General features: G+C 43.1%; 52 protein-coding genes, 1 tRNA gene and 2 pseudogenes (1 of these 55 running past the window's edge). 31 read left to right on the top strand and 24 right to left on the bottom strand.

Annotation, left to right across the window (positions count from 1 at the left end):
- A protein-coding gene (locus FPZ43_RS12955) for a S8 family serine peptidase (RefSeq protein ID WP_146382353.1) crosses the window boundary here: on the bottom strand, positions 1-3052 show its 5' portion. 695 nt of this gene lie to the left of the window's left edge; 3052 of the gene's 3747 nt are visible here — the first part of the coding sequence; its start codon is at positions 3050-3052; its stop codon lies beyond the left edge, outside the window.
- A 155-nt stretch (positions 3053-3207) separates the two neighbouring features.
- Here FPZ43_RS12955 and FPZ43_RS12950 point away from each other — a divergent pair, with 155 nt between their 5' ends.
- Together FPZ43_RS12950 and FPZ43_RS12945 are read left to right on the top strand one after the other, a co-directional pair.
- Positions 3208-4179 (top strand): ligand-gated ion channel, encoded by a 972-nt coding sequence (locus FPZ43_RS12950; protein ID WP_146382352.1) that lies wholly within the window; start codon positions 3208-3210, stop codon positions 4177-4179.
- 306 nt (positions 4180-4485) lie between these two features.
- Complete coding sequence (locus FPZ43_RS12945; protein ID WP_146382351.1) at positions 4486-4776, top strand: hypothetical protein; 291 nt, start codon at positions 4486-4488, stop codon at positions 4774-4776.
- 14 nt (positions 4777-4790) lie between these two features.
- Here the strand turns inward: FPZ43_RS12945 and FPZ43_RS19315 are convergent, their stop codons facing one another.
- Entirely contained in the window at positions 4791-4964 is a 174-nt protein-coding gene (locus tag FPZ43_RS19315; protein ID WP_186461836.1) for a hypothetical protein, read from the bottom strand.
- A 174-nt stretch (positions 4965-5138) separates the two neighbouring features.
- On the bottom strand, positions 5139-5342 hold the full coding sequence (locus tag FPZ43_RS12940) for a YtxH domain-containing protein (protein WP_146382350.1): 204 nt from the start codon (positions 5340-5342) through the stop codon (positions 5139-5141).
- Positions 5343-5486: 144 nt separating this feature from the next.
- On the opposite strand from FPZ43_RS12940, the gene FPZ43_RS12935 reads away from it, so the two are divergent.
- From FPZ43_RS12935 to FPZ43_RS12920, 4 genes are all read left to right on the top strand, one after another.
- Positions 5487-6971 carry an alpha-amylase gene (locus tag FPZ43_RS12935; RefSeq protein ID WP_146382349.1) on the top strand — a complete coding sequence of 495 codons (1485 nt, stop codon included), beginning with the start codon at positions 5487-5489 and terminating at the stop codon, positions 6969-6971.
- 40 nt (positions 6972-7011) lie between these two features.
- Positions 7012-7779, top strand: a complete 768-nt coding sequence (locus FPZ43_RS12930) for a ThuA domain-containing protein (protein ID WP_146382348.1) — start codon at positions 7012-7014, stop codon at positions 7777-7779.
- Positions 7780-7915: 136 nt separating this feature from the next.
- A complete protein-coding gene (locus FPZ43_RS12925; RefSeq protein WP_146382347.1) occupies positions 7916-8911 on the top strand; it encodes an NAD-dependent epimerase/dehydratase family protein in 996 nt (331 codons plus the stop codon).
- 58 nt (positions 8912-8969) lie between these two features.
- Complete coding sequence (locus tag FPZ43_RS12920) at positions 8970-9158, top strand: hypothetical protein (RefSeq protein WP_146382346.1); 189 nt, start codon at positions 8970-8972, stop codon at positions 9156-9158.
- Between the two features lie 280 nt (positions 9159-9438).
- Here FPZ43_RS12920 and gldB read toward each other — a convergent pair whose 3' ends face one another.
- Positions 9439-10491, bottom strand: a complete 1053-nt coding sequence (gene gldB / locus FPZ43_RS12915; protein ID WP_456238246.1) for a gliding motility lipoprotein GldB — start codon at positions 10489-10491, stop codon at positions 9439-9441.
- Positions 10492-10556: 65 nt separating this feature from the next.
- Between gldB and FPZ43_RS12910 the strand changes: the two genes are divergently transcribed.
- Both FPZ43_RS12910 and FPZ43_RS12905 read left to right on the top strand, forming a co-directional pair.
- A complete protein-coding gene (locus FPZ43_RS12910) occupies positions 10557-12206 on the top strand; it encodes an NAD+ synthase (protein WP_146382345.1) in 1650 nt (549 codons plus the stop codon).
- A gap of 98 nt (positions 12207-12304) precedes the next feature.
- Positions 12305-12931, top strand: a complete 627-nt coding sequence (locus tag FPZ43_RS12905) for a DUF4136 domain-containing protein (protein WP_146382344.1) — start codon at positions 12305-12307, stop codon at positions 12929-12931.
- Between the two features lie 84 nt (positions 12932-13015).
- On the opposite strand, the gene FPZ43_RS12900 is transcribed toward FPZ43_RS12905, so the two are convergent.
- Both FPZ43_RS12900 and FPZ43_RS12895 read right to left on the bottom strand, forming a co-directional pair.
- The gene (locus tag FPZ43_RS12900; protein ID WP_146382343.1) at positions 13016-13246 is read right to left on the bottom strand and encodes a hypothetical protein; all 231 of its coding nucleotides are present in this window, start codon (positions 13244-13246) and stop codon (positions 13016-13018) included.
- A 10-nt stretch (positions 13247-13256) separates the two neighbouring features.
- On the bottom strand, positions 13257-20042 hold the full coding sequence (locus tag FPZ43_RS12895; RefSeq protein ID WP_146382342.1) for a DUF2341 domain-containing protein: 6786 nt from the start codon (positions 20040-20042) through the stop codon (positions 13257-13259).
- Positions 20043-20653: 611 nt separating this feature from the next.
- Here FPZ43_RS12895 and FPZ43_RS12890 point away from each other — a divergent pair.
- Positions 20654-20727, top strand: a tRNA-Ala gene (locus tag FPZ43_RS12890).
- 111 nt (positions 20728-20838) lie between these two features.
- On the opposite strand, the gene FPZ43_RS12885 is transcribed toward FPZ43_RS12890, so the two are convergent.
- From FPZ43_RS12885 to FPZ43_RS12870, 4 genes are all read right to left on the bottom strand, one after another.
- Positions 20839-21150 carry a hypothetical protein gene (locus tag FPZ43_RS12885; RefSeq protein ID WP_146382341.1) on the bottom strand — a complete coding sequence of 104 codons (312 nt, stop codon included), beginning with the start codon at positions 21148-21150 and terminating at the stop codon, positions 20839-20841.
- 98 nt (positions 21151-21248) lie between these two features.
- Positions 21249-22844, bottom strand: coding sequence for a M81 family metallopeptidase (locus FPZ43_RS12880; protein WP_146382340.1), 1596 nt, complete (start codon positions 22842-22844; stop codon positions 21249-21251).
- Between the two features lie 176 nt (positions 22845-23020).
- Entirely contained in the window at positions 23021-23863 is an 843-nt protein-coding gene (locus FPZ43_RS12875; RefSeq protein WP_146382339.1) for an SDR family oxidoreductase, read from the bottom strand.
- Between the two features lie 65 nt (positions 23864-23928).
- Positions 23929-24825, bottom strand: coding sequence for a helix-turn-helix domain-containing protein (locus tag FPZ43_RS12870; protein WP_146382338.1), 897 nt, complete (start codon positions 24823-24825; stop codon positions 23929-23931).
- A 391-nt stretch (positions 24826-25216) separates the two neighbouring features.
- Between FPZ43_RS12870 and FPZ43_RS12865 the strand changes: the two genes are divergently transcribed.
- The 4 genes from FPZ43_RS12865 (at position 25217) to FPZ43_RS19310 (ending at position 27175) form a co-directional block, all read left to right on the top strand.
- Positions 25217-26407, top strand: coding sequence for an MFS transporter (locus FPZ43_RS12865; RefSeq protein WP_222430973.1), 1191 nt, complete (start codon positions 25217-25219; stop codon positions 26405-26407).
- Between the two features lie 230 nt (positions 26408-26637).
- Complete coding sequence (locus FPZ43_RS12860; RefSeq protein ID WP_146382337.1) at positions 26638-26817, top strand: hypothetical protein; 180 nt, start codon at positions 26638-26640, stop codon at positions 26815-26817.
- 29 nt (positions 26818-26846) lie between these two features.
- On the top strand, positions 26847-26972 hold the full coding sequence (locus FPZ43_RS19560; RefSeq protein WP_261381084.1) for a hypothetical protein: 126 nt from the start codon (positions 26847-26849) through the stop codon (positions 26970-26972).
- A gap of 41 nt (positions 26973-27013) precedes the next feature.
- Positions 27014-27175: a hypothetical protein gene (locus FPZ43_RS19310; protein WP_186461835.1), complete on the top strand. Its 162-nt coding sequence runs from the start codon at positions 27014-27016 to the stop codon at positions 27173-27175.
- 78 nt (positions 27176-27253) lie between these two features.
- Here FPZ43_RS19310 and lpxB read toward each other — a convergent pair whose 3' ends face one another.
- The 5 genes from lpxB to acs all read right to left on the bottom strand — a co-directional run bounded on the left by lpxB (position 27254) and on the right by acs (position 31835).
- Entirely contained in the window at positions 27254-28366 is a 1113-nt protein-coding gene (gene lpxB, locus FPZ43_RS12855; RefSeq protein ID WP_146382336.1) for a lipid-A-disaccharide synthase, read from the bottom strand.
- Positions 28367-28370: 4 nt separating this feature from the next.
- Positions 28371-28634, bottom strand: a complete 264-nt coding sequence (locus FPZ43_RS12850; RefSeq protein ID WP_146382335.1) for a hypothetical protein — start codon at positions 28632-28634, stop codon at positions 28371-28373.
- The gene (gene surE / locus FPZ43_RS12845) at positions 28624-29403 is read right to left on the bottom strand and encodes a 5'/3'-nucleotidase SurE (RefSeq protein WP_146382334.1); all 780 of its coding nucleotides are present in this window, start codon (positions 29401-29403) and stop codon (positions 28624-28626) included. The genes FPZ43_RS12850 and surE overlap by 11 nt, the downstream gene beginning before the upstream one ends.
- A gap of 192 nt (positions 29404-29595) precedes the next feature.
- Complete coding sequence (locus FPZ43_RS12840) at positions 29596-29781, bottom strand: CsbD family protein (RefSeq protein ID WP_146382333.1); 186 nt, start codon at positions 29779-29781, stop codon at positions 29596-29598.
- Between the two features lie 152 nt (positions 29782-29933).
- A complete protein-coding gene (acs, locus tag FPZ43_RS12835) occupies positions 29934-31835 on the bottom strand; it encodes an acetate--CoA ligase (protein ID WP_146382332.1) in 1902 nt (633 codons plus the stop codon).
- Positions 31836-32108: 273 nt separating this feature from the next.
- Here acs and rpmB point away from each other — a divergent pair, with 273 nt between their 5' ends.
- The 6 genes from rpmB to rimO all read left to right on the top strand — a co-directional run bounded on the left by rpmB (position 32109) and on the right by rimO (position 35749).
- Positions 32109-32342: a 50S ribosomal protein L28 gene (rpmB, locus tag FPZ43_RS12830; protein ID WP_146382331.1), complete on the top strand. Its 234-nt coding sequence runs from the start codon at positions 32109-32111 to the stop codon at positions 32340-32342.
- A gap of 70 nt (positions 32343-32412) precedes the next feature.
- Positions 32413-32595 carry a 50S ribosomal protein L33 gene (gene rpmG, locus FPZ43_RS12825; protein ID WP_022830075.1) on the top strand — a complete coding sequence of 61 codons (183 nt, stop codon included), beginning with the start codon at positions 32413-32415 and terminating at the stop codon, positions 32593-32595.
- Between the two features lie 73 nt (positions 32596-32668).
- Positions 32669-32827 carry a DUF4295 domain-containing protein gene (locus FPZ43_RS12820; RefSeq protein WP_146382330.1) on the top strand — a complete coding sequence of 53 codons (159 nt, stop codon included), beginning with the start codon at positions 32669-32671 and terminating at the stop codon, positions 32825-32827.
- Between the two features lie 175 nt (positions 32828-33002).
- Positions 33003-33968 (top strand): signal recognition particle-docking protein FtsY, encoded by a 966-nt coding sequence (gene ftsY / locus FPZ43_RS12815; RefSeq protein WP_146382329.1) that lies wholly within the window; start codon positions 33003-33005, stop codon positions 33966-33968.
- A 33-nt stretch (positions 33969-34001) separates the two neighbouring features.
- Entirely contained in the window at positions 34002-34376 is a 375-nt protein-coding gene (locus FPZ43_RS12810) for a GxxExxY protein (RefSeq protein WP_146382328.1), read from the top strand.
- A 41-nt stretch (positions 34377-34417) separates the two neighbouring features.
- On the top strand, positions 34418-35749 hold the full coding sequence (rimO, locus tag FPZ43_RS12805; protein ID WP_146382327.1) for a 30S ribosomal protein S12 methylthiotransferase RimO: 1332 nt from the start codon (positions 34418-34420) through the stop codon (positions 35747-35749).
- Positions 35750-35809: 60 nt separating this feature from the next.
- Here rimO and FPZ43_RS12800 read toward each other — a convergent pair whose 3' ends face one another.
- Entirely contained in the window at positions 35810-36478 is a 669-nt protein-coding gene (locus tag FPZ43_RS12800; RefSeq protein WP_146382326.1) for a hypothetical protein, read from the bottom strand.
- 191 nt (positions 36479-36669) lie between these two features.
- Here FPZ43_RS12800 and bshC point away from each other — a divergent pair, with 191 nt between their 5' ends.
- From bshC to FPZ43_RS12785, 3 genes and pseudogenes are all read left to right on the top strand, one after another.
- The gene (gene bshC, locus FPZ43_RS12795; RefSeq protein ID WP_146382325.1) at positions 36670-38274 is read left to right on the top strand and encodes a bacillithiol biosynthesis cysteine-adding enzyme BshC; all 1605 of its coding nucleotides are present in this window, start codon (positions 36670-36672) and stop codon (positions 38272-38274) included.
- A 136-nt stretch (positions 38275-38410) separates the two neighbouring features.
- Positions 38411-39565 (top strand): TlpA disulfide reductase family protein, encoded by a 1155-nt coding sequence (locus FPZ43_RS12790; RefSeq protein ID WP_146382324.1) that lies wholly within the window; start codon positions 38411-38413, stop codon positions 39563-39565.
- Positions 39566-39757: 192 nt separating this feature from the next.
- Positions 39758-40857, top strand: a pseudogene (locus FPZ43_RS12785) (Ldh family oxidoreductase).
- 45 nt (positions 40858-40902) lie between these two features.
- Here FPZ43_RS12785 and FPZ43_RS12780 read toward each other — a convergent pair.
- Entirely contained in the window at positions 40903-41229 is a 327-nt protein-coding gene (locus FPZ43_RS12780) for a DoxX family membrane protein (RefSeq protein ID WP_146382323.1), read from the bottom strand.
- A gap of 113 nt (positions 41230-41342) precedes the next feature.
- Here FPZ43_RS12780 and msrA point away from each other — a divergent pair, with 113 nt between their 5' ends.
- The 4 genes from msrA (at position 41343) to FPZ43_RS12760 (ending at position 44026) form a co-directional block, all read left to right on the top strand.
- Positions 41343-41888, top strand: coding sequence for a peptide-methionine (S)-S-oxide reductase MsrA (msrA, locus tag FPZ43_RS12775; protein ID WP_146382322.1), 546 nt, complete (start codon positions 41343-41345; stop codon positions 41886-41888).
- 13 nt (positions 41889-41901) lie between these two features.
- On the top strand, positions 41902-42714 hold the full coding sequence (locus tag FPZ43_RS12770; RefSeq protein WP_146382321.1) for a 5'-nucleotidase, lipoprotein e(P4) family: 813 nt from the start codon (positions 41902-41904) through the stop codon (positions 42712-42714).
- A gap of 29 nt (positions 42715-42743) precedes the next feature.
- Positions 42744-43610, top strand: coding sequence for an aldose 1-epimerase family protein (locus tag FPZ43_RS12765; protein WP_146382320.1), 867 nt, complete (start codon positions 42744-42746; stop codon positions 43608-43610).
- Positions 43611-43687: 77 nt separating this feature from the next.
- Complete coding sequence (locus tag FPZ43_RS12760; RefSeq protein WP_146382319.1) at positions 43688-44026, top strand: hypothetical protein; 339 nt, start codon at positions 43688-43690, stop codon at positions 44024-44026.
- A gap of 74 nt (positions 44027-44100) precedes the next feature.
- Here FPZ43_RS12760 and FPZ43_RS12755 read toward each other — a convergent pair whose 3' ends face one another.
- Together FPZ43_RS12755 and FPZ43_RS12750 are read right to left on the bottom strand one after the other, a co-directional pair.
- On the bottom strand, positions 44101-45954 hold the full coding sequence (locus tag FPZ43_RS12755; RefSeq protein ID WP_146382318.1) for a glycoside hydrolase family 35 protein: 1854 nt from the start codon (positions 45952-45954) through the stop codon (positions 44101-44103).
- Positions 45955-45967: 13 nt separating this feature from the next.
- Positions 45968-48799, bottom strand: a complete 2832-nt coding sequence (locus FPZ43_RS12750; RefSeq protein ID WP_146382317.1) for a DNA gyrase/topoisomerase IV subunit A — start codon at positions 48797-48799, stop codon at positions 45968-45970.
- Between the two features lie 184 nt (positions 48800-48983).
- Here FPZ43_RS12750 and FPZ43_RS12745 point away from each other — a divergent pair, with 184 nt between their 5' ends.
- Positions 48984-49583: a hypothetical protein gene (locus tag FPZ43_RS12745; RefSeq protein WP_146382316.1), complete on the top strand. Its 600-nt coding sequence runs from the start codon at positions 48984-48986 to the stop codon at positions 49581-49583.
- A gap of 4 nt (positions 49584-49587) precedes the next feature.
- Here the strand turns inward: FPZ43_RS12745 and FPZ43_RS12740 are convergent, their stop codons facing one another.
- Entirely contained in the window at positions 49588-50100 is a 513-nt protein-coding gene (locus FPZ43_RS12740; RefSeq protein ID WP_146382576.1) for a YdeI/OmpD-associated family protein, read from the bottom strand.
- A 142-nt stretch (positions 50101-50242) separates the two neighbouring features.
- On the opposite strand from FPZ43_RS12740, the gene FPZ43_RS12735 reads away from it, so the two are divergent.
- A complete protein-coding gene (locus FPZ43_RS12735) occupies positions 50243-50677 on the top strand; it encodes a nuclear transport factor 2 family protein (protein WP_146382315.1) in 435 nt (144 codons plus the stop codon).
- Between the two features lie 65 nt (positions 50678-50742).
- Here FPZ43_RS12735 and FPZ43_RS12730 read toward each other — a convergent pair whose 3' ends face one another.
- The 4 genes from FPZ43_RS12730 to FPZ43_RS12715 form a co-directional block, all read right to left on the bottom strand.
- Positions 50743-51402, bottom strand: coding sequence for a GDSL-type esterase/lipase family protein (locus FPZ43_RS12730; RefSeq protein ID WP_146382314.1), 660 nt, complete (start codon positions 51400-51402; stop codon positions 50743-50745).
- Positions 51399-51893: a cytidine deaminase family protein gene (locus tag FPZ43_RS12725; RefSeq protein WP_146382313.1), complete on the bottom strand. Its 495-nt coding sequence runs from the start codon at positions 51891-51893 to the stop codon at positions 51399-51401. The genes FPZ43_RS12730 and FPZ43_RS12725 overlap by 4 nt, the downstream gene beginning before the upstream one ends.
- Positions 51894-52020: 127 nt before the next feature.
- Positions 52021-53916 carry a DNA topoisomerase IV subunit B gene (locus FPZ43_RS12720; protein ID WP_146382312.1) on the bottom strand — a complete coding sequence of 632 codons (1896 nt, stop codon included), beginning with the start codon at positions 53914-53916 and terminating at the stop codon, positions 52021-52023.
- Between the two features lie 102 nt (positions 53917-54018).
- Positions 54019-54591, bottom strand: coding sequence for a hypothetical protein (locus FPZ43_RS12715; RefSeq protein ID WP_146382311.1), 573 nt, complete (start codon positions 54589-54591; stop codon positions 54019-54021).
- A 212-nt stretch (positions 54592-54803) separates the two neighbouring features.
- Here FPZ43_RS12715 and FPZ43_RS12710 point away from each other — a divergent pair, with 212 nt between their 5' ends.
- The 3 genes and pseudogenes from FPZ43_RS12710 to FPZ43_RS19555 form a co-directional block, all read left to right on the top strand.
- Positions 54804-56147 carry an APC family permease gene (locus tag FPZ43_RS12710; protein WP_146382310.1) on the top strand — a complete coding sequence of 448 codons (1344 nt, stop codon included), beginning with the start codon at positions 54804-54806 and terminating at the stop codon, positions 56145-56147.
- 3 nt (positions 56148-56150) lie between these two features.
- Positions 56151-57314: a trans-sulfuration enzyme family protein gene (locus tag FPZ43_RS12705; protein WP_146382309.1), complete on the top strand. Its 1164-nt coding sequence runs from the start codon at positions 56151-56153 to the stop codon at positions 57312-57314.
- 204 nt (positions 57315-57518) lie between these two features.
- A pseudogene (locus tag FPZ43_RS19555) lies at positions 57519-57671 on the top strand (glucosamine-6-phosphate deaminase); the annotation flags it as partial.

Here is a 57671-nt window from a genome sequence, read left to right as displayed (position 1 = left end):
TTGGCGTAATAGTATAGTTGCCTGCAGCAGGCAACTGTAAGTTTAGGGTGTACACACGGCCCTGGTCTGTTGCGTCATCATCCAGTGCACCAGCTGCAGGGTTTCTGCGTGTGGCAGTTACATTGATGCTTGATGTTGACACCACCTGCCCGGCCGAATTTGTTACGCTGAACGTAACACGACCCGCATTACCCACATAAAGCCTTGCACTTTCAATAGTTACCGGCACAGCTGTATATACTTTAACATCCGGTGTAAACTGATTGTAACCACCTGCGCTGAAAGCGTTTTTTGTTGCAGGGCCAACATTGCCGCTAAAATCATTTAGTCCTGCATAAAAATTACTGCTGGCAGCAGCGGTATTCACCCTTACCGACGAGCCAAAAGCTACAGGTAATGTTGCCGTGGCCGATGTGTACCAAAGCACCTGCCCCGCACCTGTGGCATTTAAAAGGTAGGAGTTGCTGTTGCCGCACTGATAGGCCGAGAGTCCGCTTAAGGTTGGTGGCTGGCTGATGCTTAGCGTGCCATTGGCCTGGTTATTTGTTGTAATTGGATCATTAGCCAGCTGCGTTGTAGCAGTAATTGTATAGGTGGTACCGGCCGTAGTGTTAAACCTGCCGGATAGCGTAAAATCTGCCTCTTGTTGCGGGTTTATGGTACCTGTATAAATTTCATTAAACGTTACCGCAGCATTGCCGGGGCTGGTTACGGTAACATTTACAGGAACATTGCTGATGGCTGCACCGCCAAAGTTTTTAAGCTTCAAAGTAACGGATGTAGCAACCGCGCATGATGATAGCGCATCGGGCGTTACAACAGCTGTTACCCCGGCATCGTTGGCCGGCAGGGTAAACTGCACTCTATAGTCTTGTGTTTCGCCTTTGGCGTAAGTGCCACATGCCAAAATTGATGAGGCGTCATTTGTTTCGGATAGTACAATTCGCAACAGACTAAAGTTGCCTGGTGTTACCGTTAAAGGCACATTGATGGTTCCTGTATATGCGCCTGTTCCGTTTATTATATTAGTGGTAGCGGCCAGCTCGTCGGTTTCGAAAGTGCCATTGCCGTTCCAGTCTACAAATATTTTGGCTGCTTTATTAAAGTTTCCTCCGCAGGTGCCCAGGTTAATACCAAACGGGTAAGCTCGGGCCTGCTCGAGGGTTATGGTTTGGCTGGTGTTATCAACATATCCTGTGCAGCCTGCGCCCGCTGTATAATTTACGTTTGATAAAGCAAAACTCACAATTTTAGAATCAGCAGTTGATGCCGGGGCAGACGCACAGTACGAGTTACCGCCTACGCCTGTAGCAATAACTGAGTACGCCTGGCTACCCGACGATAGCGTCCCCTTATGAGAGATGGTGACGCTATAACGCTTGCCCGGTGTAGCGTTGGCAATATAAACCTGCTCGATGTTGTCACGAATATTATCGCCGGTGGTTGCCGCTGCCGATGGACTGTTAGGCGTTAGCACCCAGGGTGTAAAGGTTGTAGTGCCATCGCTAATGCGCAGGTCAAGATCATTTACCAGTTTTGGCGTACGGCTGTTTAGAGTGCCTGCGGCCGTTGGTGCAGCGGCAGGATCTGTCCAGCTAATGGTTATGGCCAGCGGCCCATCGCCTGAGGCCACTACCTCCAAGGTACGCGTTTGACCTTGTGCAAGTGAGTTTTCACTGATCATGCTAAGGGTATTGTTCTCGGTAATTGCCTTGGCAGCGGCGCGCATATTTAAAACGCCCCAACCATAAATATAGTCGGGCCCTACGTTACCTGCATCAAAGGCAGTATGGCATGCCAGTCCTTTAAGGGTTGCTGCCCGCATAAAGTTTCCATTGTTCTTTTGGGCATAGTACTCCTGTAGTAAATAAAGCGATCCGGTTACGTTAGGCGTAGCCATTGATGTGCCTGATAGTGTAGCGTATGAATTGGTGCCTGCGTTGCTTGTTGATGTTACGTTTACGCCGTCGCCTACAATATCCGGTTTTATACGCCCATCATCCGTAGGGCCCCAACTGCTAAAAAATGCAATAGCCACATCAGAACGGTTCACCGGCCCGTTAGGTAATGGCGAAATAGCGCCCACAGTAAGGATATTTTTGGCATTGCCTGTAGTACTTATAATATCATAACCATCGTTATTGCTAATACCTGCAGGCCTTGGCCCTTTGTTGATAATGGTAGGGTTTGTGCGGGATGTGTAGCCGTAATAAGTTTCGCCAACTGCCGGGCCCGTGCTGCTGCGCGAATTACCCGAAGCCTCCACAATCAAATAATAAGGTGCGTTGTACGCGATGTTATCAAAAGACTGTGCCCTGTCGTCATAAAAACCAAAAGTGTAATCCTCGGTGTCGCCGGGTAGGCCGTACCACTCCCAACGGGCCTGGGTAGAATTATAGTTCCAGCCTGCAACATCGCCATACGAGTGATTTGATAAGATGAGGCTCGCAGCCGCACCGCTCATTTCTGTAACATCATTATCAAAATCCCAGGCCTGCAGTGTGGCGGCATTAAAAGCCATTCCTTTAGCCGGCGCAAAAGCGCCCCGGGCCACCATGGTACCGGCCACGTGCGTAGCATGTTGTATAATTGATGAATTATCTTTAGCAGTAATGGTTTTGCCTGCAAACTCGGTATGCTGGCTGTATACCTGGCCGCCATCCCAAATACCAAGCTTGTTATTTAAAAATGTACTGGAACCCGACAGATTCAGTCCCAACTCGCCGCCCGGCTGCACAGCGTTTGTAGCGGTTGTTGCAGCTGCAAGTACATTGTTAAAGGTTGTACGAAACACCGGGAAACCCAAGTTATTTACGCCTTGCAATTGTATCACAGCACCGCCCGGTCCTTCCCGGCGCACAGCCCAGCCCCTTGACGGAGCCAGCGATAAAGCACGCTGGTAGCCTGCAGAAAAAGCCTTATCGGCACTAAGTGAAAGCTGGTCGAGCTGATTTTTTTGAGCGGTACTTACCAATTGCTTTTGCGCGAAGGCAGCATCAGTTAAACCGGTAAACAATAAGAATATTAAAATGGCCCGGTAAAGTTTACCCATATAATTGTGATACGTAAAAGATGCAGCAATTTCAGTAAATAGTGCGGTATTATAAAATATTGTTTAATATGCATTTACATAAGCTTTCGGCATATAAAAGCTATCAAAACAATTTTTATAAATTTAACTTTATATAGCCCAAACACCACCACAAGATGAAAGCCCCTGCCCGTATCTTATTATTGATAGCATTGTTATGTGGTATCATTAATAAAAGCCACGCACAAGCGCAGGTACCCGATACGGTTTTAACCGGCATATACATCACCAGCATACACGATGTTAATTTTAAAGACAAGGAGTATAGTGTTAACCTGTGGTTGTGGCTTAGGTACAAAAACAAAAAATTTGATTTTGATAAAAATCTGGAAGTGCCCCTGGCAAAAGAAGTAACAAAATCATTTACAACTGTCGACTCGAGCGATAACCAGGTCTTCATGCTGATGAAGCTGCAATGTGTAATGAAAGACTCCTGGAAGATCGATAATTTCCCGTTTGATAAGCAAACATTGCGCTTCTCAATAGAAAACTCGCAGTTCGATTCCAAATCTCTGGTTTTTAAGGCAGATTTATCAGGTAAGCATTTCGACCCACGCTTTTTATTGCAGGGCTGGAATATTGATAGTGTTGGCATCACTACCGGCGTTAAGCAGTATGAAACAGCCTTTGGCGATATCAGCCTTAAGAAGCCCCATACCGAATATAGTGCCTATCGCGTCAAATTAAAAATAGATCGCAATGCCATCGGCCTGTTCTGGAAAATGTTTTTGGGCATGTACGTAGCGTTCCTTATCGCGTATATGTGTTTTTACATTCACTTCGATAGTATCGACTCGCGCTTTGGCCTCAGTGTAGGTGCGCTGTTTGCGGTGATAGGTAACAAATATATTATCGATTCGTCGCTGCCCGAGTCAACGTCATTTACGCTGGTTGATGCGCTGCACGGTGTTACGCTATTATTTATACTTGCCGTAATTGTTTCTACATCCTTTTCATTACTTTTAATAAAACGCGAGCAGATTGAACGTGCCAAACGCTTCGATTTTATATGCGCACAGGTTTTGCTTGCTGGCTATATAATGATAAATACCTGGCTCATATGGCAGGCAATTGCCAGCAGTAATTAAACTGCAATTGTAAAATTTTGTTAAAATTTTTTTTTGCAAAAACCTTAATATATATGTAATGTTAAGCAGGAAAACAGGTAACGCAACCAAGTGTTGAATTGCCGTTTGCCCAATAACAAACCGAAGGAAAGAAATGATGAAGAGCAATTTAAAAAGCCCCACCAAGACTATTCTGCATAAACGAACGGGACGTTGTCAAAACTAAAGGCGACTATTAAACACAATTTTATTGCAGAAAATAAAATACGTTTATTAAATTTAAGCACTGCTATTAATTGATGCGTATAATTTAAATTTCCTATTACGATGAACGAAATCATATCTATTGCAGAACTCTCTCTTCGGACATTGAGCCACGGTGTATTACAGCTGTTATCTTCAGAACTCAAAGGTGTGGGTATTGTTGCCATTGCCGGCAATCAACTCCTGATTAAAATAAGCCGTAACGATTTTGAGCAGCGCATGGGTAACCTGCTACAGCAAATACAAACCGTGATTGACAAACGTTTCCCCGTACGTACCGAGCACCTGTCAATTGTGATAACTGACAATGATGCCCGCTACAAAAACGTATTCAAAATTTGGAAGTCGGCATAAGCCTTTAAATAAAATTAGTGTTGTTTTTTAGCGGCTTGTAACGCGTTCCACCGTTTAGCCGCTTCATCCTGCTGCTTGCGCAGTAACTCAACGGTACGGGCCTGTTCATCCTTTTCGCAAAGAGGGCCTTCAGTCCTTAACCAAGCATCAGCTACTGTAGCTGTTTCAGATTTTTTGTTACTTATCATGGCCGTAAAATTTAAAAGCTGTTAAGAGCGCAGCCCAATTGGTTTATAAATAATATGTGCCGGGAGATGTATACAAATATTAACGTTTTAAAAGGCCTTATGGTATCTTGAATAAACAAAAAAACTCCCGCCCAAAACGGGCGAGAGTTTAAAGTGAGGATCTATAACAGATTATTAAAACCTATTTCTTTCCTCTTGTATTTTTTCGGTTGCAAGGTCAACTTTCTCTGCAGCGTACTGCTTTGCCTTATCAAACCATTGTGGTGCATCCTCGGTAATATCATCCAAAATTGAACGACCGTTTGCACCTTTTTTTGTGATATAGTTTATTCCGTATCCTATTGCGGCACCTACCGCTATAAATCTTAATAAGCCCATTTTTTTAATGTTTTAGGTAAATAGTAAACTGTTTAATACAACTATAATGCCAATAAAAAGCGTCTAAACAAATAACATCGTGCCTCAAACCATAACTCTATTTGCTGGTTGTAAGATGTTTAAACAACAATTACCTCTACATACATGGAAAATTATACGATGATGCAATTTTTTGGCTGGTATTACCCTACTGATGGCAGCCTGTGGAACCGTCTTAAAGACCAAACCGGCTACCTTAAAGATTTAGGGGTAGACGCTATTTGGCTCCCGCCGGCTCACAAGGGCGCGGCAGGCGGCTACTCGGTTGGTTACGACAGCTACGATATTTATGACTTGGGCGAATTTGATCAAAAAGGTTCGGTACGTACAAAATATGGCACAAAGCAAGAGTTAATTGATGCTGTAAAAACAGCACGTGATGCCGGGCTGAACGTTTATGCAGACATTGTACTAAATCATATGAGCGGTGCAGACGAAACCGAGAAAGTTATGGCACGCAAGGTTAATCCTGATAACCGCAACGAGTTTATAAGCGATGCTTATGAGATTGAAGCGTTTACAAAATTTACTTTTCCAGGCAGGGGTGGGCAACACTCAAACTTTATTTGGGATCACCAGTGCTTTACCGGGGTTGATTACGATCAGAAAACCCAGGAAACAGCTATATACAGCATACAAAACCAATACGGCGAAGGCTGGGAGGATGTGTTTGATGATGAGAACGGCAACTATGATTACCTGATGGCTGCCGATATTGACTTTAGAAACCCTGCAGTGCGCGAGGAACTTAAGCGCTGGGGCAAATGGTTTTTAGCGACAGTACCATACAACGGCTTGCGCCTTGATGCCGTGAAGCATATCGAGCCGGGCTTCTATCACGAATGGCTGGACTACATGCGTAACGAAACCGGTAAGGAACTTTTCACCGTAGCCGAATACTGGTCGTACGATGTTGGTACGCTGCAGGCATACATTGACCGTATGGATGGCAAGGTATCGTTATTTGATGCGCCATTGCACTTGAACCTGCACAATGCATCATCTGGCGGCAGCGGTTATGATATGCGAACCATATTTGACAATACTCTTGTTGTAGCCAATCCATTGCTCGCGGTTACATTGGTTGAAAATCATGATACCCAACCTTTGCAATCCCTAGCCATGCCGGTTGAGCAATGGTTTAAACCGATATCTTATGCGTTGATATTACTGCGCGAGGCTGGCTACCCCTGCATATTCTATCCGGACATGTATGGCACAAAGTACACCGGCAAAGGTGATGATGGTAACGACCACGAGGTGATAATTGAGCCTTGCGAAGGGCTCGAAGCACTATTGTACGCTCGCAAAAATGTGGCGTACGGTATGCAGCGCGATTATTTTGACCACCCTAACTGTATTGGCTGGACACGTGAAGGCGACGGCGACCACGAAAACTCGGGCTGTGCGGTAGTGATATCAAACGGCGACGAAGGATCAAAATCAATGGAGATTGGCAAGCTGCACGCAGGCAAAACCTTTGTTGATTACCTGGGCAAGCACGACGCCGAAATTGTAATAGACGAAAACGGCTGGGCCGAATTCTATTGCCGCGCGGGCTCTGTATCCGTGTGGGCAATTAAAAACTAATTTAGCTATTTTAGGGCAGCGCAATTGTGCTGCCCTTTTTATGAAAAAGTGTTTCATCCTATTTTGCCTTGGTTTTATAATCTGCAGTTATGGCTTTGGTCAAAAAGTCAAAAACAAGTTTAATGTATTGGCCTTGTATGAAAACGGCGGCCATCATGTAGCTTATTCGGCTGCTGCAAAGGTTTGGCTTAATAAGCTTGCTGCCACCAATCATTTCAAAATAGATTATATCCAAAATACCGACAAAATAGACACTGCCTTTTTATCGCACTACCAGTTATTCATCCAACTTGATTACCCACCCTACGGCTGGAAACCTGCTGCCGCGGCTGCCTTTCAGGATTATATTGAAAACGGCAAGGGCGGCTGGATTGGCTTTCATCATGCAACCTTACTGGGCGAATTTGATGCCTTCCCCATGTGGCAATGGTTTTCGACATTCATGGGGAATATCATCTACAAAGATTACATAGCCACGTTTGTTCAAGGCACCATAAGTGTTGAAAATGCAAAGCACCGGGTAATGCAAGGCATCCCATCATCCTTCATAATAAAACAAGAGGAGTTTTATATATACAACCAAAGCCCACGCCCCAATGTGCGGGTGCTTGCAACGGTTAACGAGGATACCTACAAGCCAAATTCAGCTATAAAAATGGGCGATCATCCGGTAATATGGGTAAATGAGCATGTAAAGGCACGCAACGTTTACATTTTCATGGGCCATTCACCAACGCTATTTAATAACCCGGCTTATACACGGCTTTTTAAAAATGCGATATTTTGGGCGGCTGCAAAATCAAAGTGAAACTTATAACGTATGTAGTGCTAGCCATAAAAACCCGGTCGCGGTCTGGTTTTTGCGAAGTATGGCCATTAACTAAACTCTTTTTATAATTTTGAGGTGGATGCCAAAGCATTCATCAACCTTTTATCACTTTATTATGATTACATCATTGGTTACCGGCGGTGCCGGATTCATCGGGTCGCACGTTGCGAAGCATTGTTTAGACCTTGGGCATAAAGTTATAGTGCTTGACGACCTGAGTGGCGGTTTCGAAGATCATGTACCCGCAGGCGTTGAGTTTGTTTTAGGATCCATAAACGATGTTGACCTGCTTGAAAAACTATTTGCCGAACATAAGTTTGATTATGTTTATCATTTGGCTGCCTACGCTGCCGAAGGCTTATCTCACTTCATCCGCAGGTTTAATTATAATAACAATTTAATTGGCTCTGTAAACCTCATTAACCTGGCAGTATTATATAAGGTAAAGTGCTTTGTTTTCACTTCGTCGATTGCCGTTTACGGCGCAGGCCAGTTACCAATGCTTGAAAGCATGGTTCCACAGCCCGAAGACCCGTACGGTGTGGCAAAATATGCTGTCGAGATGGATCTTAAAGCTGCGCAACACATGTTTGGTTTAAATTACGTGATCTTCCGTCCGCACAATGTGTATGGCGAAAACCAAAACATTGGCGACAAGTACCGTAATGTGATTGGCATTTTCATGAACCAGATAATGCAGCAAAAGCCAATGACTATTTTTGGCGATGGTGAGCAAACCCGTGCATTTAGCTACATTGATGACGTAGCACCGCACATAGCAAATTGCGTAAACGTACCGGGCGCCTACAACCAGGTATTTAACGTTGGTGCGGATAAGCCTTACACCGTTAACGAGTTGGTACAAGTGGTAGCGAAAGAATTGGGCGTTGACCCGCAGGTTACCCACCTGCAGGCCCGCAAAGAAGTAATGCACGCCCATAGCGATCACTCTAAAGCTGCGGGAGTTTTTGGCAACAGCAAAAACGTTAGCCTGGAAGAAGGTATTGCAAAAATGGCTGCCTGGGCCATGGTGGTCGGTTCAAGAGCAAGTGCCGAATTTGAAAACATTGAAATTGAAGAAAACCTGCCCGAAGGTTGGAACAAAAAATAAACAATAACAGTATAGATTTTCGTTAAACATTTATATTTTTGCCACAAATAAAAACGCAATGAATCCATCAACTCAAAACGCCAATTCAGAAAGCCACTATAAATTATTAGTTGTTGCTATTGCTATAGGTTTAGTAGGCGTGTTTCTACGCTTTGCTGATTTTGGCCTTGCTTCAACCTTATCAAACATCATATTGGTTATTGGTGTAATAGTTGCCTTAAAAGGAGTTTTCGCAATTTTAGACTAAATTTAATAGTCTTTCAAAATATAAGCGCCTATGATTGTTCCATAGGCGCTTTTTTTATTTACAAATCAACTGTTGTTTGCCAGTAAGAGGAAACGCAGGCCCTAGATCTTGTTTATAATGGAATGCTCGCAGACAGATTCTTCGCTACGCTCAGAATGACAGGTTTGTAATTATTAATCATTTATGCCTTTGCGAGGAGCATAGCGACGCGGCAATCTCCTTGTGTCTACTAACCGGCGACGAGATTGCCATACTACACTCGCAATGACACCGTAATTTACTATTCTTCCCTTTTAGGCCGGTATTTGGCTGCGTTGAGTATCTTTTGGGCGTCCTTTTCTGCCATCAATTGTGCAAGCGTTACGTCGGGGTGCTTTTCCATGTATTGCCTTACAATTTGCCAGCCCGTCCACACAGCCAGTTTAGGAGCGGCCTCGTTGTCCTGCCCAAGGCCTGGCGTAAATGGCGCTTCGTTAAGGTAACGTTGTATCTTTTGAAAATCGCTGTCGTACAAAAGATTTTCTTCCAGGAAAAAACTCCATATCTCGGCTTTATAATCCCTGCACCAGGCCTCCTGCTTTGTGGTGTATCCTATCTTGGTAGAGTCGGCTACATCTGGTAAGGTTTTGTCCATAAAATACATGATCTTCCCGTTGTAAATCATCTTTGCCAACAGCGTTTGGTCGCCCCCGTCGGTTTCAGGAAACATATCTTCGCGTGCTATGCCTTCCAACACACGCGGTGCAATATTTTCGGGCGTAAACCTGCGTGATATGTACATCGGGAAGTTTTCTATCAAAGCAGGATAAAAGCGCGAGTTCCTGCCTAAAAATAAATCCAGCCCTATACCGTAATAGCCGTTGCCTATAGAGGTTTGCGCCTGGAAGCCCGAAAAATAAGCGTATACTCTAGGCAGGCGCTTTTGAGGAAAGTAATATTTAATGCGCCTGAAGGCATCCGTTAATTCGGCATCTTGTGTATCCAGGTTTTTGTAAACCGAATCAACATCGTGCTTCAGATCCATATAGGCTTTGCCCGCAAAAACCTCTCGCAGGGTCTTAAAATATGAGGTATCGTTTACAGCACCGGCCTTTAGTATCTTTTCAATAAAATCAATATAAAAAACGCCGTATTTCTGTTGTAAAAAAGCCGCCTGCTGTGCCATTGGCTTGATACGTAGCGAATCAAAATCACGATCAAAACGCTCTATCTTTACATCAACCGGTATGTTACTAACATCAACCTTTTTAGGTGAGTTGTTACAGGCGGTAAAAATAAGGGCAACGGCAAAACTTAAATAAACAAGCCTTGTTTTTAGGTAATAACGCATCATTTTAGCTTTTAGCAAAAATAATTTTTTTATTTGCATTACACGGGTAAACGCCCACCCTCCATCTCATGAAAATTGCATTAGCACAGCTCAACTATCATATTGGTAATTTTGAATCGAACACGGCAAAAATAATAGCCGGCATACAAAAGGCTAAGGCTGAAGGGGCCGATCTTGTGGTGTTTGCCGAACTTTGTATCTGCGGTTATCCGGCCCGCGATTTCCTGGAATTTACCGAATTTATTAACCTGTGCGAGGAGGCTGCCCAAAAAATTGCCGCCGAATGTATTGGCATTGCATGCATATTAGGCATCCCTACACCAAACCATAATCCGCAGGGTAAGGACCTTAACAACTCGGCATACTTTATAGAAGATGGTAAGGTAAAAGCAATTGTAAACAAAGCCCTGCTACCCAATTATGACGTGTTTGACGAGTACCGATATTTTGAACCATCAACCCAGTTTAACTGTATCGATTTTAAGGGCAAACGTATTGCGCTAACCATATGCGAGGATTTATGGAACACTATTGAAAACCCGCTGTACATTACAAGACCCATGGATGTGCTGATAGAACAGCAACCTGATGTAATGATAAATATTGCAGCATCACCTTTTGCTTACAATCACGACGAAGAGCGAATTGCCATACTGAGCGACAATGCGCAACGCTATAAATTGCCGTTGTTTTATGTTAACCACGTGGGTGCCCAAACTGAATTGATATTCGATGGCGGATCTTTAGTATTTGACAGCAACGGGAAGATAGCCGATGAGATGCCGTATTTTGCGGAGGATTTAAAATACTACACTTTGGCAGATGATGGATCAATATCTTTTGAGCATGCGTCTACCGCCAAAGAAAGCCGCCAAACAGATATCGAACAAATACACCAGGGCTTGATACTCGGTATCCGCGATTACTTTCATAAATCAGGGTTTAAACAAGCTATCCTTGGCCTGTCAGGTGGTATTGATTCGGCTGTGGTATGTGCGTTAGCTGCCGAGGCCCTGGGCCCGGAAAATGTAATGGCAGTACTGCTGCCTTCAAAATTCTCAAGCGATCACTCTATCAAAGATGCCCAGGACCTGATTACCAATTTGGGCTGCTTGTCAGAAACGGTGAACATTGCGCATATTACCGACGCTTTTGAGCAGCAGCTGCATCCGCAATTTAAAAACCTGCCATTTAACATTGCCGAAGAAAATATACAATCGCGTAGCCGTGCCGTTATCTTGATGGCCATGTGTAATAAGTTTGGCTATATCCTACTCAACACATCCAACAAAAGCGAAGCAGCTGTAGGCTATGGTACCTTATATGGAGATATGTGCGGCGGTATATCTGTACTGGGCGATGTTTACAAAACGCAGGTTTTCCAATTGGCGCGTTACATTAACCGCAATAAGGAGATTATACCTATTAACTCGATAGTTAAACCACCATCTGCCGAATTAAGGCCCGGTCAAAAAGATACTGACTCGCTTCCCGAATACGACGTGCTTGACAAGATAATTGAAGAATACGTTGAAAAGCGCTGCTCATCGGCACAAATTATTAAGCTTGGCTATGAAAGCAGTACTGTACAAAGGGTAATTAAGATGATAAACAATGCCGAGCATAAGCGCTACCAAACACCACCAATATTACGCGTATCACCAAAAGCATTTGGCATGGGCCGCAGGATGCCAATAGTTGGTAAGTACCTGGCGTAAGCCAGGAATTTTGCAATTAAAATATTTATAAAAATAATTTAAGCCGTTAAACCTTTGCTGTCCAGTTTGTCTAACAAATACTAATTTATCAAGACGTCATGAAAAAATATATCCCTTTGATGCTGGCAGCCCTGTTTATATCGGTGCTAACATCATGCAGCAGCTACAACTATTACACCGCTGCAGCAAACAAAACTAACCTTAGCCAGTACAAAACTTTCGCAATGGCGCCTGCTCCGCAAAACCCAAACAAGCAGTGGCGCCCGCTTACCGAAATTGGCAACGGCAAAATACAACAGGCTACAGAAAACGCATTAACGGCCAAAGGCCTAACCATGTCCAATCAAAACCCTGATTTATTAGTGACCTACGCAACTGTTACCGGCCGTGGTACCAAAATAAGATATTCATCGCCGTGGGGCTACCCTTATGGTGGCTGGGGATGGGGCGGCTGGGGTTGGGGTGGCTTTTACCGCCCTTACTTTTACGGTGGCTGGGGTTGGCCATATTATGGCGGTTGGGGTGGCACTTATGCGCAGCGCGTTCCGTATAAAGAAGGTACTATCATCATCGACCTGATTGACAGCAAAACACAGGCAATTGTATGGCGCGGTTATGGCGTAGGCGAGCTTACCAACCCTAAACAAACACTTAAAGAAGTACCAAAGGTGGTTGAAGGTATTATTAAGCAATTGGAGCTTGTACCTGCTCCACTTAAATCTTAGGTATTACAATATCTACATTATTAAAAACGCCCCGGTGATACATCACCGGCGCGTTTTTTGTTATTGAGCCAAGCTTAATTATGTTTAAGCAGTCAGGCTTCTCTGTTTTTGATTTAAACGGTAAGCAGCGAATATTACAGCAACAATTACCAATACTATCACCCAGGTATCAAGCGGTATTTCGCAGGGGCCTGCATCTGGGTCGGCACCCGGTAAACCAGGCCCATCTTCGCAATCCTGTGCAAACGCACAAAGGTTTAAAAGTAAAGTACCTGTAAGAGTAAAAAGCGTTCGTTTAAAAATTATCCCCTTCATCAGCCAATTATCACTGTTTTATAAATTTACCGTTACCCACTATAGCCTTTGTTGTGTTATTTGTAACCTGTACGAAGTAGGTGCCGGGCAGCAAGCCACTTATGTTGCTTTGCCATGTTGTTTGCGTTGTTGTTACAGACCGTACCACCATCCCTAAACCATCAGTAATGCGTATTGCATAAACCGGTGAGTTTGCCTGTTCGGTTATACCAACATTAATGGTGGTTGTAGCAGGGTTAGGAAATACAGCAACATTATTAACAGAAACGCTGCTGCCTGCCGTTTTGCTATACATCAGGTTAACTATTTTTGAATAGCTGATGGCACCGTTAACATCGTCCTGTTTTAATCGGTACTGGTTAAGGCCGATGATAGGGTTTTTGTCAATAAGGAAATAATTTCCTTTATCTGCCGATGCAAAACCACCAATAACGTCAAACGTTTTGCCACCATCGGTACTACGCTCAACGGTAAAGTTGGTATAGTCCCTTTCGTTTTCTGTCGTCCAGTCAAGCTGGGCACCATTAGATACTTTCGACGCGCTAAAATCCAACAGACGCAAAGCCATCGATGCTTTCTGGCGAATAACAAGTTTAAAGCGTTTGTTACCAAACGTTGTGCTATCGCCTGCAACGGCGTTAAAGTTATAGGTTTTATTCCTCAATATGTCTAACGAATCTTTTTTAAACGCATCTATCAGATAAACCTCATATAGATCAGGAATATTTTTTGCCTCGGTGAGATTAATTTGATACAGACCAGATACTGAAATATTAGAGTTTACCGGGATAACCGTAGTATTGGTTTTTGGGTATGGAATAGAGTTGATAGCCACATCTTTTTTGTCGGACGATAAAGTAGACATGGTTAACGTGTTATTACCACGAAGATACTGAGCATCTTCATTATTAACGTATACATCTTTGGATGTACTTTTAAAGAATATCAATGCGTCCTCCCTATTCAAAGAGTCCTTAGAAAGTTCAAGGCGCAGGTATTGTAGCGGCTGCGTTGTGCTTGTTGTACCACCTGTCGACATTAATAACGTTGCCGAAGTTACCTGATTTGCAACCTTAGCAGCCTCGGTAAATTTAACACTTGGTACAGGCGAGTTTGAAGTAGCCCTTACCAAAAAGCCCTGCCCGCTCGGAAGAATATTAGCTGCACCGCCGTTAAAGTTTGTACCTACACCGCCACTCCCCTTAATATAAGTTGCATATATCTTACGTTGTGGGTTATAAACCCATATTGTTGATGATATGCTCGAACTGGTTGTTATACCTGTTCCATCCCAGTCTATTGAACTTGCGTAAGGGTTACCAACAAGGTTAAAGCCCCTTACGTTTTCGTTACCCGTAATAACATTGTATTGCAGGTTCCCACCGGTATACCAGTGGGTAACTGTAACATCGCCCTGGTTAAGATAACCTGACGATACGAAGGTAGCTGTATTTGCAATGGCCGCTGTGTTGGTTGTTGAGTTTGAAGCGCGGTTACCCCTGAAGAAAAACAAAAATCCATTACCGGCGGGCAGCGTGTAGTTACCGCTTTCGTTATCCATCGTAAAACTTGAAGCTGTGTTTATGGTTTTAACACCTCTGAAGTTGCTGGTTAAGAATGATAAATAACTTGGCACCAGGTTTTCTCTATAGAAATACAAGGTTGGGTTACCGGCAACATCAAACCCGTTTGTTGTGCCACCGGTGCCTGTCAAATACGCATTATCTTTTAGATAAAGCAAATTAGGCAAAATTTTGCTCGCTGCAGATACCGATACCGGCGATGAAAGCAACCTATAACCGCGACTGTTGGCACTGCCACCGGTAAAATAGCGCTCTACGCTTACGTTACCTGTAACACTGTAAGCGGCAGGTATAGCTGCAACATTGGCAGTTTGTGTTGCAGTACTTTTTAAGGTTAATGTACCATTACTCGCGTTATCAACTATCAGATTGCCGCTGGTTATTGTAAGTAAGCTGGTGATATTAAAAGGACCACCTTTAATAGTTACACTTGGGCTTGCTGTGTAGGTGTTGTTGATAGTAAGTTTGCCTGTTGTCGCAATATTTGAAGTTGCGCCAGCGGTAAATGTCTGTCCGGCTGTTGTGCCGTTAAAATTTAAGGTTGAGTTATCGTTGGTCGAGCTTATAGTTCCATTGTTTATAACATTACAAGCCACATTTAGCGTTTGCCCGTTTAAGTTGAACGTTACACCGTTGTTTACCGTTACTGCATATGCGCTGTAGTTACCGCCAAGGGTTGTATTGCCTGACAGAATGAAACTTTCCTTACCATTAAAGCTTGGCGTTGCAGATACACCTGTTACGTTCGGCGTGTATGTAGAACCATTGTAAGTATAAATTACACCACCTGGGATAGTTAAAACATTGGTCGCATCTGCATTGGTAGCACCGGTAACACAAAAGGTTAGCGGCGCACGCTGGTTAGCATATTCTGCTTTTACCCAGTCTGCAGATAAGGTCGTATTTATTAATCTTGCTTCGTCAACGGTGCCATAAAAGTTTTCGCCGTTGCCAACTGCGTAACTACCAAACACAATGGTGTTAGGCGTGCCCGTGTTCGGCGCTGTTGTACTCGTGTTGGCAAGTGCACCATCTACATATATACTGTTAGTTGTGCCGTTGTAAGAATAGACAATATGGTGCCATGCATTAGCTGCCGGTGTAAGGTTGCTGCTAACTAATATACCACCGCCACCTACGTTTGCGCTTACCGAGTTATTTGATGTGCCGCGGAAAGCCATTTGTACGTAAGAGCCACCATCCTGCAGAACCATAACATTGTCAGCAAAATTTGGATAAGCTGTGTAATAAACCCATGATGACATGGTAAAGGATGTGTTTAACGCTGTAAGGCCTGTTGCAGCACTTTTCGACAGCGTGCCACCACTTAGCGTGACGCCGTTTTGAATTATTGAATTTGCATTTTGTACAACTGTTGTCTTACTGGCTATCAAATTATCGCCAGATCCTGTTGCATCAACTACCGAAGAAGTAGTAGTAGATGGCACCTCATTAAAGTGCCATACTGCCTGGTAAGTAGTTGGTGAAGAGGTAACATTGCTCCAAGTAGCATTTGCAAAGGCAGTTGTATGGTTTGTTGGCGCGACCGCCCTGCCAAAATAAAGGTACAACGATGTGTTAGCTGCCGAATAAAGTACAGGTACCCTCACCCAAGCCAGTAGCGTTCCTGTGGAGGCATCGTATTTCTCTATTTGATAATTTAGCTCATTACCGGCGGCATCAACAAATGCAATATCATAATTAGGCCCTGCCGGGTATTGTATTTTATTTGTACAAACACCAGCCGTAACCGCTAAATCTGCATTGTTTTGCACGCTTACCAACACCGGAAAATTTGTTAGGTTACCTGACATACCAATGCCCTGCGACTGTAAAGTGATAGGCATGCGGTATGCATAAGAATCAAAAGTAGAACGTGTAACGGTAACTGTCAAAGCCTGAGCCGTCGAAGTTAGTGCAGGTGTTCCACCATCTTTAGCTGTAACGTTAACAACATAGCTGTTGCTGCCTGATGTGGAGTACACGGGCGCAGTTACAAATGCAAGGGCACCTGTAGTGGCATTTATGGTAAACAAAGAAGCATTGGTGCCACCAGCAATAGCATACGTAGTTATGGTACTATTAGGCGATGTACCGTCGGCATCTGTAGCGGTAATTGTTTTTACAGCGGTAGTACCCTCTGTAACAGATGCTGTATTGGTTGACGTAATAACCGGAGTATTATCGTTCACATCACTTACCGTGATATTAAAGGTTTGAGACGAAGTGCCGCTTGGCGTTGTAGCAACTACAGTTACGCTATGGGATGTAGCCGTTTCATAATCCGTAGCAACGCTACCTGCGGTAATCACACCTGTACCCTGATCAATAGTAAATCTATTGCCCGCATTATTTGAAAGTGAATAGTCAACACCCGAGCGGTAAACTTCAAACTCAATAATTGAATAGCCGTAACCGGTCCCCCTCGCTGTTCCGTAAATTCTTACATATCTGGCTAAACTGCTTCTATCAGCTTTTGAAAGCATTGTGTGATCATTTTCAAGTGTGGTATTTCCAACAATGCCTTTTAATGTATTAAAAACTGTTCCGTCTGTAGAAACCTGTATCTGATAGTCTTTACCTAAGGCTGTCTGCCAAGTAATTTTTACTCTCCCTATATCATATACAGCACCAAGATCAACAGTTAACGATTGCGGGTCTGAAAATGCACTTGACCACCTTGAGCCGGTAGTGTAATTTCCATCAACTGCTGCAGATCCTGGAAATTGATTCCCATTTTCCAAAGAAGTGACTGTAACCGGCTTATTTAATGCAAGATTAGTACCATTTGATGTTAAGTTAGGATCATAAGCATAAGCAGTAACGTTAGTGAGTGTACCAGCTACCGAGTTTTCAGGAATAGTGTTTGCGGTCGTGTTGATATCTATTGGCGTTGTTGGTACGGCATTAGTTACCGTTACAGTTTGAGTTGCAACTGTACTACACCCTGTTGCTGTGGTTGTAACAGTTAATGTTATAGTTTTTGTACCGGCAGTAGACCATCTTACTGTAAACGGACCTTGACCGTTACCGGTAGACGGAGTACCACCGTTAAAATCCCATGCATAAGTATTGGAGCTTGAATAAGTGCTGGTTAGTGTAACCGTGGCATCTGTATTTACAACTACTGATGATGTGGCGGTAAATGTAGCGGCAGGTAGAGGATTTACAGTAGCCGTTACTGCAGTTCGCGATGTGCTTTCCACACCACTTACCACATAAGACACATAGTAGGTAGTAGTAGCAGTAACGTTAGGTGTATAAGTATTCGACGCGCCGGTTTGCAATGCAGTGCCTCCGGTTGATGCAGCGTACCAGTTATAGTTTCCGCCCGATGGTGTTGTTCCATTTGCAGTAAGCGTTACAGTCCCAGATCCGCACCTTGAAGCACCCGTAGTGGATGGTGCCGGCGGATATACATTAACAGTTATAGCCGGTGTTGTATTTAGCAATGTGCCACCCGATGTAGCATTATATGCCCTTGCAATCACAGAATAGCTGCCACCTGTTGTCGTACTCGCTGCTAAAGAAAATGGAGATGTAGTTGAAGAGCCAAAAAATGCACCATTAACAATATATTCAACCCTTTGCGTTCCGGCTGGCACACTACCAACGGTAAAAGTGAAGTTAGTTCCGATATTGTAGGATGTGCCGGATGCCGGTGCGGTTATGGTAAAACCAGTTACTGCGATGTTAATTACTGTTGTAGCGCTCCCTCCTGCATTTGTGGCAGTAACGGTATAATTTGTTGCAGCCGACGTAACAGTTGGTGTGCCGGTAATTGAGCCGTTGGTTGTACTGAAAGACAAACCAGCAGGTAAAGTGGCCGATATGGAATAACTTGTAGTACTATTTGTAACACTAGGTGTTATATTAACTGCATTACCCACCGTTAAGTTTTGAGGCGTAGTATATGATATTGTTGGCGGGGCTGAAGCAGCTGTAGGTGTTGAAGTGCTTGACGATGTTGACTGCGCACCATAGTAAGGACCGGTTGTTCCGTAAAAAGATTGATACGTATCGTCGCCGGTATTGCTTACCGAAAAAGAAATGGATGATGGGTATCCGTTATAAAATGGATTACGGCCTTGAGCAACCAAAAAATAATTTATGACATTTACCGTATTTCCATTTGCGGTGTTACCGGGCGAATAGTAGTACTCTGACGTAGGAACAGTAAACTGCGACGTACCTGTATTAAATAAACCAATATTGCTTACTAAAGAAGTTGCATTGTTGATTGCCAAAGGCAAAGTAGTTGTTTTGTATAAGACCCCGCTGTTATCAGCAAACAATGATTGTGCATCGGTGGTGGTTGGGAAACGCAATCTGCCAATATAAATATCGCCACGGACGCTTACGTTTACACCGTATGGTATTGCGTTAACAATGCCGGGATAAATTGAAGTTGACACTCCGTTGCCAGATATAGGTGTAAAGTCGAGCTTAGGCCTGTAAAAGTTGAAATTATCCCACTGAAATCTATCAGCTGCGCCAGACGACGCTTCAAGGTAACTATATGAGTAAACACTATAAGTAGTCCCCACGTTGTAAGGCCCATTGGTGCTTGTAACGCCAGTAGAACGATCGAGCAGATAAACATAAAAGTAGCCAACGGTATTTCTTAATATGCGAACCTGATAGGTATGACCATTTAAAGGCATTGAAATAGTAGCATTATCAAAATATTCGTTGGAGTTTGTACCGGTCTTAGTCCTTAAATAAAAATTGCTACCAACCTGCGTAACGTAGGTACCCAGTGTGCTGTTACCGTTATAAGCCGAAGTAATGAGCCAATATTTCCATGAGTTTGTAACTGTCGACGGATTAGGATCGGCCGCTGAGAAGCTGCCGGTATTTTTATAATCAAACTCCCATTCCCAGTTCGTACTATTTAAGTTGACAGAACTTGCTCCGGTTCCAAAAAAGTTCCATCTCAGGTAACCTACCGAAGAAAGAGCCGACGTCGAATAGCTTTTGCTGTTATTTAAAGAAGAAGAGGCAGCCAGATTGATAGTTGCCGGAGAAGCGTTCCTAGTTGAACCCGCACCGGGCATGTAGGTAGCAGGGTCAGCTGCCGTTGCAGATTCTAGATTATTGTAATACCACTCTCGAGGATTATTAGTACCGTCGAAAGTTTCCTGCCCAAACAGAATTGCCGGGAAGCTTAATGATACAATAAAAAGCAACAGCTTTAGTAAATGTGTTTTCAATTGTTTAGGGTATGAATAGCTATTGTAAAATTAATCAAAAACGGTGCAAATCAATGCATTATATTTAATAACTGGTATATTATATTACGAATTTTCGTTATATGAAACGTGTTAATTTTTAAACAAGCGATTCACAAAAAAACATTCCTATATGTTCTTAAAAAGTTCAAGGCTGCTAATAGTGGGTAAAAAATTCCACACCAATGTGCAACACCTTGCTCATTACTCGGCTCAACTCTCGACTGCTTTTTCTTGATTTTTATAAGAAACATTAAGCCATGACCAGCAAACAGCGTTTAAAGGCACTCATAGCAATAAACACTTGGTTTTCTATCTTTTATAAGGCAAATAAAAAGCCAAGCAACGCCATGATTAATTTCACCTTTAGGCACAGTTACGGATTTCCGTGTAAACTGGATTGTGAAAAGTCAATTTGTTTTACTACTCAGAATTATAATGAAGTATTTAAAAAATTAAATCTACAAGAGCGTTCCAATAAATTTTCTTGATCGGGTGGTATTGATGATTGAGTTAAAGAGAAAAAGAAAGCAGATTTCTTTTTTATTTGTTTTTAACTTACAAACGAACTACTATATTTGCACCCTACAGACGGGGGATTAGCTCAGCTGGCTAGAGCGCTTGCATGGCATGCAAGAGGTCATCGGTTCGACTCCGATATTCTCCACATTAAAGGCTACCAACAGGTAGCTTTTTTTATTTACACCTGTTTCTGCTTCCTCAACAATAAAACGAGTCCGCAAATACTGCAGGCCTGCCAACAAAAAAATTTTAATATTCATGCACGCTTAGCCATGAGCGGCAGCGCTACGAAGCGGACCAATAAATGTGCTGCAAGCGAAAGTGCCAGGGTAAAAACAATAATAAGTGCACGTTTATAAGCAGTATTAAAGTAATCTAAAAAACCTGATTCACCATCACCGCTATAAAGTAAGGCCATTAAGAAAACCGCACCGCCAGTTATCCACAAGGTAAGGTGCGAATAAAAATAACGGCGTTTAGCAAGCTGGGCATTGCGAAACGATGTAAATAACAATACCACATGCATAATGAAAAATATGGCTGCGGCTGCGATGAGTAGGTACAACATAACTTATATAAACAAAAATAGACTATTCTGTTTAGTTGTAAAAATAATTGGAGCTTATTCCCTTATCAAAATGTTATGTGCTTACCCCTAAATGCCATTTATTTGCTGCTTCCAGATAGTGGAATTAAACGAGCAGACAGATCGGGATCTTCCATTGATTGATCAAACGGAAACATCGGTCTTATAATGCGCTTGTAAGGCAGGTGCTCAATATCCTGATCGACCCCTCCCGGCGTAAGAGCCAATAACCAATCGGCACGCATGGCATACAGCTCTGGCTCCAGGTAGCCAATTTTAACAACCACAATATCTGCTTTTCGTGGGGTAAGACCCAGGCGGGTAAAATCTGCCTCCTTGTGGTAAGGCTTTCTCTTTTTCGTAACTATAATATGTGTGCTCCCAACTTTAATAACCACTTCTACTTCGGCATCTTTATCACCATAAACAATCGCTTCAACCACGCCACTAAGCTCAACGGGTGGGGCAAAACGCGCATTAACAGCAGCGCCCGCTCTACCAGTTATTTGGTTGCCAACACCTGCAGCTATTGCTTTTGCCACAAGCTCCGGGCCGGGTATGGATGCATATATTAATGATGGCCCGCCGGCTTGTTTAAATTCCGGCCGTTTGAGTATTTCGGTAAGTGTCCAGGTAGCATCTCCTGCCCCGCCCGCTGTAGGGTTATCACCCGAGTCACTTATAAAGAACGGATGCTTATCACTTGCCAAAGCCTTGTCGAGGCAATACTGCAAGTTACTTGTCGGCGCAACAAAGGCAAATTCATTTCGCTTTGCCCAAAAATCCCGCGCCAGCTTTTCTGCAGTATTCTTTACTTTTTGCTTATCATCGCCTGTAACCATTACTACAGCATGGTTACGGGGCTCGTCTGCCCAGGCGTAACCTATCCAAATAGCTGCGTCAACTACTCCCGCTTGTTTTGATGCGGGTTCAACTTGCGCATAGATGCTTTTGCCTGGTTCAATACGTGTACTTGTTTTTTCGCCGGGCAACAATATTGGGATGGGTATCCAGGCCTTATAAGCAGGCTTTCCTTTACCACTGTTAATACGATCAATTAAATTTTTAACCGCACGGGCTTTGGTCTGCATGGCGTCTTCATGCGGCGCCATCCTGTAACAGGTTATCAGGTCCGAATTTTTAGCCAGGCGCTGTGATACATTGCCATGCAAATCCATTGATGTTGATATGATAGTTTTATAACCAACTACCTTTCTAATCCGCTCAATAAAATCGCCCTCTGGGTCATCAAGACCAACTACACTCATGGCTCCATGTATATCATAGTATAAGCCATCATATGGCAGGTGCTTTTTAAGTGAATCGAGTGTTTTGTTAACCAGCGACTCATAAGCAACCCTGGTTACGGCCCCGCCGGGTAACGATTTACCAACTAGGGTGGGCACCCAAAAAGCCTGTTTGCGTAAGGCCGAATCTTTAGCGATAAAAGGATAGCGCGAAAATACATCCGCGCCATAAGTTGCGTGAAAAGCCTCCTCATCTGTCAACGCCGGAGAGAAGGTGCTCGACTCGATACCCAATCCAGCAATGGCAATCTTAGGAAGCTTTGCTTTAAATGCCCTGTTGTTGGCTTCCGTTGACTTTACAATAGGTTGCGCAACAGCACCGCTCAACAACATTAAGGCCATTAACAAAACGAAGTAGTTTTTATTCATACAGATATTAGATGAAGAAGCTATTTGAAAAGTGTCTCTTAAAGAACCAATGAGGATCCTCTCAAATATATAAAAACAGTGTTTAAATAGCCACAAAGCGCATTTAATCATTCTGCACAACTAAAAGGCCGCGCCTTTAACAGCGCAGCCTTTATAATTTCTGTTGAATAGGTAAGTTATTCTTCCATTTCGCTGGCCAGTGCAATATCCTTTTGCCCGTCGAGCTCGGCAAGTCGGCCCGCAAGTGCCGCACGCATATCGCGGTAAGCATCGCCGCCAAGCGCCAACCTTTTAGGCATCGGGTTTTGATCAACCACATCTATCATTGCTTGTACGGTTTTATTTACATCGCCGCGTATAGGGAATGCGCCCGAGGCTACGGCTCTCCTTACATCTCCGGCAGGTGTTTGATCGTACGCATCCATTACCGGGGCGGTTTCCATGCCGGTACCGAATGATGTTTTATGCGCACCTGGTTCAACTATGGTTACACCTATATTAAACGGCTCAACTTCTTTCGTTAATGTATCGCAAAAGCCTTCAATAGCCCATTTGGTGGTATGGTAGTAGCTAAAATTTGGATAAGTGGTTTGCCCGCCTGCAGATGAAAGTTGCAATATGCTGCCTCCACCCTGCGCACGCAAATGCGGAAGCGCCGCCCTAATAACCTGAATAGAACCAATAACGTTGGTATCAATTTGCTTGCGTATCTGCTCGTCAGCCGCCTCTTCTACTGAGCAAAAAAGCGCGTAACCTGCGTTATTCACAACAACATCAATGCGTCCAAAATGTGCAAATGCATTATTAACTATGTCATTTACGGCAACAGTATTGGTAACATCAAGCGCGGCTACCCATAACTGATGCGGATATTGCGCTATCAAACTTTGTAAAGTTTCCGGCTTGCGGGCAGTGGCCGCCACGTTGTGGCCCTGTTCTAATAGTTTTTCGGTAAGTATGCGCCCCAACCCGGTAGAAGTACCAGTGATGAACCACGTTTTATTTTGTTCGTTTTTCATAACGACAAAATTACAGTCACTTATTGCGCCTTAGCTAACCATAAGCAAACCGAAAGTGTCCACCATCAAACCAATTGACGTACCGACGATGGTGTTTGGCCAGTTGACGCTTTAAATGCGCGTGTGAAATGCGTTGGTTCTTCAAAACCCAGGCAGTTGCTGATCTGACCTATGCTCCAGTTCGAATACTTCAAAAGCGCACGGGCCTCCTGCATTATACGTTCATTAATAAGCTGACTGGTAGTTTTTCCGGTTACATCCTTAAGCGCGCGGTTTAGCGAATTGGTGTGAACAGCCAGTTTATCGGCAAAATGCTGCGGAGTGCGTAATTTTATTTTTTGCACGGGCTCAACCAGCGGAAACTGCCCAGCCAACAGTGTCTTAAAACTTTGCGCAAGGCGGAAGGCAGCGGTTTGCTTGTTATCAGCATCAGGTTCGGGTTGAAGTTTTAAAGCTAAGTGAATACACTCCAGTACATATAAAAATAACAACTGATATTTATGCTCATAAACCGAATCCTGCTCGGCAAGCATCCTCTTAAAAAGATTTTCGAACAATTCTTGCTCATGCAGACTTAGCCTGTAAACCGGGGTTGCCGCTCCGTTAAAGACGGCCCAATCTGCCGGTCGAATATGCGTATGGAGGGGTAAAAAATCTTCGGTAAACATACATGCGTAGCCACTGCAACTGCCACTGTGCACTTCCCATCGGTATGGTACATCGCGGTTGGTAAATGCAAGCGCCCATTCGCCACTTTTAAAATTATGTTCAACATCACGATAATGGTATGTGGAGTGCCCGGTCAACAGAGAAATTTTATAAAAATCTTTACGACTGTATCGCCTCGTAGCAGCCACACTTTCGGCCGAAAAATCATCAAGCTTTACAGCCGCGAAATTACCACCGCTGATAGTATCTGTAAGGCCGGGCGCATAATCATTTATGTAATGCTGCTCAATCATTAATCAAAGGTAGTTATCAGATATGCAATTTATTGTAATTAACGCTACTTGACAGGAAATAACAACGGAACATAAAATCGTTATGGGAAAGAAACAGAAAAGCTAATAAAAAAGTAAAGCCCCTGATGGGCAGGGGCCTTTACTAACCAATTATAAACCTAAATTATGAGAAGACTTGTTTGTTATCTTTCGATAGTGTAAAAGTAACACTAAGTTTTCAATTGCAAAGAATTTTTTTAATTTTTTTTACAATATCCAATGTGTAATAACTATCGCAGCATTTGTTTAGCAATTATACGACGTTTTTCAGAATTTATTTTACAGCAATGATGATATTAGTATTACCATTTGTTAAAATTACTTTAACACTTTTGCGCATTATATTAAAAATATGCACAATAAATTAACTCACCCTGGGCTTACAACGCTCACATTATGGGTTATGACACTCACTACAGGCCTTGTAGTGGCCAATTTATATTATAATCAACCATTATTAGAGGATATGGCCGCTACTTGTAAAGTAAGCAGCGGAAAAGCAGGCCAGGTTTCGATGTTAACACAGGTAGGCTATGCTGCTGGTATGTTTTTTTTAGTACCACTGGCAGATATGGTGAAAAGAAAGCGGCTAATGCTGATTGATTTTGCCTTTATTATAATAGCACTACTTATTACAGCACTTGCGCCCAACATTCACATACTTATCCTATCAGGTTTTTTAATTGGCTGCACCTCTATCATCCCACAATTACTTATCCCTATGGCCGCCCACCTGGCCAAACCCGAAGAACGCGGGAAAAAAATAGGCTTTGTAATGAGTGGCTTACTAATAGGTATATTATTATCACGAACACTAAGCGGTTTTATTGGTGCGCACATGGGCTGGCGCGCTATGTTTTACATTGCAGCCGGCATTATGCTTATTATGTGGGCACTGGTATATTTTCTGTTGCCCGAAGTTGAGCCTGATTACAAAGGTAATTACAAGCAACTCATGAAATCGTTGATTCACCTGGTGAGGGACGAACCTAAATTAAGGCTTGCATCACTAAGGGGCGCGTTGTGCTTCGCATGTTTCAGCGCGTTTTGGACCACACTTGTATTTTTGTTAAAGCAACAATTTAACGAAGGGAGCGATGTTGCCGGAGCTTTTGGATTGGCGGGCGCTGCCGGGGCCATTTCAGTGGGTGCCATGGGTAAACTTACAGATAAGATGGATGGATATAAGCTTGCTACATTTACGCTGGCGCTGATAGTAATCTCATTTGTGATATTCATGTTTTCGGCAAGCAGCATTGCAGGACTTGTTATAGGTGTGATTGTAATGGACATGGGCGTACAGGCCACGCACATATCAAATCAGGCGCTAATATTTTCACTAAACCCTGCGGCACGAAACCGCATCAATACCGTATATATGGTTACCTATTTTGTTGGTGGAGCTACAGGTACCTTCATTGCATCGCACGTTTGGGACATTTACGGGTGGACTGGCGTGTGCCTTGTATGTATAGCATTATCATCTGTAGCAATTATTATACACTTATTAACGCGCAAAACCATGCAGCAAACTGTTCGATAACGGTCAGTCAAAAAATTCAAAATTCTGCAAAACGACTAATTTATACAGCACATTGTAGTTAAGTACAGTACTCATTAATAGTCATAACAGTATCATGAAGGCTCAAAAACATAATTTTTGAGCCTTTTTCGTGCAGTTTGTTTAACAACCCATGCATTTATTAAAACAATTTTGCAGAGGTTGTAATGTTTGGCACTGATTTGGAATAATAATTATCAAACAGCGTAAAAATGGTAATCGTAAAGAAAGCTACACAAGAGGGTGAAAAAGATTGGGAAAACCCAACCGCTCCCGAAAAAATCTCTGACGCGAGAGATGATGAACAAATGGAAAGGCAACATCAAGAAGCAAAACGCAGACACGATAACCTAACCGAAAATCAAGAAGAACAAAAAGATCAACAAGACTAAAAATATAACTTAACTAAAGACATTTGAATATGAAAACTTACCAAAAACCAGCAACAAGCAAATTAGTAGCACGTTTCGACAAAATGTTAATGGAACTGTTAATGAGCGACCTTAAAGCGGTAAAAGCTGCAAAACAACTTAACGCAGCTGCTTAGTAATTAAACTTAAACAATACTCACAACTAAAACATCTACCTATGAAAACTTACAATAAAATAGCTACCAGCAAATTAGTTGCCCGTTTTGATCAAGAATTGAAAGACTTGTTAATGAATGACCTGAAAGCTTTTAGGGAGAAAACACAGTTTGTGAGCAACAATAATAAACAAGCTATACAGAGCGGTTTAAAAGCTGCTTAAAGCATACGCACATCACATCTATTCTATAATAAACATTACACCTTTGAGAACGGATAGGGCTTTACAAATTGTAAAGCCTTATTTTTTTGATGCGTATTTGATGATTAGTGCTGCTGTTTTTTGTGATGCCCCGGGTGCGCCCATTTTTTGGTCGAGCTCATCATAATTATCAAGCATCGTTTTGCGGTAATCTCCCTTGTTTAGTAGATTATTTAACTCCTTTCCGATTTGTACCGGGTTGCAGTCCTGCTGTATCAGCTCCTTTACCACCAATTTGTCCATAATCAAATTCACCAATGATATAAACCTGATCTTGATCAGCATACGGGCAATAGTTATAGTAACCGGGCTACCTTTGTAAACAACTACCTGGGGCACATTGAATAAAGCTGTCTCTAATGTTGCCGTGCCCGACGCTACTATGGCAGCTTCGGCATTATGCAACAGATCGTAAGTGGCCCCAAAAACAATGGAAATATCTTTACCGAGTATATATTCCTGGTAGTAGTCTGCGTTAAACGATGGTGCAACGGCGATAACAAAATGGTATGACGGATATACGTCTGTTACGGCAACCATATCGGGCATTAATCGGCTTATCTCCTGCTTACGGCTACCGGGCAGTAGTGCTATCAATTTTTTCCCACCCAGGTTATTCTTTTCTATAAAAGTACTGTCCGGCTTAAATGCATCTACTGCATCTAACAATGGGTTGCCCACATAATCGATATCCATACCCCAGCTTTTATAAAAATCCACCTCAAAAGGCAGGATACAAAAAAGATGGTTGACAACGCGCTTTATTTTGAGCACACGCTTTTGGTTCCATGCCCATACTTTTGGTGATATGTAATAGCATACCAGAAACCCCTTGCTTTTTGCAAACTCAGCTATTTTTAAATTAAATCCGGGGAAATCTATCAATATCAAAACATCGGGCTGCCATTCGAGAACATCCTTTTTGCATGCCTTCATGTTTTGCAATATGGGGCGCAGGTTGAGGACCACTTCCAAGAAGCCCATGTAAGCCATATCAGCATAGTGCTTAACCAGGGTACCACCTTCGGCTTGCATAAGGTCGCCGCCAAAAAAGCGAAAATCGGCCTGGTTATCCAGCTCTTTTAGCGCCTTCATCAGGTTTGCCCCATGCAAATCGCCAGAGGCCTCGCCGGCTACCAGGTAATACTTCATTTACTTAAAAGTGTATCTTAAATATAAACACCACCAGCATAAAGGCAAAGGTAGTCATCATCACCCCTTTAGCTGTGTTATCTTTATCTACCTTGAGCAGGTATCGCATTAGTAATAAATTAAGCAGGGCTGCGATAAGGTAAGGCACGCCAGGTTTGTTCATGATAATAGCATCGTTTTGCAAAATATAATCAAACACAAACCATGAAAGGACCGGCAACACAGCACCTGCAACCAAGCCAAGGCCTACACTATCTCTATTGAACATCAAATTTCCAGCTATTTAGTACAGATACGGCATGGTGGGCCGTCATATCAAACTGAACCGGCACTACAGATGCATACCCATGATCAAGCGCCCAAACATCCGTATCCTCACCTTTATCGTTATTTTGAAAAACACCCGTTAACCAATAGTAAGGGCGTTTATATGGGTCCATACGCTCATCAAATTCTTCGGCCCATTTAGCATTGGCCTGGCGGCAAATTTTAATGCCTTTTATCTTATCGCCAACCGGGAAATTAACGTTAAGCACCGTGCCAATTGGCAGACCGTTGTTAAGTACCTGCACAGCAATTTCCTTTACAAACTTTATGCATGGCTCAAAATCAGCCTCCATGGTATAATCATCCAGCGAAAAGCCCACAGAGGGTATACTTTCTATACCGCCCTCAACAGCTGCCGACATAGTACCGGAGTACAATACGTTTATAGAGTTGTTGAGCCCATGATTAATGCCCGACACACACAAATCAGGTTTTTGACCTTTGAATATTTTGGTTACAGCAAGCTTTACACAGTCTACCGGGGTACCGCTGCAGCGGTATGTTTCAATACCGTCGTAAAGTTCAATCCTATCTAAACGCAGCGGTTTGCCAATAGTAATGGCGTGGCCCATACCAGATTGCGGGCTATCCGGCGCTACAACCACTACGCGGCCAAGATCTTTCATGGCATGCATAAGGGCCTTGATACCCGGCGCTGTTATTCCGTCATCGTTTACTACAAGTATAGTAGGTTGTTTGGCTTTTATCATTGGGGCAAAAATAGCTATTTTGAGGGGTAGGTTTATAGAATTATTGTAGTGAGCATCCGTACAAGTGGATAGATTCTTCGCTATGCTTAAAATGACAGGATTTTTTATAAATAGAAAAGACCCCGGTTTGGGGCCTATCTTTATAAGTATCAATCAGAATTAATATCTGATTACAGGTTACTGATCAACCGACTATAAGCTTTTCAGCCAGTCGATAACACCTTCACGGGTTTTACCGGTTTTTTGCTGTATACGGCCCAGGGTTTCATCGTCTTTACCTTCTTCGTGTTTCAAATCGTCGTCGGTAATGTCAGCATATGCCTGTTTAATTTTACCTTTCAGCTCGTTCCAGCCACCTTTTAATTCTAACTTATCCATTTTTGTTTCTCCTTAAATTTAGATGTATTATAGAAACAGCACATGCCGCGTTTGGTTTCAAATAATTATTTGCGCAGCAATGGATATTTAAGGCACCAAACACAAGGCCGGGTTGTTGTATCCCGGCTTCTATTAATATGTTCTGACTTTATTTACAAAGCTCCCGCCTTGATCTCCTCAACCACACCTGGATCCAGCAGCGTTGACGTGTCACCAAGGTTTGAGGTGTCTCCTTCGGCAATCTTCCTGAGGATGCGGCGCATGATCTTACCCGACCGTGTTTTAGGCAAGCCCGATACAAATTGAATTTTATCGGGCTTTGCAATCGGACCAATAATGCGGGATACCGTCATGATGATGTCTTTGCGGGTAATATCCTCATTGCCATGTTTATCCGGGCTTACCACAAAGGCGTAAACACCTTGGCCCTTTATATCATGCGGGTAGCCAACTACGGCACTTTCAACAACACTACTGTGCATGTTCAGTGCGTTCTCTACCTCGGCGGTGCCAATGCGGTGGCCAGATACATTTAACACATCATCTACCCTGCCGGTGATGCGATAGTAACCATCCTCGTCTCGCAAAACACCATCGCCGGTAAAGTACATATTTTCATACGTAGCAAAGTAGGTTTGCCGGCAGCGTTCGTGATCGCCGTATGTTGTGCGCAATATACCCGGCCACGGGAACTTGATACATAAGTTTCCGCTTACGCCGTTACCTTCAATTTCTTTACCGTTTTCATCAACCAAAACCGTTTGCACACCTGGCAAAGGCAGGCTGGCATAACCCGGCTTAAGCGGTGTTACGTTGGCAATAGGCGATATCATAAAACCGCCTGTTTCGGTCTGCCACCAGGTATCAACAATAGGGCATTTGCCTTTGCCTATCTTATCGTTAAACCAGTGCCAGGCTTCCTCGTTAAGCGGTTCGCCTACCGAGCCTAGCTTTGTTAGCGAGCTTAGGTCTTTTCCCTTCAAAATATCGTCGCCAAAGCTCATCAGTGAGCGTATGGCAGTTGGCGCGGTATAAAATATGTTTACTTTAAATTTATCTACAATATCCCAAAAGCGGCCCGCATCCGGGTAGGTTGGTATCCCTTCAAACATTACCACTGTAGCCCCTTGGGTAAGCGGGCCGTAAGCAATATATGAGTGCCCGGTTATCCAGCCAATATCGGCCGTGCAAAAGTAAACCTCGCCCGGTTGGTATTGAAAAGCATTGGCGAATGTATAGCCCGCATAAACCATGTAACCACCGCAGGTATGCACCACACCTTTTGGCTTGCCCGTTGAGCCGGATGTATAAAGGATGAATAGCATGTCCTCAGTATCCATTTCTTCGGCGGGGCAATCCGGGTTACCCTGGGTTTCCACCTTTTTAACCTCATCTTCCCACCAAACATCACGGCCCTTTATCATGGATACCGGCGTGTGGCTGCGCGTAAGTACAATTACCCTTTTAATGCTTGGGCATTGTACCAAAGCATCATCAATTACAGACTTAAGCGGAACATTCTTATTACCGCGCTCGGCACCATCTGCTGTTATTACAATATTACATTCGGCATCCTTGATCCTGTCAGCAATAGATTGCGCCGAGAACCCGCCAAACACTACCGAGTGCACTGCGCCCAAGCGCGCGCAGGCTAAAACGGCGATGGCCAGCTCGGGCACCATTGGCATATATATACATATACGGTCGCCTTTTTTTGCTCCATTGTTTTTTAATACATTGGCAAACTGGCAAACCTTATCATGCAGTTGCTTATAAGTAAGTATACGGTGGTTTTCAGACGGGTCATTCGGTTCCCAGATAATAGCTGGGGTGTCGGCATTATTTTCCAGGTGGCGGTCAAGGCAGTTTTCGGTTATGTTTAGTTTCGCACCTTTAAACCACTCAACTTTTGGTTCGGTAAAGTTCCACTCCAAAACCTTATCCCACTTTTTGCGCCATTTAAAATTTTCGGCTATTTCTGCCCAAAAAGCTTCAGGCTCTTCCACGCTTTTACGGTATACCTGCTGGTACTCGTCAAATGTTTTTACTTGCATATTAAGGATATAATGGTGGCGTAAATTAGTAATTTATGCGTTATGTGTAAATTAATTTTGAAATGACCGTATGCAATGCAGCTCTCTTTTTGTTTGAAGGAATAACATAAATTATGCAGTGACTGTTATTGGATTACACATTCGACCCTGATTTTAGCACGAGATCAAAAAAACTTGAAAAATTAGCACAAACAGTATTGCGTTTATCACTTAAATGTCTGATATTTGCAAACTCTTTTTAGGAGAAGAGCGAGATATTAAAAAACAATTGTCATGTCAAGAATTTGTGATCTAACAGGAAAAGGCTACATGAACGGTAATAACGTTTCTAACTCAAACGCTAAAACCAAACGTAAGTTCTATCCAAACCTAAAACTTAAAAAGTTTTACATTCCTGAGGAAGATAAATGGATTACTTTAAAAGTATCTACTTCTGCCGTTAAAACTATCAGCAAAAACGGAATCAGCGCTTGTATCAATAAATTTGTAAAAAAAGGATACATTTAATAGTGAATGGTTTTTAAGTGAATAGGAGTACTATTTACTTGGTTAAACTATCACATAAAAATATATAAAGATGGCTAAAAAAGGTAACAGGGTTCAGGTAATATTGGAGTGCACAGAGCACAAAACCAGCGGCATGCCAGGTATGTCTCGTTATATTACCACCAAAAACAAAAAGAATACTACAGAGCGTTTGGAGTTGAAGAAATTTAACCCTGTATTGCGCAAAGTAACAGTTCACAAAGAGATTAAATAATTTTGTTGACACGCGGTTGTTTTGGCGATGTGATATCGTTATAATAACTTTACAACATTAAAAACATAAAAACATGGCAAAGAAAGTAGTTGCAACCCTTAAAACAGGTAAAGGTAAAGAGTTTTCAAAAGTTATTACCATGACTAAGTCGCCTCGTACCGGTGCTTACTCATTCAAAGAGCAAATCGTTCCTAACGATAACGTTAAAGATGCTATTGCAGGTAAACTGTAATCACTTTTGATAAATATATAAAAGCCGTCTTGTTGATAACGAGAGGGCTTTTTTTGTTATAATTCATCTGAATCAGAATTTGCAGGATTAGAGAATTTACAGAATCCTTTAAGCCCTGTGTTTTGAGTCAGATACAATTCTGAGAATCCTAAAATTCTGTAAATTCTGATCACTCATGGGATTATTCGATTTTTTTAAAAAGAAAGAAAACACTCAGCAAGAGCAGCAGGCACTTGATACCGGGCTTGAGAAGACCAAGGATAGCTTTTTTTCGAAGCTCACTAAAGCAGTTGCCGGTAAATCAACCGTTGATGATGATGTGCTTGACGAACTTGAAGAAGTTTTAGTAACATCTGACGTTGGTGTGAGCACCACGCTTAAAATTATTGAGCGTATAGAGGCCCGCGTTGCCCGCGATAAATATGTAAGCACGTCCGAGCTTAACAACCTGCTAAAGGACGAGATACAAAAGCTGCTTGCCGAAAACAACAGCAACGATTTCCGCACGTTTGAGTACGGCACACATAAGCCTTATGTTATAATGGTTGTTGGCGTTAACGGCGTTGGCAAAACCACCACTATTGGCAAACTGGCACACAAGCTAAAACAGGCGGGCAACCAGGTGGTGCTGGGCGCTGCGGACACCTTCCGCGCTGCAGCTGTTGATCAAATAAAACTTTGGGGCGAGCGTGTTGGTGTTAAAGTGGTAGCCCAGGCAATGGGCAGCGACCCGGCTTCTGTAGCTTATGACACCTTACGCTCTGCCGTGGCAAATGGAGATGATGTGGCAATTATTGATACTGCCGGTCGTTTACATAATAAGGTGGGGCTAATGAACGAGCTTACCAAAATTAAAAATGTGATGCAAAAGGTTATACCCGGCGCACCGCATGAAATTTTGTTGGTTCTTGATGCTTCTACAGGGCAGAATGCTATTGAGCAGTGCAAGCAGTTTACCGAGGCTACCAACGTAAATGCGTTAGCTCTTACCAAATTGGATGGCACGGCCAAAGGCGGCGTTGTTATAGGTATATCTGATCAGTTTAAGATACCCGTTAAATATATAGGTGTTGGCGAAGGCATGGACCACCTCCAGCTTTTTGACCGCACAGACTTTGTAAATAGTTTGTTTAATAACTGATTTTATTGATTGTTGATCGATTCCACCGATTGCATGGAAAATTTCGAACACGATGCCTTAACTCAGAAAATAATTGGATGTTGTTTTCAAGTACACACGGCATTGGGCCCAGGTTTTAATGAAAAGATATATGCTAGGGCACTTCAACATCAGCTAAAAAGCCGGGCGTTAAAGTTTGAGGCAGAGAAAGAGTTTAGCGTTTACTTCGACGAACAATTTTTAGGCAAATTTAGATGTGATTTGTTTGTAGAAGATTTAGTTATTGTAGAGTTAAAATCAGTTACAGGTTTTATACCAAAGCTATTTCATAATCAGGTACTATCTTACTTAAGGGCAAGCAAAGTTAAAACAGGCCTTCTTATCAATTTCGGTAATGAAAGCTGTGAGGTAAAAAGAATATCATACTAAGCATTTCACTAACAATTATCAGTGGAATCAAAATTTATACAATGAAAGTACGAAGTCAATCAGTGAAATCAGTGATTAAACCACGTGTAAACGTAGTTACGCTTGGATGTTCAAAAAATATATATGATAGCGAAGTGCTGATGGGGCAGCTCAAAGGCAACGCTTATGATGTAGTGCATGAGGCTGATAAGGTTGGCAAAAACGATATCGTAGTTATTAATACCTGTGGCTTTATCGACAATGCCAAGCAGGAATCTATCGATACTATATTGCAATACAGTGAGCTTAAAGAACAAGGTAAAGTAGGCAAAGTAATTGTTACCGGTTGCCTTAGCGAGCGTTACAAGCCCGAGCTTGAGGCAGAGATAACCAATGTTGATGCTTACTTCGGCACAAATGATTTGCAAAACATTCTCACAAATATAGGTGCTGATTATCGCCACGAACTGATTGGCGAACGCTTACTCACAACACCTTCGCATTTTGCATATTTTAAAATTGCGGAGGGTTGCAACCGCCCCTGCTCTTTTTGCGCTATCCCATTGATGCGTGGTAAGCACGTAAGTACACCGATTGATCAGTTGGTTAAAAATGCCGAAAGCCTGGTGGCCAACGGAACAAAAGAATTAATACTGATTGCGCAGGATTTAACTTATTACGGCCTGGACTTGTATGGCAAACGCAACCTCGACGAGTTGTTACGACGCCTGAGCGATGTAAATGGTGTAGAATGGATCCGTATGCAATACGCCTACCCTTCAGGTTTCCCGATGGAAGTGCTTGATGTGATGAACGAGCGTGATAACATTTGCAAGTACCTGGATATGCCTTTACAGCACATTACAGATAATATGCTAAAATCTATGCGCCGTGGCTTAACCAAGCAAAAAACCATTGATGTGGTTAACGAGATACGCGACCGTGTACCAAACATAGCCATGCGCACCACGCTGATTACCGGTTATCCTGGTGAAACCCAGCAGGACTTTGAAGAAATGGCGCAATGGGTTGAGGATACCAGGTTTGACCGCTTGGGTTGCTTTACCTACTCACACGAGGAGAAAACCCACGCCCATACACTCATCGATGATGTGCCCGAAGAAGTGAAACAGGAACGTGCCGATGCGATCATGGAGATACAGCAAGGCATCTCCTTCGAAAAAAACCAAGAAAAAATCGGGAATACCTACAAGGTGTTGATTGACAAGAAAGACGGCAACTACTTTGTAGGCCGTACCGAATATGACTCGCCCGAAGTTGACAACGAAGTGCTGATTGATGCCAGCATAAACTATGCAGCAGTGGGCAGTTTTGTTAACGTAAAAATTAACAGCGCCGAAGACTTTGACCTTTATGGACAAATTGTAAAATAGGAAAGAAGTAAATTTTAAAAGTAAAAAGCTCAACCAGTTGGTTGAGCTTTTTTTTATTAGCTACTTCATAATCATTGTGTTTATGAAGTCCGAAAATGGCGCCTCATAGTAAGCCGTTTTAATAGAATAATCCTCAGTTTCCGGGTTAGCAGGCATCCCGAATCTTACTACATCTACACCATCAACTGTCTGAGAATTCAGCGGAAAAATTTCGTTCCTTTTACTAAATATTGACTTGTTCATTACATCAGTCAAAGCTTTTAAAAATACATCACCCGTTGCTTCATTGAAACTATCAATAGCAGATATAAAAACAGATCCATTATTGTATGATTTTATATTGATATTTTTTCCGCTTTTATTATTTAGCTTATTTATAATATCTTGAAATTCTTTCTCTTTAAAAATTATAAAATTTGCATAAAAGGTGTTTGTGTAGCCCTCTTTAATATGTGGGTATTTATAAAAGCCAGAAATTTTTCGATAAATAAAGGCGTGGTATTTTTGACCTTTGTGGGTAAATACGGCCCATCTGACAAACTTGGGAATCCCCCCATCGCCATCCCATTTTCCGGTTGCTGGGACAAAAATCCAAGACTTTACATTAGGAATATCTTGAGAAACACTATCTAATTTGAGCAAGGCGGCATCTACCCGGCTTTGAGAATGAGCGTGCTTAGATATAATGGCAAGGAGTAATAAAAAAAAGAATGTAAAAGAAAATTTCATGTGAAATGGTTTAAGGGCTTAAAGCTAATGTTCTCAATTTATTTTTCAAAAGTCTTTATGGACAAATTGTAAAATAAAACCCTTTAAGGTTGCACCATGTTGTTAATAGGATTTTAACATCTAAATTCGGCACTCACTATTAAACGGGTTTGACGTATTTTCGCTTCAGACTTTAATATTGATATTACAATATGGATGCAGCCTGTATCGACTATAAAGACACCGGATACTTTTCGCAAACGGTAATTGATTACCTTGACGATGTGCCGGAGCTTAAATCTTTTTACAGCCATCGCCCTACCATGCAGGGCTTTGCCGATCTGTTCAAACATAAAAAGGTAGTTGCTAACCGCCCGCTACTAACCCAGGTATTAAACGAACAGTATTTTGGTAATACAGGCCATCCGGAGTTGGATTCGGCAGCAATTATTAAACAAAATATCGATCTGCTGTCGTCTGATGATACCTTTACAATTACTACAGGCCATCAGCTTAATATATTTACAGGTCCGCTTTATTTCATTTATAAGATTGTTACCGCCATTAAGCTGGCTGGCCAATTGAAGGAAAACTTCCCGGATAAAAACTTTGTGCCTGTTTACTGGATGGCGTCAGAAGATCACGACTTTGCCGAGATCAACTACACCAACATAGGCGGTAAAAAAGTACACTGGTGGTACGAAGCTTCCGGTGCTACGGGTCGTATCAACCCGGATACCATGCGCCAGGCCATCAACCAATACAAGGGTGTTTTAGGTATCGACGGCTACTCGGAAGAGTTGGGCGAAATGGTTGAAACCGCCTATACCAAATTTGAGAAACTGGCCGATGCTACCCGCTACCTTGTTAACGCCATATTTGGCCGCTATGGTTTGGTAATTATTGATGCCGACGACCATCGCCTCAAACAAGAGTTTGCCCCTATTATGGAGCGCGACATTATTGAGCAGAATAGCTTTAAAAATATATCTGCTGTAAATGCGCAATTGCAAAACCTTGGCGTGCACATACAGGTAAACCCACGCGAAATAAACTTTTTTTACCTGAAGGATAACCTGCGCGAACGCTTGGTTTTCGAGAACGACCGTTACCTGGTAATGAATACCGATATAAGCTTTAGCGAAGCTGAATTGAAGCAGGAAATAGCAAGTACGCCCGAACGATTTAGCCCCAACGTTGTTATGCGCCCGCTTTACCAGGAATGCATTTTACCCAACATTGCCTACATAGGCGGTGGTGCCGAGGTGGTTTACTGGCTGGAACTGAAATCCAATTTCGATCAATATGGTATTGATTTTCCAATCCTGATACTTCGTAATTCTGGTTTGGTAATAAAAAAAGAAACTGCTGCAAAAATCAACAGTATGGAGCTTAGCCCTGCCGATATCTTTAAAAGCACGGATGAGATCAAGAATGCCTGGGTAAAAAAGCATAGCGATCACGACCTTACACTTACCGAAGAGTGGCGCGAATTTGAACGCACATTTGAGAAGATTAAATTGCGAGCACATAAAATCGACAGCACACTTAGCGTATCTGCCATGGCTGTGCAGGCTCGCCTGAAGCATGCCTTGGATAACTTCGAAAAAAAGCTGGTAAAAGCCGAGAAACGCAATTATGAAACCCGCCTGGAGCAAATAGAACAAATTAAACAGGACATATTCCCCAAAAATAGCTTGCAGGAACGCAGTGAAAATTTCGGCCTGAGCTACGTTAAATGGGGCCATTTATTTATAGATGAACTCATCCGCAACTTTGAGCCGCTTGATTTTAAGTTTACAGTGTTGACGGAGTAAGTTCCTGTTTTGTTTTATTCACATTTGGCCTCGTTTTATATAAATCTACTGTCATGCTGAGGAACGAAGCATCTTTTATACATTAATTTCCCTAAAATTTGGCGATATTGTAATAATCTAAATCAATGCAATTCCCATGAATAGAAATCTAAAATTTGCCTTATGGCTGATTATTTGCTTTATTAGCTTTCAAGCTAAAGCACAGAATGGAGAAAAAAACGCATACACTATTGAAGGGAAAATCAGAGGTATAAACTCTGGAAAAATTTATCACCTTGGCTATGATTCCAAACCTATAGACAGCGCGGAAATTCTTAATGGAAAATTTACAATAAGCGGCAATTCAGGAGCACAAGAACGAAAACCTTTTATGATTAAACCAGGAAACTGGACTTTCCAGGTTTTTATAGATGCCCCTCACAGCACGTTGGAAATCGATACCACAGGTGCTCAGTATCAGTTAGCAGATGGTAAAGATTATCCAATAATCTGGCATATTACCCAAACCGGGTCACCAATGGCTGACGTTTACGAACGCTATTTAAAGGAAACGGGATTGATTGAGTTCTTTATTCTAACCAAAAATATGAGGTTGGCAAAAAAGGATTCTGCAGCAAAAATCATTAAACAAATCGACTCATTACGCAACGTACTGCCTCAAAATGTGAAGCATTGGACAGAAAACTTTATCAGCCAGAACTCTGCCTCTGTTGGTGGTATTTATGTGTTTGCGGATTTTTATCGTGAAGCAGGTGAGCGTTCGGCATCTTATTTAGCGCCAAAATTGGCTCAATTCACCGGTCCGGCTAAGGCTTCATTATATTATCAGCGGCTGAATACTGAGTTGTCAAAACTGGAACAACTTCAGGCTGGTAAACGGGCGCCGGACTTTACCTTATTGAAAAGGAATAAACAAAACCTAAAATTATCTTCCACCCGAGGATCTTTGGTGTTACTCGATTTTTGGGCGAGTTGGTGCAAACCCTGCCGCGCAAATATCCCCGACATGAAAAGGCTATACGCCAAATACCATCCTAAAGGACTGGAGGTCGTAGGCATATCAGGCGATGCAAAGTGGGATAACTGGACAAAAGCCCTTGATATAGAAAAAATGCCATGGCCGCAGGTTATTGATAAAAATTATAAGATTGATTCAAAAAACAGCGCAAGCGAACTTTATCATGTACAAGCTTTTCCCTACTACGTGCTCATTAATCAGAAAGGAGAGATTATACTAACGTCAGACAACGAAAAATTAATCGCCGACAAAGTAGAAAATATATTGAAGTAGACGGGATCAAAAGTATTCGAATATACCATTTACGTCTTCTCACCCACGACGATTTCTATGTTCTGTGACAATTTAAGTTACAATTGATCAATTCAGATTTTCACTATAGCAGACTCAGTCATCCATATCCTTTCTGTTGCGATCTGTCTAAAGGCTCTATTTTGTAGTTTAAATAACAAAACTTATATCATCATGCCAATCCCCCAGTCCACCCTCCGCACATTTACACAAAATATATTCCTGTGTATAGGCTGCAGTGATGCACACGCCGTTTTGGCGGCGGATGTTTTGTTGAAGTCGGACCTTAGGGGCATCGAATCGCATGGTGTGGCGCGGCTTAGCGGCTATGTGCGGCTGTGGGAGAAGCAGCGCATCAACCCTACTCCTAACATCCAAATCGTACATGAAACGGCTACAACAGCGACCGTCGATGGCGATGCAGGGCTTGGGCTTGTGGTAGCGCCGTTTGCCATGCAGGTGGCAATGGAGAAGGCCGAAAAATATGGCTCCGGCTGGGTATCGGTACGCAACTCCAACCATTTTGGTATTGCAGGTTACCACGCGCTTATGGCTGTAGAAAAGGATATGATAGGCTTTGCCATGACAAACGCAAGCCCTTTGGTTGCGCCAACATTTTCTAACGAACGTTTATTGGGTACAAACCCTATGTGTTATGCATTCCCTGCGGGGAATTATCCGACTGTAGTTGTGGATATGGCTACATCGGCAGCGGCCAATGGCAAACTGGAGATAGCACAGCGCAAAGGCGAGCAAGTGCCTGAAGGCTGGATACAGGACCAGCAGGGCAACTATACCACCAACCCACACGCCTTAAAAGCAGGTGGCGCACTGTTACCCCTGGGCAGCGATCGCGAGCATGGCAGCCACAAAGGGTTCGGGCTTTCGGCAACTGTAGATATTTTATCTGGCGTATTATCCGGTGCAGGCTTTGGGCCCTGGGTGCCCCTTTTGTATCGTTTTTGGAGCCGCCCGCAAACTCGCCCGGCAAGGGCATCGGCCATTTCTTAGGTGCCATGCGTGTAGATGGCTTCAGGCCGGTTGCTGACTTTAAGGCCGACATGGACGCATGGATCAGCCGATTTAAATCTGCCACCACAATCGACCCTGCGCAAAAGATGATCATCCCCGGCGAGCCTGAGTTAGCAGCAGAGGAGTATCATCTGCAAAACGGCATCACATTACAGCAGGCCGTTATTGAAGACCTGAATGAACTCGCCGAGAAATTCGGTCTGGCCCTCTCAGCGAGGGTTAAACGGCCGGTGCAAGGGTAAACAAAAACTTATAATACTTGCGGTAGGCGTAAATCAACACAATGTTTAAAACAGCATTGTAGCTCCGAGTGGCAGCAGCGGTTTACCCAAAAACAAATCAAACAGAAATATATTGAGTGTAACCGGTAACAGGCCCGCCACAAACATAGCAGTATAACGGTTAATGATTAGGCCAAGCCCGCCGGCAATTTCAATTATTTTAAGAATCGGGAAAAAATACTCGGCACGGGTAAGTCCGTTAAGATAAGTGTCGGCCTGCCGGTTTAGTCCGGGAAGGTTTAATAACGAATCGAAATGAAGGAAGAAATCGAGGCCGAAAATCAGGAAAATAAGGCCAAGCAGCATGCGGGAGGTCAACGCGATAGCTTTCATGTAATAAAGGTGTTTTAGGGGTCAACTTAGGTATTGCAACTGTAGCAATAAAATAAAGTTACGTTCACAGTTTCAATAAACCAAACACATAAACCGTTCGTTATCAATTTTATATGAACATTAAAAAAATAACGCTTGGTGCGGGCTGCTTTTGGTGTACCGAGGCTGTGTTTCAGTCGCTTAAAGGTGTATTGTCTGTTACATCGGGTTATATGGGCGGCCACAAACAAAGCCCAACTTATGATGAAGTATGTATGGGAAAAACCGGCCATGCCGAAGTAACGCAAATTGAATTTGATGCCGACGAAATTAGCCTAGACGATTTACTGCTTATATTTTTTAAAACGCATGACCCTACAACTTTAAACAAACAAGGTAATGATGTGGGCAACCAGTATCGCTCGGCCATCTTTTACCATAACCCGGAGCAGCAACGCCATGCAGAGGCGATGATCAGAAAACTGACTGAGGAAAAAGTATTCGATCAACCTATCGTTACCGAAATTACACCTGCTGGTGATTTTTACAAGGCAGAAGAAAATCACCAAAACTACTACACCGATAACCAGATGAAGCCTTACTGCGTTTTTGTGATACAGCCTAAATTAACTAAGTTCGCTAAAACATTTACGGCGCAAATAAAGCCGGAGTTATTATAACAATACAGCCCCAATGAAAAAGTCAGTATTAGTTTTAGCCGTTACTGGAGGCCTGTTTTTGGCAGCCTGCTCATCTACCAAACCTGTTGCAAATACAAACCCATCTATCACCAATGGCGGCAAATTATGGGCTTCAATTTGGCAGCAACGGTCGGCAGAATATAAGGCGCTTTGCTACCAGGCTTACAATATAGCCAAATTACGGTTGGATGAAGCTTTAAAAAACCCGGGGCAAAAACCCCTTGCCGTAGTTACAGATATTGACGAAACCGTGCTTGATAACAGCCCTTATGACGCCATGCGTGCGTCTGCTAATCTTGACTTTGATGCAAAAACATGGAAAGCATGGACAGCAAAAGCCGAAGCAGACACCGTACCCGGAGCGCCGGCATTTTTTAAGTATGCAGCATCAAAAGGTGTTACCGTATTTTATATAACCAACCGCGACGAGGATGAACGTGCTGCGACGCTAAAAAACCTGCAAAAGTATAATTTACCTAACGCCGATAACGAGCACCTGCAGTTGCGCCAAACAACATCAAGCAAGGAAAGTCGCCGTTTACAGGTACTTAAAACGCATAATATCGTATTACTTTGCGGCGATAACCTGCCGGACTTTGACATGCTGTATGAAAATAAGCCAGCCGAAGGAAAACGGAACGATGTTACTGTGCAGCTACGCGAACAGTTTGGTAAAAAGTTTATAGTTCTGCCAAACCCTGCATACGGCGACTTTGAAAGCGCGTTATTTAACTTCAACTACAAGCTTACCCAAGCACAAAAGGACAGTATTATCAATAGTAAGGTTAAAACAGATAAGCAATAAAATACTATTCTACCAACAATCCACCACCTATGATTATCCTCGAAAATGAATTTTTAAAGGCTGCTATTGATCCTAAAGGAGCGCAGCTATCCTCGTTAATAGATAAAGCAACCGGCTTTGAGCAAATGTGGCAGGCCAACCCCGATGTTTGGGCTTACCACGCACCTAACCTTTTCCCTATAGTTGGCCAGCTTAACAATGACGAGCTGATAGTTGACGGGCAAAAGTACCCTATGAAAAGGCACGGCTTTGCACGCCAAACCGATTTTATAACGGTTGATGCAGACGATGCACATGCCAGCTTCTCGTTACCATACTCGCCACTAACGCTTGAGGTCTATCCTTATAAATTTGATTTCCAGGTTTTGTATATGCTGATAGACAATGCCTTGCGCGTAACGTACAAGGTTATTAACCGCGATGATAAACGCGTTTACTTTTCTGTAGGCGGGCATCCTGCGTTTAACGTGCCGTTTAATGAAGGCGAAAAGTTTGAAGACTATTATTTAAAGTTTGAGATGCAGGAAGAACTGCATACACATTTGCTATCCGCCCAGGGTACATTTACAGGCGAAACTCACCCGGTGCCAACGCTCGACAAAAAGCTTCACTTAACAGCAGACTTATTTGCAGCTGATGCATTGGTTTTTAAAAATATCAGATCGAGGATGGTAACAATAAAAAGCGATAAGCACGACAGGACACTTTCTGTAGAGTTTCCGCATTTTAACTATCTGGGATTATGGAATAAGCCAGGTGCAAACTTTTTATGCATCGAACCATGGTTGGGCTGTGCCGACAGCGCATCAGGCCCAACGGATATTTCAGCAAAAGAGGCTATACAAAAGGTTGATGTGGGCCATGTTTTCGAGGCATCGTATTACATCAGCATTTAAGCCAGGTTGTTTTTTAACTTTTTTAAAACATTTACGTTGGTTTAATGATTAATTGATGAAACTTACATATTAAAACTATGAAAAAGAAAATTTATCTAATCGCAATGACCATGCTGCTTACGGTAGCAGCTTTTAACAGCAACGCAGCAACCTTTAACGACGACAAGAAAGCTTTTAAAGAAGCTGCAGCTAACATGACACAAGAGCAGAAAGATGCTCGTGTTGCTGAGATCAAACAACGCGTTGAAGAGATCAAAGCAATGGATAAATCTGGCTTGAACAAAGCTGAGAAAAAAGAATTGAAATCTGAATTGAAAAGCCTTAAACACGAAGCTCAGGCAATGGGTGGCGGCGGCGTTTACCTTTCAGTTGGTGCTATTATCATCATCATCTTGGTATTGATCCTGATTTTATAATCAGCCATCAGTATTTATAAAAAAGGTTGCCTGCGTACCGCAGGCAACCTTTTTTATTTTGTGTACTTGCACTTCTATTTTACCGGAGCTGCCGATGGTAATAATTCGCTTAATACAGGATGATCCAATGTAGATATATCTTTATGGTCTCCGCCCAACTCATCAAACACTATTACTTCATTAATACCTTTCTTCAACCATCCGGCAGGGACGTATATGGTTTGGGTTGGGCCTATTTGCCAATATTTACCCAGGTTATGGCCATTTAAAAATACCACGCCTTTACCAAAGCCGTGCATATCTAAATAGGTATCGCCGGTAGTGCGTAAGGCAAATGTTCCGCGGTAAAGGGCCGGCTGATCAACATCTCCTGCCTGTTGCGGCAAAAACCTAAAGCCTGCTGTTGTTGACAGCGGGAATTGGTACATCTTCCAGCCGAAGAGTTCCTGCCCGTTGATAGTTACTTTCTCTGTAATGCCTTTGTGGTTATCAATCAGATAAGGACCGTAATTTATCCGCCCGTTATTTTCTACCAAAATATCCAATACGCTGTTGGCTGTGGGGCTGTTTAACTGGACCGAATCCTGTTTAAGCCGGCGATCCAAAATACTGATGCGTTTGCCATTCAAATATACCGTAGCATAGTCGCGTAGCTCTTTAATTTTTAACAAGCCGTTTACAGCACTTGGCAAAGTTGTGCGGTAAAGTACATAGCCATACCCTTGGTCAAGGTCTTCAAAGTTCACTGGCTTATCAGCCTCTACCGGCTTTGGTAAGTTGCTGAATATATTTGCAACACCGCTTACTTTAATAGCTTCAAGCGCTATGGTACGCTTCTTTTTTTCGGGCACAGGCGGCAATGTTACACCAGGAGGCAAGTGTTTGCCAATAACCTCTCTAAACTTAAAAAATTTAGCCGTGGGGTTGCCCGACTCGTCTAACGGGGCATCATAATCATAGCTGGCTGTCTGTGGCGAATAAGGCTCGGTTTTGCTCATGTTGGCGCCATTCATAAAATCGCGCGTGGTACCACCATGAAACATATACATATTAATGGATATACCCGCTGCCAATACTGCATCAAGCTTTTTGGCGTCGTTATCAGCATTGCTGCCGCTATGGTGTTTACCCCAGCTATCAAACCAACCTGGGTACCACTCGGCAATGTAGTAAGGTCCCTTGCCATTGTGGTATTTGTTAATGAGTTGCTTAACCTTGCCCGGATCATCCTCGCCGTTAACAGCGGGCAAGTGGCCCGGCAAATAACCGGCAGGCATTTGCGTTGCGCCATCGCAGGTAAACAGCAAACCGTCAAAGCCTGCCTCGCGAAAAATCTTTTGGTTTAAATCAAGGTATTCTTTATCGTTGCTGTAGCTGCCGTACTCGTTTTCTATCTGCACCATTAGGATATTGCCGCCATGCGTTACCTGCAGCGGGGCAAGTTGCTTACCCAGTTGCATCATATAGTTACGGTAGGCGTTTATAAAGGCTGGATCTTTACTGCGCACTTTCATGTTTTTGTCTTTCAGCAACCACCAGGGGTATCCGCCAAACTCCCATTCGGCGCAGGCATAGGGGCTCGGGCGCATAATTACCCATAGGCCTTCCTCTTTTGCTATGCGTACAAATTCGGCAATATCATTGTTACCGCTAAAATCGTACTTGCCCTGTACCGGCTCATGGGCGTTCCAAAAAACGTAAGTGCCAATAGTATTCAATCCCATGGCCTTAGCCATTTTCATACGTTCGCGCCAGTATTCGCGCGGTATACGGGCACAATGCATTTCGCCCGATATCATTTGCAGCGGCTTGCCGTCAAGCAAAAATGTGCTATCGCCAAGTGCGAAGGTATGTTCGGTAGTTTGTGCCGTTACCGTGTTGATCAAACTAAAGAACAGGGAACAGCAAAGTAATAATCGCTTCAGCATTTTTTTTTCTCCGTTAAAACAGGCCCAACTGGCCCTTATCATCCATGTCGATATCATCGGGGTTGGTGATCTCCAAATCTATTTTTTTGGATGGCACAGGTTGGGAAGATGATTGCACCGACTTCAACGCAGCATCAGCGGACTGTGAGAGTTCCTGTGATTTTTCATTTACCGCTGTATCACTAACGGAATTTGACGCTTCAGATTGTGGCTTAGTGCTGGCCAAAGGTGCTTCATCTGTAGTAGCCTTCTCCTCGCCTGTTATGATGATCTCCGTATCCTCTACAGAATCAGGGGCAGGGTCCGGCACATCTTCTTCATCATCATGCTCGGCAATTAACTCAACCGACTTAACTTGATGTACCGACAGGCGATTACCCATAGCCTTCATTCCCTTTATGTCTATAAGGTCGGTAAGATTAATTTCGGCCATTTCCTCAACCAATGCCTTGCCTTTCAGTTGCTCAACCTTTACAACCGGCTGCGCAGCGCCACTTATGATGATTAGCTTCGAGCCAGCCTCCTCACTAATGATGCTGGTTTGTTTACCTATAACCGTATTCTCGAACAAGAAACGCTTAACCATGTAGTTTTTACTCTTACCATCATAATGCACAACGGCAAACACCTTGGCCGGATCATACTTTTCTATCAGTATCATCTTGTCATCAAAGTGGTTGTTCAGGTCAAAACTGGTAAGCTCATATATACCGTTGCTCATTACGGTAAGTACACGATCGTCGCCATCAAACTCGCCAAGATATTTGCCCCGGCTATCGGCATTAAGGCGTTTTAAGATATCATCATACCATATTTTGCGCCCGGCCAGGGTTGATACGCCCTTGCTTTTCAGCACAATTTTTTTGATAGGATATTTTGTAACGATATTACCCATAGAGCCACGGCCCTTGATGGCAATTGTGGCAAAGTCCTCATCAAAATTCAATTTCTTCAGTTTTGAATGAGGCTTTAGCTGCACGTTCACCACCTCGGCCTCGCCATTGGGATTGGCCGTAAAGTAAATCATTTTCGAGCCCTTGGTACCTTTCGTAAGGTCGTACTCCTTGTCACGGGTGATACCTGTAACCGAGAAACGTTTGATGTAGGCAACCCCTGTCTGACCGTCTTTGTAAATCATGTTGTAAACGGTGCGCTCATCGTTTTTCTTGAAGACGGCAACATGTTGAATATCCTTACCTACAAAAACCTTATCCTGAACCTTAGTTACAATAAAGCGCCCATCGTTACGGAACACAATAATATCGTCAATATCAGAGCAGTCTCCAACCAGTTCAACGTTATCATCCTTTTTAAGGCCCGAACCAATAAAGCCGTCAACCTTATTTACATATAGCTTAACGTTGGCCAGCGCAACCTGTGCAGCTTCCACCCTGTCAAAAGTGCGCAGTTCGGTTTTACGTTCGCGGCCCTTGCCGTACTTCTCTTTTAGTTTTTCGAACCAGGCAATAGTGTAATCGGTAAGGTGCTTAAGGTGGTGCTTAACCTGTTTAATTTCCTGCTCCAGATTTTTGATCTGCTCATCCGTTTTCTTCACATCAAAACGGGTAATGCTGCTCATTGGCTTATCAATAAGCCTTTTATAATCCTCGTTGGTTATAGGGCGGTAAAACTGTGCAAAAAACGGCTCGAACAAACGGTTGAGCACAGCTACTACAGTCTCAAAGTCTGAAGAACTTTCATAATCCGGATGCTTATACATCCCCTCCTGGATAAATATTTTTAGAAGGCTGCTGAAGAAAATCTTCTCCATCAGCTCCTTCAACCTTATTTCCAGCTCCTGTTTTAAAAGCGCTTTGGTGAAATGCGTACTCTCGGTAAGCATATCGTTTACGCTCATAAAGCGAGGCTTGTCATCCTGTATTACGCAGGTGTTTGGCGATATAGATACCTCGCAATCGGTAAAAGCATACAAGGCATCAATGGTAACATCAGGAGATATGCCCGGCGCAAGGTGCACTACGATCTCGACACTCTGAGCCGTATTATCCTCAATCTTCTTGATCTTGATCTTGCCCTTATCATTGGCAGATATTACACTATCAATAAGTCCGCCTGTTGTGGTCGAGAATGGTATCTCGGTTATTACAAGCGTCTTTTTATCGCGCTCCATGATTTTGGCACGCACGCGTACCTTGCCGCCGCGCTGGCCCTCATTGTAGTTTGTAGTATCGGCCATGCCGCCCATGGTAAAGTCGGGCACAAGGTTAGGCCTTACGCCCTGTAGTACCCCTATGGATGCATCAATCAGCTCGATAAAATTATGCGGCAAAATCTTGGTTGCCAAACCTACTGCTATACCTTCGGCTCCCTGGGCAAGCAACAGCGGGAACTTTACCGGTAAAGTAATTGGCTCCCGGTTACGCCCGTCATAACTGGCTTGCCAAACGGTAGTATCGGGGTTAAACACCACATCGAGCGCAAACTTTGATAACCTGGCTTCGATGTAACGCGGTGCAGCGGCCGAGTCGCCTGTTACAGGGTCGCCCCAGTTGCCCTGGCAATCTATCAGCAGGTTCTTCTGCCCTATCTGTACCATTGCATCACCAATAGAAGCGTCGCCATGCGGGTGGTACTTCATGGTGTTACCAATAACGTTGGCGGCCTTATTAAAACGCCCGTCGTCCATTTCCTTAAGGGAATGCAATATGCGGCGCTGTACCGGCTTTAAACCATCGTTAATGTGGGGTACGGCACGGTCAAGTATCACGTACGAAGCATAGTCGAGAAACCAGTTTTCATACAGGCCATTAAGAGAAGTTACGTTTTGAAGCTTATTTTCTTCGATATTTTCGGGCAAATCGTTATTACTCAGATCGTCGCTCATTAGTTACTCAAAAAATTACGGATTGGTAAATATAAGCATCCGGGCTTACTTTACCAGTTTAAATGGCTTTGATGTTTTGCATAATTACATTAAGTTGGCATCTAATAAATCTGCAGATCAAAAAATATTTAATGACTGATAAAGAATTTCCGACTTGGTGAACAGAGAGTTTGGATCACCGACCTTGGCCACTACAGAGCAGTACCTTGATATACATCAACCGATTTACGACGGTAACCAAATAAAAATTGAACGAATAGACAGAGAAAAAGTCAACAAAGAGGGGGTTATTATAGCTTATGTTCCAATACAAGGCGAATACTTTGCATTTGCCTTGTACATTAATGTTAGTAGTAATGACATTACGGGGATTATCACAGAGTCTCGTAATTCTGTGTTTCTGAAAGCGACGTCTACAACCTTAACTGCTAAACAAATATTTGAAGATTTAGACATTGTTGGCTACACCACCCACTGGCACTTTGAAGACAACATAAATGATGGAGCTAAGTTAAGTTATGTAGTATTCGAACCCAACCCGGAACCCGATGAATTTGAAGATAAAATTCTTAAACTTTTATTGATTCTTAAAAGCCATCAAGAAAAGTTACTTGGCCTATCTTACGCTGTAACATATTACCTTCATGTTGTCATGGACTTTCATGGAAGGAATCAAATGCTGGGTTCGATCATCCTGAGTGAGCAATGCATCACCTTACTTAATAATTTGAACCTTAAAATTCAATTCGATATTACATCTTGGGGAAACACCTTTAAGTCTTAACTAATTATTCCCTCAGCTTTTTCAACTCCCTTAGCATTGCACCGTAATCCATATGGCGGGCGGTTGCGTTTATGGTTGCAGCAATGCGGTTGGCGCGGGTTTGCTCGGTCTTGGCATCGTTTATCCACTTTATAAAATAGCCCCTGTGAGATTTACTCAGGCTATTAAAAAATGCCAGGGCTTGTGGTTCGTCCCCGAGGCAATCGAGCAGGTCATCGGGAGCTTCGATCTTAAAATCCTTATCATGCGCCAGACTTACACGTAACATAGCGCCTGCCTCTTTCCGCAACGCCTTTCTTATCTGTTGCTTTATTGCTAACAAAAAGTTACCATTACCCATAGGCATAGCCGATAAGCCGCTCACCGCAACTTCATCCAATTTACCTTTTACCCTGAAAGCTTGCTTATTTCCAGGCAGCAAATCTTGAGCTAAATCTGCCGGCAACTCAATGTAACTCCAGCCTTTCTTATCTCCCGGCTCGGAAACCTGTAAAATAATGGTGTTAAAATCAACCATGAGTAAACAAATATACATCAGTTGGGTGCAAATGTTAAAAGATTGTTAAATCGTTCAATTTGAGCCAAAACGGTGTAACGAAGCGATGCGCACCTGCATCTTATAGATATAAATTTATTAAAAACCACAAAATAAAAATACCATGAAAACTATCAAATCAATTGTTTTAGGCCTTGCCCTTTTAGTAGTATGCGGCACATCGGTTAACGCAACTGCCATTATTGATAAAAACGACGGACTTACCAAAACCTACGCCGTTAATACGTACGTAAACGCCATGACGCGCGGTAAACTTGACGGCTTTAACGACGTGCTCGACAAATCGGCCAGGTTTAGTATGCTGCGCGGCAAGCAGGTTTTAAATTTCGATAAAAAAGAAATGATGCAGTATATGCAGAAAGGTAAGAATGTATCTCAGGCTTGCACAACCAGCACCAGTATTGTAGAAAGTAATGACGATGCTGCCGTAATACGTGTTGATATGCAATATGACAACTTTGTACGCAGCAATTATTTAACCATTGCCAATACCGGCAACGGCTGGAAAATTACCAAAGTGTACAGCGTTTTTAAATAGTCCTTCTATATAGTTAAGTTAGTGTTTAAGTGTTGAAAAGGCTCCCCATAAACGGGGAGCCTTTTTTAGTTTACATATGGTTGCAATACGGCCTGCCACCTGTCGTACCCGCGACTGTTAAGGTGCAGCATATCCTTCTCGAATAATCCAGGGTCGGGCTTTGAAGTTACCGGATCAAGAATGGTGGTTGATACATCAATAAAATGCCCGTTTCCCCTGCTTAACAAAAATATTTTTATCAGCCTGTTAGCCGCACGTACTTGGTCGTCATATTTAGCACGACTTGGGCTGGGCTTAACCGACATGAAATAGATTTCGGCCTTGGGCAATTTCTGCTCCAGCATAGCCCATAGTTTTGTAAACTCTTGCGCTACAAATACGCCACTTTTACCGGCAGCTATATCATTTTCACCTGCGTAAATAAATACCTTTTTTGGCTTATAGGGCAGTAGGATATATGACGTATAATAATCTACCAATTGCTCAAGCGTACTACCGCCTACCCCACGCCTGATTATAGGTTTATCGCTAAAGCGCTGTTCAAGATCGGTCCATTTACGAATAGACGAGCTGCCTATAAACAGGATGCCGTTTTTTGGCGGCATGCTAATGCTATCCTGCTTTTTAAAATCGCGGATCTCATTATCAAAAGGGAAACCGGTTTGCGCCTTTGCAGATATAGCGGCTGTACCCAGTATAAATAGTATTATTAGTTTTAGTTTCATGCGGTATGTGTTAAACGCTCTTCAAAAAACATAAACGGCAACATGCTTTGTATATTATTTATTACCCAAACAGGGCCATTTATGCAGTATAACAATACCCTTAGCGACTGGTTTTGCATTTTTTCGCACTCGGCCATTACCTGCAGGCACGAGCCGCATGATGTAATAGGCTTAAGCAACTCAAATTCATCGGTCTGCGCAGTAACCGCCATGCTAATAACGGGATCATTTTTATGATTGGCTCCCCAGTTAAAAATCGCAACACGCTCGGCACAAAGGCCCGATGGGTAAGCAACATTTTCCTGGTTACTGGCATGGAGTATTTTACCGCTTTGCAATTGCAGTGCCACGCCTACCCTAAATTTTGAATAAGGGGAATGTGAGGTAGCCAAAGCTTTTTCGGCTTCAAGGCACAGGTTTTTATCAGCCTGCACTAATTCATCAAATGCGTTGTATTCGGTAAAAGCTATTTTAATTTCGTGTTCTGTCATTTACTTAACTCTCCTGAAAAAGAGGGGGATACAAGATAGCGGAATTATATTTAATTAGCAACAGTAGCCCTAAACAAAAAGGAGACACAATACCTTGCGTCTCCTTTGAAAAAATAATGTATTGGGTTTACACCGCTACCGGCAACTCCTCTTCTGTTAAGTTTTCAGCTATGAGCGGATTCACGGTTTCGTCGTCTTTCTCAACCCGCAGGTTATTTACAATATGTTGCTGACGGGTTGGGGTATTCTTGCCCATGAAGTATTCTAACAGGCCTTTAATATCGGCACCCTTTAATATCACCGGATCAAGGCGGATATCTTTACCAATAAACAATCCAAACTCATCTGGCGATATCTCTCCCAGCCCTTTAAAGCGAGTTATCTCGGGCTTGTTGCCCAGTTTGGCAATGGCGTTGCGGCGTTCTTCATCGCTGTAGCAATAAATAGTTTCCTTTTTGTTGCGCACCCTGAATAGCGGCGTTTGCAAAATAGATACGTGACCGGCTTTCACCAAGTCAGGGAAGAACTGCAAAAAGAAGGTCATCAGCAGCAAACGGATGTGCATCCCATCAACATCAGCATCTGTTGCTATTACTATGTTGTTATAGCGCAGGGCATCAATGCCGTCTTCAATATTTAGGGCGTGCTGCAACAGGTTAAACTCTTCGTTTTCGTAAACCACCTTTTTGGTAAGGCCAAAGCAGTTAAGCGGCTTACCCTTCAGGCTAAACACTGCCTGCGTCATCACATCACGCGATTTTGTGATGGAGCCGCTGGCCGAATCGCCCTCGGTTATAAAAAGCGTGGTATCCTGCCTGCGTTCGTGGTTATCATCAAAATGAAGCTTACAATCGCGCAGCTTGCGGTTGTGTAACGACGCTTTTTTTGCACGATCATTAGCCAATTTTTTAATACCGGCAATGTCTTTTCGTTCCCTTTCAGATTGCAGAATCCTTGCTTTTAACGCGTCAGCAGTTGCCTGATTTTTATGCAGGTAATTATCAAGTTCGCGCTTTACAAAATCGCCAATAAAAGTGCGCACGCTTGGCCCATCCGGACCAACATTTTGCGAACCCAGTTTAGTTTTAGTTTGCGACTCGAAAACTGGCTCTTGCACCTTCACCGCGATAGCAGCTACAATAGACGCGCGGATGTCTGTTGCTTCAAAATCCTTCCCGTAAAACTCCTTAATGGTTTTTACAACAGCTTCGCGAAAGGCTGCCTGGTGCGTACCGCCCTGCGTGGTATGCTGGCCATTAACAAATGAATAATATTCCTCGCCGTATGCTTGACCGTGCGTCATGGCTATTTCGATATCTGTTCCTTTAAGGTGAATGATAGGATAGCGCAAGTTTTCGGTATCGGCATTACGGGAAAGCAGATCATAAAGTCCACGCTCCGAAAAATATTTCTGGTTGTTGAAATTAATGGTAAGGCCCGAGTTCAGGAAAACATAGTTCCATATCATATTTTCCACAAACTCCGGTATAAAACGGTAGTGGCGAAATATCGAATCGTCCGGGTAAAAGTTGATGGCAGTACCGTTACGCTGCGAAGTTTCTTTTTCGGGCTCGTCGCGTACCAGTTTGCCTTTGGCAAACTCGGCTATTTTGGTTCGGCCATCGCGGTAGCTTTGCACGGTAAAGGAAGTAGACAAGGCATTTACCGCCTTGGTACCTACACCATTTAAACCTACCGACTTTTGGAAGGCCTTGCTGTCGTACTTACCACCGGTATTTATCTTGGATACGCAATCAATTACTTTACCTAACGGTATGCCACGGCCATAATCGCGCACAGCAACCTTGTGGTCGCTCATGTTAATGTCGATAGTTCTGCCCGCACCCATCACAAACTCATCAATCGAGTTATCTACAATCTCTTTCAGCAAAACATATACGCCATCGTCATAGGCGGAGCCATCGCCCAATTTACCAATGTACATACCCGGCCTTAAGCGGATGTGTTCTTTCCAGTCGAGCGAGCGGATACTATCGTCGTTATAATTTATATTCTCTGCCATATATCAATCCTGTTTCGCGGGGTTGCGATACGCCCCATTTGCAAAAATAAAGTTCCACATCTAAAATCGTGTTTAAATGTGTCAACTTATTAACATTAAATATTACTCTTTAAACTTTAGGCAAGTACTGGCCTGGGTTACATACTTAAAAAAGTCGGGGCCTTTTTCATTGCTGAAACAAACGGCAAGCACGGTACCAATATGATCTTTTTGCAGGGTCACCAACAATGCATATTTATACCGCTTGGTAACTTTCCTATCCAGCAGGTTTAACAAGTACGATCGGCCGCCATCTGCATTATAGCGCGCGGTAAGATTGGCCGGTATGGTACGGGTAAAAAAGTTAGTTTCGCCTGTAAGGGCGATAGCCGTTGCATTACCAAGACCAAGGTATAGGGAGTCGGGGTTGGCCAGTTCAGCTTTGTCATCATCACGGTTCTTTTCATAGCTTGCCCAGTTCTCTTTTTGCGACCGCACCTGGAACCATATTTCAAATTCCTTACCGGGCAGCTCCATACCATAGTCGAAAGAAAAGTCTTCGTTATTGGGTACAACCGTTTCCCTGAAACCGGCCGGAAAGGTAAAAGTCAGGCTAGCCTGTTCTGCAAGTTCTTTAAAAGCTTTTAGCCGTGCGCCCGGCTGCTGCGGTTTGTTATTTTGTGCAGCAACTTTCATAATTTTTACCCGACCATTGATTTTAGGTGCCTGCTTCTTGTTTTGAGCCCACAGCGTAGCGGCGCAAAACAACAGCACGAGGGTTGTAATTATTTGCTTAAATTGCTTCAAGTAGTTTTTTGGAAATTAGGGCAGATGTAAAACTAATTACCGAATTTAATACTTCGGTTTTACAATTAAAATTTAAATTTAAAAATAAACGTAGCGTATAAATGAGCATACAACCACGGCTAACCCGGTTTGATTTGAGCATGATTGTTATAAGCCTGGTAATTGGCATGGGTATATTTGGCAGCCCCAGCGATGTTGCCGTAAAGGCCGGCAATACCTGGATATTTTTTGGCGCCTGGATATTTGGCGGCGTTGTTACCCTGTGTGGTGCACTTACCTTTGCCGAAATAGGTGCGCGCTACCCTGCCACCGGTGGTTTTTATAAGGTGTTCTCATATTGCTACCACCCGGCATTTGCTTTTATGATCAATTGGGTGCTGGTTATCAGTAATGCTGCATCTGTTGCGGCGGTGGCATTATTGGGTGCCGAATACATCAACCCCATTTTACTGCCGGCCAGCTTTCAAAACGCAACGGGCACCAAGCTCACCACCATAGCAACCGTTTTGGTGCTATATGTTATAAACTTTTTAGGTATAAAGCTTAGCGCACGTGCGCAAAATGTGCTCAGCATTTTTAAGGTGGTTGCTATTTTGATTTTATGCACCGCCATTTTTAAAAGTGACGCTACACCTAAAGCTGCCATAGCTGCCCTGCCTGCAAACTACAACATGGTTACGGCTTTTGGCCTTAGCCTGGTTGCAGTGTTTTTCACCTATGGCGGGTATCAGCAAACTATCAATTTTGGTGGTGACATTATCGATGCCAAGCGCAATATTCCTAAGGCGGTATTTGTAGGTATAGGCACCGTAATTGTATTGTACTTGGCTATTAATTACGCCTACTATGCCGTGTTAGGCTTGGGCGGACTGCAGCAAACCCGTACGCTGGCAGCACATTTGGCAGGGGTTATTTTCGGCGCAACAGGCTACAAAATAACATCTATATTAATGTTTGTATCGGTGCTGGCCTATGTTAATGTAAACATTTTGGCCAACCCGCGCGTGTACTATGCAATGGCCGAAGATGGCATCTTGCCATCCATATTTAAGCGCGTAAACCAGCGCACGCAAGTACAGGAGTTTGGCATGAGCTTTTTTGTAGCCGCGGCATTAGTTATCCTTTTCTTTGTAGGCTCGTTTAGCGAAATGCTTAAATATGTAATGTTTTTTGATACCATTGGCCTATCATTAGCGGCAGTAGCCATTTTTATCCTCCGCAAAAAAACCAGGGATATGGATACCAGTAATATCTACACGATAAAGTTGTTTCCGCTTATCCCCCTGGTATTCATCATAGCTTATTGGTTTGTTACCATTAATATCTTCATCACTTTTAAAGATGATCCTTACGCCGCCCTATGGTGCCTTGCCGCTTACGTGCTTGGCCTGGGTATTTATTACATCGGCGCACGCAACAAAAAGACAGCCTCACCCGATAATTAACTAATGGATATTTCATACATCATAAATGAGCTGGGCGAAGAACGCGGCAGCTATTTTAACGCCGTTGCCCCGCCCATTATTCAAAGCAGTAATTTTACTTTTAATACTGTTGATGATTTCCGGAATGCTCTGGGCGATGAGTTTGAGGCCAACCTTTACTCGCGTGGTAATAACCCCACGCTGAATATTTTGCGCCAAAAATTGGCTGCGCTTGATGGTGCCGAAGATGCATTGGTATTTAGCAGCGGCATTGCGGCCATTACCGTACCCGTGTTAGCCTTACTTAAACAGGGCGATCATATAATATCGGTTGACAATCCATATAGCTGGACGGTTAAGCTTTTCAAAAACTTCCTGGCAAAATTCGGTATTGAAACCACTTTTGTTGACGGCACTAAAACCGAAAATTTTGAGTTTGCCCTACGGCCAAATACCCGGCTCATTTACCTGGAAAGTCCTAACACTTTTAGTTACGATCTGCAGGACTTGCAAGCTGTGGCCGTACTGGCAAAACAACATGGCATCATAACCATGATCGACAACAGCTACTGCACGCCGCTTTTTCAGCAGCCTGCCAAGTTGGGTATCGACCTCGTGGCACAGTCGGCCACCAAATATATTGGCGGGCATTCTGATGTTGTAGCGGGCATTCTTACGGGCAGCAAGGCTTTGATTAAAAAAATCTTCGATCATGAGTTTATGAATACAGGTGCCAGCCTATCGCCGCACTCGGCATGGCTGCTTATAAGGGGCTTGCGCACGCTACCGCTCCGGTTGCAACGCAGTTTTGAAAGTACCGGTAAAGTTATAGCCTGGCTTAAGCAGCAACCGCAGGTAGATAAAGTACTTTGGCCCTTTGATGGCGACTTTAAACAAGCTGATTTGGCCCGCCAGCAAATGACAGGTTGCGGTGGTCTGTTTAGCTTTACGTTGAAAGATTCGACACTACCAAAGATTGAAGCATTTTGCAATAATCTAAAGCATATCCTTATGGCTGTTTCATGGGGCGGCCATGAAAGCCTGGTTATACCAGCTATTGCCGGCATTGCCAAGACTGATTATGACATCGGCAACTTTCGCCACCAATTAATCCGGGTTTATGTCGGGCTGGAGGAACCTGAGTATTTAATAAATGACCTTAAACGAAGCTTAAACCTATCTTTTTAAATTTTTTTAATAAGTATTTTGTTTTTTACCATTTGGTTTATTAAGTTTGTTTTAATGATTAATAGACAATCATTTACAAAAGCATTTTGGTTCTCCCTGCGTAAGGGGTTTAATTTTTATAGTTAATTGGTTGGTAAATCCTCGCTTCGGTGGGGATTTTTTTTGCAGCCAATTATTAAAAACCTGATTCTATTTAACATACATATGGCAAGATTAAATTTATTGGAAGAGACGCGTTATGAGAAGCTGCCGGTAACGGTATATGCCGATCAGCAGACGGCCTCACTGGCAGTAGCGGGGCGCATAGCAGCGCTGATCCGCAGCAAACAGGCACAAGGCAAGCCCGCAGTACTGGGC

It is taken from the genome of Mucilaginibacter pallidiroseus, assembly GCF_007846085.1.
GTDB classification, from domain to species: domain Bacteria; phylum Bacteroidota; class Bacteroidia; order Sphingobacteriales; family Sphingobacteriaceae; genus Mucilaginibacter; species Mucilaginibacter pallidiroseus.
This window is presented reverse-complemented; position numbering and strand designations above follow the sequence as displayed.

Excerpts from the sequence above, each read along its gene's own strand:
- FPZ43_RS12885 (WP_146382341.1), bottom strand. The coding sequence starts at position 21,150 with ATGTTGTACCTACTCATCGCAGCCGCAGCCATATTTTTCATTATGCAT.
- FPZ43_RS12935 (WP_146382349.1), top strand. The coding sequence starts at position 5,487 with ATGGAAAATTATACGATGATGCAATTTTTTGGCTGGTATTACCCTACT.
- FPZ43_RS12725 (WP_146382313.1), bottom strand. The coding sequence starts at position 51,893 with ATGACAGAACACGAAATTAAAATAGCTTTTACCGAATACAACGCATTT.
- FPZ43_RS12860 (WP_146382337.1), top strand. The coding sequence starts at position 26,638 with ATGGTAATCGTAAAGAAAGCTACACAAGAGGGTGAAAAAGATTGGGAA.
- FPZ43_RS12870 (WP_146382338.1), bottom strand. The coding sequence starts at position 24,825 with ATGATTGAGCAGCATTACATAAATGATTATGCGCCCGGCCTTACAGAT.
- FPZ43_RS12790 (WP_146382324.1), top strand. The coding sequence starts at position 38,411 with ATGAATAGAAATCTAAAATTTGCCTTATGGCTGATTATTTGCTTTATT.
- FPZ43_RS12950 (WP_146382352.1), top strand. The coding sequence starts at position 3,208 with ATGAAAGCCCCTGCCCGTATCTTATTATTGATAGCATTGTTATGTGGT.
- FPZ43_RS12880 (WP_146382340.1), bottom strand. The coding sequence starts at position 22,844 with ATGAATAAAAACTACTTCGTTTTGTTAATGGCCTTAATGTTGTTGAGC.
- rpmB (WP_146382331.1), top strand. The coding sequence starts at position 32,109 with ATGTCAAGAATTTGTGATCTAACAGGAAAAGGCTACATGAACGGTAAT.
- FPZ43_RS12755 (WP_146382318.1), bottom strand. The coding sequence starts at position 45,954 with ATGCTGAAGCGATTATTACTTTGCTGTTCCCTGTTCTTTAGTTTGATC.
- acs (WP_146382332.1), bottom strand. The coding sequence starts at position 31,835 with ATGCAAGTAAAAACATTTGACGAGTACCAGCAGGTATACCGTAAAAGC.
- FPZ43_RS12720 (WP_146382312.1), bottom strand. The coding sequence starts at position 53,916 with ATGGCAGAGAATATAAATTATAACGACGATAGTATCCGCTCGCTCGAC.
- surE (WP_146382334.1), bottom strand. The coding sequence starts at position 29,403 with ATGATAAAAGCCAAACAACCTACTATACTTGTAGTAAACGATGACGGA.
- FPZ43_RS12910 (WP_146382345.1), top strand. The coding sequence starts at position 10,557 with ATGAAAATTGCATTAGCACAGCTCAACTATCATATTGGTAATTTTGAA.
- lpxB (WP_146382336.1), bottom strand. The coding sequence starts at position 28,366 with ATGAAGTATTACCTGGTAGCCGGCGAGGCCTCTGGCGATTTGCATGGG.
- gldB (WP_456238246.1), bottom strand. The coding sequence starts at position 10,491 with ATGATGCGTTATTACCTAAAAACAAGGCTTGTTTATTTAAGTTTTGCC.
- FPZ43_RS12770 (WP_146382321.1), top strand. The coding sequence starts at position 41,902 with ATGAAAAAGTCAGTATTAGTTTTAGCCGTTACTGGAGGCCTGTTTTTG.
- FPZ43_RS12930 (WP_146382348.1), top strand. The coding sequence starts at position 7,012 with ATGAAAAAGTGTTTCATCCTATTTTGCCTTGGTTTTATAATCTGCAGT.
- ftsY (WP_146382329.1), top strand. The coding sequence starts at position 33,003 with ATGGGATTATTCGATTTTTTTAAAAAGAAAGAAAACACTCAGCAAGAG.
- rpmG (WP_022830075.1), top strand. The coding sequence starts at position 32,413 with ATGGCTAAAAAAGGTAACAGGGTTCAGGTAATATTGGAGTGCACAGAG.
- msrA (WP_146382322.1), top strand. The coding sequence starts at position 41,343 with ATGAACATTAAAAAAATAACGCTTGGTGCGGGCTGCTTTTGGTGTACC.
- FPZ43_RS12750 (WP_146382317.1), bottom strand. The coding sequence starts at position 48,799 with ATGAGCGACGATCTGAGTAATAACGATTTGCCCGAAAATATCGAAGAA.
- FPZ43_RS12840 (WP_146382333.1), bottom strand. The coding sequence starts at position 29,781 with ATGGATAAGTTAGAATTAAAAGGTGGCTGGAACGAGCTGAAAGGTAAA.
- FPZ43_RS12710 (WP_146382310.1), top strand. The coding sequence starts at position 54,804 with ATGAGCATACAACCACGGCTAACCCGGTTTGATTTGAGCATGATTGTT.
- FPZ43_RS12765 (WP_146382320.1), top strand. The coding sequence starts at position 42,744 with ATGATTATCCTCGAAAATGAATTTTTAAAGGCTGCTATTGATCCTAAA.
- FPZ43_RS19315 (WP_186461836.1), bottom strand. The coding sequence starts at position 4,964 with ATGATAAGTAACAAAAAATCTGAAACAGCTACAGTAGCTGATGCTTGG.
- FPZ43_RS19560 (WP_261381084.1), top strand. The coding sequence starts at position 26,847 with ATGAAAACTTACCAAAAACCAGCAACAAGCAAATTAGTAGCACGTTTC.
- FPZ43_RS12905 (WP_146382344.1), top strand. The coding sequence starts at position 12,305 with ATGAAAAAATATATCCCTTTGATGCTGGCAGCCCTGTTTATATCGGTG.
- FPZ43_RS12705 (WP_146382309.1), top strand. The coding sequence starts at position 56,151 with ATGGATATTTCATACATCATAAATGAGCTGGGCGAAGAACGCGGCAGC.
- FPZ43_RS12945 (WP_146382351.1), top strand. The coding sequence starts at position 4,486 with ATGAACGAAATCATATCTATTGCAGAACTCTCTCTTCGGACATTGAGC.
- FPZ43_RS12820 (WP_146382330.1), top strand. The coding sequence starts at position 32,669 with ATGGCAAAGAAAGTAGTTGCAACCCTTAAAACAGGTAAAGGTAAAGAG.
- FPZ43_RS12730 (WP_146382314.1), bottom strand. The coding sequence starts at position 51,402 with ATGAAACTAAAACTAATAATACTATTTATACTGGGTACAGCCGCTATA.
- FPZ43_RS12735 (WP_146382315.1), top strand. The coding sequence starts at position 50,243 with ATGAAAACTATCAAATCAATTGTTTTAGGCCTTGCCCTTTTAGTAGTA.
- FPZ43_RS12925 (WP_146382347.1), top strand. The coding sequence starts at position 7,916 with ATGATTACATCATTGGTTACCGGCGGTGCCGGATTCATCGGGTCGCAC.
- FPZ43_RS12810 (WP_146382328.1), top strand. The coding sequence starts at position 34,002 with ATGGAAAATTTCGAACACGATGCCTTAACTCAGAAAATAATTGGATGT.
- FPZ43_RS12940 (WP_146382350.1), bottom strand. The coding sequence starts at position 5,342 with ATGGGCTTATTAAGATTTATAGCGGTAGGTGCCGCAATAGGATACGGA.
- bshC (WP_146382325.1), top strand. The coding sequence starts at position 36,670 with ATGGATGCAGCCTGTATCGACTATAAAGACACCGGATACTTTTCGCAA.
- FPZ43_RS12800 (WP_146382326.1), bottom strand. The coding sequence starts at position 36,478 with ATGAAATTTTCTTTTACATTCTTTTTTTTATTACTCCTTGCCATTATA.
- FPZ43_RS12850 (WP_146382335.1), bottom strand. The coding sequence starts at position 28,634 with ATGTTCAATAGAGATAGTGTAGGCCTTGGCTTGGTTGCAGGTGCTGTG.
- FPZ43_RS12920 (WP_146382346.1), top strand. The coding sequence starts at position 8,970 with ATGAATCCATCAACTCAAAACGCCAATTCAGAAAGCCACTATAAATTA.
- FPZ43_RS12760 (WP_146382319.1), top strand. The coding sequence starts at position 43,688 with ATGAAAAAGAAAATTTATCTAATCGCAATGACCATGCTGCTTACGGTA.
- FPZ43_RS12740 (WP_146382576.1), bottom strand. The coding sequence starts at position 50,100 with ATGGTTGATTTTAACACCATTATTTTACAGGTTTCCGAGCCGGGAGAT.
- FPZ43_RS12715 (WP_146382311.1), bottom strand. The coding sequence starts at position 54,591 with ATGAAAGTTGCTGCACAAAATAACAAACCGCAGCAGCCGGGCGCACGG.
- FPZ43_RS19310 (WP_186461835.1), top strand. The coding sequence starts at position 27,014 with ATGAAAACTTACAATAAAATAGCTACCAGCAAATTAGTTGCCCGTTTT.
- rimO (WP_146382327.1), top strand. The coding sequence starts at position 34,418 with ATGAAAGTACGAAGTCAATCAGTGAAATCAGTGATTAAACCACGTGTA.
- FPZ43_RS12780 (WP_146382323.1), bottom strand. The coding sequence starts at position 41,229 with ATGAAAGCTATCGCGTTGACCTCCCGCATGCTGCTTGGCCTTATTTTC.
- FPZ43_RS12900 (WP_146382343.1), bottom strand. The coding sequence starts at position 13,246 with ATGAAGGGGATAATTTTTAAACGAACGCTTTTTACTCTTACAGGTACT.
- FPZ43_RS12865 (WP_222430973.1), top strand. The coding sequence starts at position 25,217 with ATGCACAATAAATTAACTCACCCTGGGCTTACAACGCTCACATTATGG.
- FPZ43_RS12875 (WP_146382339.1), bottom strand. The coding sequence starts at position 23,863 with ATGAAAAACGAACAAAATAAAACGTGGTTCATCACTGGTACTTCTACC.